Consider the following 55,086-nt stretch of genomic DNA (forward strand, 5'->3'; position numbering starts at 1 on the left):
GGCACCCCCGCCGGAACGGCGGCCGCGGCCGCCGGCCGCCGGAGCGCCGCCCGTGGCGGAGCCGGTGCGCGGCCCGCCGCCCGAGCGGCGGCGCGAGCCGGAGCCCGTACCGGAGCCGGAGCGCGGCTTGGGCGCGGTCGGCTGCGGAACGTCCAGCACCACCGGGATGCCCGAGGGCTCCTTGGCGCCGGTCAGCCGGGCCAGTTCCTCGTCGGAGGACTTGATCTGCGCGGTGCGCGGGGAGATCCCGGCGTCCGACATCAGACGGGTCATGTCCCGCTTCTGGTCGGGGAGCACCAGGGTGACCACGCTGCCGGACTCACCGGCACGGGCGGTACGGCCGCCGCGGTGCAGGTAGTCCTTGTGGTCGGAGGGCGGGTCCACGTTGACGACGAGGTCGAGGTCGTCGATGTGGATGCCGCGCGCCGCGACGTTGGTCGCGACGAGCGCGGTGACCTCGCCCGTCTTGAACCAGTCGAGGGTGCGGTTGCGCTGCGGCTGGGAGCGGCCGCCGTGCAGGCCGGAGGCGCGTACGCCGTCCGCCAGCAGCTTCTTGACCATGCGGTCGACCCCGCGCTTGGTGTCGACGAACATGATCACCCGGCCGTCGCGAGCGGCTATACGCGTCGCCACGGCCTTCTTGTCGGTCTCGTCCATGACGTACAGGACGTGGTGCTCCATGGTGGTGACCGCACCGGCCGACGGGTCGACGGAGTGGCCGACCGGGTCGGTCAGGAACATCTTGACGAGCTTGTCGATGTTCTTGTCCAGCGTCGCCGAGAACAGCATCCGCTGGCCGCCGGCCTCGACCTGCTTGAGCAGCGCCGTGACCTGCGGCATGAAGCCCATGTCGGTCATCTGGTCGGCCTCGTCGAGGACGGTGATCGAGACCTGCGAGAGGTCGGCGTCACCGCGGTCGATGAGGTCCTTCAGGCGGCCGGGGGTGGCGACGAGCACCTCGGCGCCGCGGCGCAGGGCGCCGGACTGCCGGTTGATCGACATGCCGCCGACGACGGTCGCGATGCGCAGGTTGACGGCCGTGGCGTAGGGGGCCAGGGCGTCGGTGACCTGCTGCGCGAGCTCACGGGTCGGTACGAGGACCAGCGCGAGCGGCGCCTTCGGCTGCGCGCGGCGGCCGGCGGTACGGGCGAGCAGCGCCAGGCCGAAGGCCAGCGTCTTGCCGGAGCCGGTGCGGCCGCGGCCGAGCAGGTCACGGCCGGCGAGGGAGTTCGGCAGCGTCGCGGCCTGGATGGGGAACGGCTCGGTGACGCCCTGGGCGGCGAGGGTCTTCAGCAGCGCCTCGGGCATGTCCATGTCCGCGAACGCGGCGACCGGCGGCAGCGCCGGGGCGATCGGCTCGGGCATGGTGAATTCCTGGGGTCGGGCCACGGGGGCGGACTTCTGCCGTCCCGCGCCAGACTTCGGACGCCCCTGGGCCGCACCTCGACCCCGGGTGGGGCGGCGGCTGGGTCGTGCGGAGCTGGAGCTGGTCATGCGAGAAAGCCCTCCTGAAACCGACAGGTAAAACAAAGGTCGAAACAGCAGACAAGCCGGGGTCCGCACCTCGCGGTGCGGACCCCGGCATGCTGAAGTATTTAGGCGGGAACGATGTTCTCCGCCTGGGGGCCCTTCTGGCCCTGGGTGACGTCGAAGGACACGCGCTGGCCCTCCTGGAGCTCACGGAAGCCCTGGGTGGCGATGTTCGAGTAGTGGGCGAAGACGTCCGGGCCGCCACCGTCCTGCTCGATGAAGCCGAAGCCCTTTTCCGAGTTGAACCACTTCACGGTGCCAAGTGCCATTTTAAATCTCCTGAATAGGCGGCAAAGGGCCCCATCCGGAGATTCCGGCAAAACAATAAAAGCGCCTGCGGAGCATTCCCGTCAGGCGCACATAAAGTTCATGGGTACCACAACTGCAACGAGCTCTAAGCTAGCACACCCTCGGTCCGGCGGCGCCGGAGCAATGGTGTGACCTGCGCCCTCCGGTCGGCGGCCGGCGATGCGCCGGACCGGTCCGACGGGGTGTCCGCGGGGCCGGAGCCCCTGTCCCCCTTGGGTCGAGGCCGGTCCGGGCTCTTGCGGACGGTCTCCCCGGCCGCGCGGCCGGCTCCGCCTTCGGCGAAAAAAGATTCACTCCTGCGGGTCGGTCCGGGCAGGCCGGCCGAGGCGGCGGAAGTCCCTGGCGGCCTCCTGCCCCAGCTGGTTTGATCATGGGATGGCAGCGATCAAGGAGCCCTGGGGGCTCAGTGTGCTCGGCGCGGGCAGCGTGTCCGCCGAACCCCGACTCGCCCACGTGGACCTGGCGGTCGATCTCCTCGCCCCGACCCCGAAGGCGGCTTTCGCCGAGGCGGGCGCGGCGGTGACCCGGCTGCGGGGCGTCCTTCGCGAGCACGGCATACCGGACTCGGACGTGTCCGGCTCGCGCCTGCAGCTCACCTCGCAGTACAAGGGCTACGGCACGGAACGGTCCTTCCTCGGCTACGCCTGCGTGGCCACCTACACCGTGCGGACGGAGGCACTGGCCCGGCTGGAGCTGCTGATCGAGGACGCGGTCACGGCCGGCGCGAACCGCGTCGACGCCGTGCGGTTCGAGGTGAACGACAAGCCCGCGATGCGGGACGAGGCCCGGCGCCGGGCGGTGGAGGCCGCCCGGCGCAAGGCCGAGGTCTACGCGGAGGCGTGCCGGGTGCGACTGGGGCCGGTCATCCACATCGAGGACGTGGACCCGGAGTCGGTGGGCGGCCACAGCCACGGCCGCCGCACGGGAGGGGACCCGGAGGACGACGGCGCCCTCACCCCGGGCTCGGTGCGCGTCGAGGCGGCCGTACTCCTCGGCTTCGGCCTGCTCCCGGACTGACCGGGGCCGGCGCCGGGACAGGGACCGGGGGCCGGGAGCAGGAGGCCGGGAGCAGGAGGCCGCCTAGAGCCGCTCGATGATCGTCACGTTGGCCTGGCCGCCGCCCTCGCACATGGTCTGCAGGCCGAAGCGGCCGCCGGTGCGTTCCAGTTCGTGGAGCAGGGTGGTCATCAGCTTCACTCCGGTCGCGCCCAGCGGGTGGCCCAGGGCGATCGCGCCGCCGTTGACGTTGACCCGCTCGGGATCGGCGCCCGTCTCCTTCAGCCAGGCGAGGACGACCGGGGCGAACGCTTCGTTGATCTCCACCAGGTCGATGTCGGCCAGTGACATGCCGGTCTTCTTCAACGCGTACGCCGTGGCCGGGATCGGCGCGGACAGCATCCGGATCGGGTCCTCGCCGCGTACCGAGAGGTGGTGGATGCGGGCGCGCGGCCGCAGGCCGTGTTCCCGTACAGCCCGCTCGGAGGCGATCAGCATGGCCGCCGCGCCGTCCGAGACCTGGGAGGAGACGGCCGCAGTGATGGTGCCGCCCTCGACCACGGGCTTGAGGGTGGCCATCTTCTCCAGGGTCGTGTCCCGGCGCGGGCCCTCGTCCACGCTCACGTCCCCGTACGCCACCGTCTCGCGCGCGAAGCGGCCCTCGTCGATGGCCCGGATCGCCTTCCGGTGGGAGCGGAGCGCGAACTCCTCCATGTCCTGCCGGGTGATCCCCCACTTCTGCGCGATGAGCTGGGCGCCGTGGAACTGGTTCACCGGGGCGTCCCCGTACCGGGCCCGCCAGCCCGCCGAGCCCGCGTACGGTCCCTCGTCGAGGCCCAGCGGCTCGGCAGCCTGCCGCGAGGCGAAGGCGATCGGGATCATCGACATGTTCTGGGTGCCGCCCGCGATCACCAGGTCCTGCGTGCCGGACAGGACGCCCTGCGCCGCGAAGTGCACCGCCTGCTGCGAGGACCCGCACTGGCGGTCCACGGTGACCCCGGGCACCTCCTCGGGCAGGCCGGCCGCCAGCCAGGCCGTCCGGGCGATGTCCCCCGCCTGCGGCCCCACCGTGTCGAGGCAGCCGAACACCACGTCCTCCACGGCGGCCGGGTCCACCCCGGCCCGCTCGATCAGTGCCTTCAGGACGTGTGCGCCCAGGTCGGCCGGGTGGACGGCGGACAGGCCGCCCTTGCGCCGCCCCACGGGCGTGCGTACCGCATCGACTATGTAGGCCTCGGGCATCGGGACTCCTCAGACGGTCGGGTCGGTCAGGTGGGGCGCAGTGCGATCCCGTCCAGCACCATCGACAGGTACTGGCGGGCGATCTCCTCGGGGCTGTGCTGTCCACCCGGCCGGTACCAGGACGCCGCCACCCAGACCGTGTCGCGCACGAACCGGTAGGTGAGGCGGATGTCGAGGTCGGAGCGGAAGACCTTGGCCTCGACCCCCCGCTCCAGCGTCCCCAGCCAGGCCTTCTCGAACTTCTGCTGCGAGTCGGACAGGTAGTGGAAGCGGGGCTGGGCGGAGAGGGTGCGGGACTCCTTCTGGTAGATGGCGACGGCGGCGCGGTGCCGGTCGATCTCCCGGAAGGACTCGGTGACGAGGGCCTCGATGGTCTCCCTGGGGCCGAGACCTGCGGCGAGGACGGTGTCGTACCCGTCCCACAGTTCGGTCAGGAAGGCCGAGAGGATCTCGTCGAGCATCGATTCCTTGGAATCGAAGTGGTAGTAGAGGCTGCCGGCGAGCATGCCGGCGGCGTCGGCGATCTTGCGGACGGTGGTGGCGTTGTAGCCCTGCGCGGCGAAGACCTCGGCTGCGGTGTCGAGGAGTTCACGGCGCCGTTCGGGGGAGGCCGTCACCTGCGGCTTCTTCTTGACTGTCGGCTTGTTCGTTGGCACGCGTCCATTCTCGGCCAAGGCATCCGCTAGGCGTGCTGGCTGCTGACCGACACCGTCTCGCCGGTCATGTACGAGGAGTAGGAGCTGGCCAGGAAGACGATGACGTTGGCGACCTCCCAGGGTTCGGCGTACCGGCCGAAGGCCTCGCGGGCGGTGAGTTCGGCCAGGAGCTCCTCGCTGGTGACCTTGGCCAGGTGCGGGTGCATGGCCAGGCTCGGGGCGACCGCGTTGACGCGTACGCCGAACTCCGCGGCCTCCAGGGCCGCGCAGCGGGTCAGGGCCATCACCCCGGCCTTGGCGGCGGCGTAGTGGGCCTGGCCGGTCTGGGCGCGCCAGCCGATGACGGAGGCGTTGTTGACGACCACTCCACCGCCGCCGGAGGCCTTGAGGGCGCGCAGGGCGGCGCGGGTGCAGCGGAAGGTTCCGTTCAGGGTGACGTCGAGGACGCGGGACCACTGTGCGTCGGTCATGTCGACGAGGTCGGCGGTGCCGCCGAGGCCGGCGTTGTTGACGACGATGTCGAGGCGGCCGTGGATGTGCTCGGCGAGTGCGAAGAGGGCCTGGACCTGGTCCTCGTCGGTGACGTCGCAGGGCAGCGAGGTGACCTTGTCCGCCCCGAACTCGGCGGCGAGGGCCTGCTCGGTCTCCTTCAGGCGGCGGGCGTGGGCGTCGCCGATGACGATACGGGCGCCCTCCTCCAGGAGGCGGCGGGCGGTGGCTCCGCCGATCCCGGCCCCGGCGGCGGCGGTGACGACGGCGGAGCGGCCCTTCAGCAGTCCGTGCCCGGGGACATAGACGGGGGTGTTCACGCCCGTACCTCCTTGGGAAGGCCGAGGTCCGCTCGGCGATGAGGGTGCGCCGGATCTCGTTCGGGCCCGCGGTGCCGGCGGGAGCGGTACGGCTTGGCGGTGGAGGCCTCGGTGCGGGACTCCTCGACGCTGCTCATGGCCGTACGTTAACCTACCAAACACTTGTTAGGGAAGCTTCCCCTCGTGAAGGCCGGACGCCGCATGCCCGACGACCGCACGCCGGCCGACACACCCGTGCTCCACGAGCGCCGCGGCCCGGTCGCGTACGTGACCACGAAGGAGACGACCACCTGATGGAACTCACGCACACGGCGGACGTGGAGGCCTTCCGGGCCGAGGCCCGGGGCTGGCTGCGCGCACACGTCCCGGCCCGACCCCTGCCCTCCCTGGAGACCGCGGAGGGATTCGCCGCGCACCGGGAGTGGGAGGCGGTGCTGCACGCGGACCGCTGGTCGGTGGTCTCGTGGCCCGAGGAGTACGGGGGCCGGGGCGCGGACATCGTGAAGTGGCTGGTGTTCGAGGAGGAGTACTGGGCGGCGGGCGCACCCGGTCGGGTCTCGCAGAACGGCATCAGCCTCCTCGCCCCCACCCTCTTCGACCACGCGAGCGCGCAGCAGCGGGCGCGCGTGCTCCCCTCGATGGCGAGCGGCGAGGTGATCTGGGCGCAGGCCTGGTCGGAGCCCGAGTCCGGGTCCGACCTGGCCTCGCTGCGGTCGCGGGCGGTCCGGACGGACGGCGGCTGGCTGCTGTCCGGGCAGAAGACCTGGTCATCGCGGGCGGCCTTCGCGGACCGCGCCTTCGGGATCTTCCGCACCGACCCGGACGCCCCGCGACCGCACCAGGGGCTGACGTACCTGATGTTCGACCTGCGGGCGCCGGGGGTGACGGTGCGGCCCATCGGCCGCCTCGACGGCAAGCCGGCCTTCGCGGAGCTCTTCCTGGACCGGGTCTTCGTACCGGACGAGGACGTGATCGGGGAGCCCGGGCAGGGCTGGCGGATCGCCATGTCGACGACCGGCAACGAGCGCGGGCTGACCCTGCGCTCCCCCGGCCGCTTCCTGGCCGCGGCGGACCGGCTGGTCGGGCTGTGGCACGAACACGGGGACCCCGCCGACACCGCGCTCGGGGACCGGGTGGCGGACGCGGTGGTGGGGGCGCGCGCGTACGAGCTGTTCACCTGGGTGAACGCCGCCCGCTTCGCGGCGGGCGAGACGATCGGCGCCGAGTCCAGCCTGAACAAGGTGTTCTGGTCGCAGTACGACATCGCCCTGCACGAGACGGCCCTGGACCTGCTGGGCGCGGACGCGGAGCTCGCGGACGGCGCGTGGGCCGAGCCCTGGGTGTTCTCCCTGGCCGGGCCGATCTACGCGGGGACGAACGAGATCCAGCGCGACATCATCGCCGAGCGGCTGCTCGGCCTCCCGAAGGGCCGCCGCTGATGCGCTTCCTGCCGACCGACGAGCAGTCGGACTTCGCCCGTACGCTGCGCTCGCTGCTGGGCTCGGCGCGGGTGCCGGCGACGGTACGGGCCTGGGCGGACGGCGATGCCGGGCCCGGGCGGGCGCTGTGGTCCCGGCTCGCGGGGACGGGGCTGTTCGCGCTGGCCGTGCCGGAGGCCTACGAGGGGGCCGGCCTGCTCCTGCCGGAGCTGTCCCTCGGCTTCGTGGAGCTGGGCCGGGCCGGGGTGCCGGGGCCGGTGGTGGAGAGCGCCGCCGTGTCGGTGCTGCTGGCGGAGCTGGCGGACGAGGCGCTCGCCAAGCGGTTCCTGCCGGGGCTGGCCCTGGGCGAGACCTCGGCCACGCTGACGCTGCCGGGCGGGAGCCCGTACGCGCTGGACGCGGACGCGGCGACGTACTGCTTCGCGGTATCGGCTGCGGGCGAGCTACGGCTGGCAGGCGGTACGGGCGGGGCCGGCGGTACGGGCGGCGCCGGAGCCAGGGGAGCCACCGGCGCCACCGGCGAGCCGCTCCGGTCGACGGACCCGGCCCGCCGGCTGTCCCTCCCGCCGGCCGACGGGGGCGAACTGCTCGCCGCGGGACCGGGGGTGGCGCGGGCGGCCGAGGTGGCCGGACGCTGGGCCCGGCTGCTGACGGCCGCCCAGTGCCTGGGCGTCGGCGAGGCACTGCTGGCCAGGACGGTGGAGTACGCGAAGCAGCGCACGCAGTTCGGCACGCCGATCGGGTCCTTCCAGGCGGTCAAGCACCGGCTGGCGGACACCCTGCTCGCCCTGGAGTTCGCCCGCCCGCTGGTGTGGGCGGCGGCCCTGTCCCCGGCCCCGGGCGAAGTGGCCGCGGCGAAGCTGTCGGCCGGCGAGGCGTGCTACCGGGCGGCGATGACGGCGCTCCAGCTCCACGGCGCGGTCGGCTACACCGAGGAGCTGGACCTGTCCCTGTGGCTGCGCAGGGCCCGGCCCCTGCGGGACGCCTGGGGAACGCCTTCGGCCTGCCGGGCCGAGGTACTGCGGTCCCTCACACCACCGCGACGCTGACGTTCACGACGTACTGCTCCTCGACGATGCCGTCCGGGAAGAGCGGGTTCAGCAGCTCCCGCTCCCCCGCGAAGTACGCGCGGGTGCGGGCCTCGCCCAGGACCAGGAAGGCGGAGTGGCTGGCGAGGTTGGCCAGGTGGTCGTCCAGCGTGATGCGCCGGGACCAGGTCACCGACCGGGTGGTGAACTCGCCGAGCCCCTCGGGCAGAGTGCGGCGGCTCTCCCCCTTGACCTCGAAGAAGACCCGGAGCCGCTCCTCCTGTTCGGCGATCCACGGGACGGTGACGTCCGTGTCGTTCCACCACATCGCGAGCGCGCCGCCGGGACGCAGCACCCGGCGGGCCTCGGGCACGGAGCGGGCCGGGTCGGTCCAGTGCCAGGCCTGGGCGTAGGTGAGCAGGTCGAACGCGCCGGTGGCCAGCGGCAACCGGTCCCCGTCGCCGCGCACGATCGGGATCCCGGGATGCGTCCGGCGGAACTCGGCGGCCATCCCGTCCCCGGGCTCCACGGCGAGGACCTCGGCCCCGCGCTCGCGCAGGAGCCCGGTGGCAATGCCGGTCCCGGCTCCCACGTCGGCCACTCGGGCCCCGGCGAGCGGCCGCCCGGCGAGGGCCTCGACGGCATCGAAGAGGGCCGGGGGGTAGCCGGGGCGGTGGGCTGCGTACAGAGCTGCTGCTGCGTCGAAGGAACGGGCACGTGTCGTCATGCGTCCATTGTTTTCGATCACGCAATCGGCAACAAGATCGCGGTACTTGCGGTCATAGCAGCATCGGCAGCGGCTTCGAGCCGCAGACCCTGCCCTGGTCGAAGAGCGGCACCGCGGAGGGCGGGGACCCGTCCGGCGGATCTTGCCGGACGGGCCCCAGGTGCCGGGGAGGGCTCAGCGCTTGAGCATGAAGGTGAAGTCGCCGGAGAGCTTGCCGCCCAGCCGGACCGGCGACACGAGTTTCCCGTCCGCGATCAGTCTTTCGACCTCGGCCCGGGAAAGACCGCAACCTTCAGCGATCACCCGCACCGGCCGGACGGGGATCTGCGCCGCGAAGCGGACCGCGACGTCGATCACCTCCCGGCCCAGGTGATCCGATCCGCCGGTATCGAGCCGCCAGGCGTCGTCCCAGTCGAGGGCGATGCGATTGCGCCGCCGCATGACCGGATCCTGGAGCACCTCGGCTGCCAGGCCGGGGTCGTTGTCATGCATGCGGTCCAGGAGCTCAGGTCGTACGGAGCGCACGTTCATCCGCTCCAGGACCGTGAGCTTCGCGGTGTCCCCGCAAGCGGTACAGAGCACGAGCAGCCAGGCGTCGAGGAGCTTGTGGTTCGCGTTGACACGAAATTTGCCGTTCGCCCGGAAGCGCTCGGACGCGCACGCATGGCAACGGCGGCGAACGAGCGGCAGGCAGGTGGGCACGACCGCCCAGTTATTGAGCACAGAAGTACACCGGTTTCAGTGAGAAGTCCGCAGCAAAAAGCAGCACGGCGCACATGTGCGACGCGCGACCGATCAGCGTTTGGGGGGTCTCACAGGGTGTACAACGGCATGTCCTTGCCTGGACGACTCGGTTCGACGGCACGGTAGTGGCGCACAGCGACGCTGTTCCACTGGTTTTCGGAGACCGCCTAGGCCCGGTGGCGGCGCAGGGAGATCCGGCCGACGAGGACGGTCTGGAGCAGGATCAGGGCTCCGGTGCCGAGCGCCGGCCAGCGCGGGCCGTCGGGGCGTCCGCCGACGGACCAGGCCGGTCCGTCGGGGTCCACGGTCACCTTCAGCCGGGCGCCGACCGGGAGGTCCTTCGCCACCGGGCCGGGCAGGTCGCGGCCCGCCTCGGTGCGCAGCCGCAGCGACGGGGCCGTGGTCGAGCCGTCCTCGACCACGGTCCGCTCGATCACGATCGCCTGTTCCTCGCGGCCGCGGTCGTGGAGGGTGTGCCGGTCCCACGTGATCCCGCCGGCCACGGCGACGGCGACCGCGAGGAGCGCGACGGAGGTGCGGGCGACGAACTCCGCGTCGGTGCCGTGCGGGACAGCCGCTCCGAGGACGAAGACGGCCAGCAGGACGGGGATCCAGGCGCCCTCGGGGCCCTGCAGAAGCCAGATCGCCGCGAACTCCCCTGTCAGGAGAAGGCAGTTGCGCAGGACGGCGCCCGGCAGTCTCCGTATCAGTTCAGCCATGGACACATCATGCCCGGGGGGCGGGTGGGATCCGCCACCCCGTCCGTCACGCCTCCGCCGCGCGGACCCCCGCCACCCAGGCCCCGGCCGCCCGCAGCGCGGCGGCGCCCGCCGGGAGCGGCAGGCCCAGGAAGCCGTGGAAGACCCCCGGGTGCAGCTGGACCGTACAGTCGACGCCGGACCGCGCCAGGCGGCGGGCGTACGCGAGGCCCTCGTCGCGCAGCACGTCGCAGTCGGCGAGGACGATCAGGGCTGGCGGCAGGCCCGCCAGGTCGGGGGCGCGCAGCGGGGAGACGTGCGGGTGCTCCGGGTCGCCGCCGTACTGGTCCCAGTACCAGGCCATGTGGGCGGCGGTGTGGAAGTAGCCCTCCGCGTACGTCTCCACCGAGGCGGAGTCCATCGAGGCGTCCAGCGGCGGATAGAACAGCAGCTGCCCGGCGACGAGTTCGGGTGCGCGCAGGGCGGTCACGGCCGCGAGGTTGCCGCCGCTGGAGTCCCCCGCCAGCACCACCCGGCCGGGGTCGCAGCCGAGCGCGCGGGCCCGGTCCCGGGCCCATAGCAGGACGGTGAGCGCATCGTCGGGCGCGGCCGGCCAGGGGTGCTCCGGGGCCAGCCGGTAGTCCGCCGAGACGACCACCGCGCCCGCGGCCAGCGCCAGGGAGCGGCAGGTCGCGTCGTGGCTGTCGAGCCCGCACATCACCCAGCCGCCGCCGTGCAGGAAGACCACCAGCGGGCGGTCGGCCGGGCCGGGCGCGGGGTCGTGGATCCGGACCGGGACCCCGCCGGCGACCGTGTCGGAGACCGAGGCCACGGCCGGGCCCGGGCGGCCTGATCCGGACGTCGCCGCCGCCCGTAGGGCGAGGGTGTCGCCCGGGCCCGGGAAGCCCGCCGTCATCGCGTCGCACAGCCGCCTGGCCTCCGGGGACAGCGGGTCCGTCGTCGGGAAGTCGGAGTCGAAGTCGGAGTCGGAGTCGCTCATGCGGCCGTCATCCCCCCGTCCACGGTGAATTCGGTGCCGGTGATGTACGAGGACGCGTCCGAGCAGAGGAAGAGGACGAGCTCCCCGACCTCCTCCGGGCGGCCGATGCGCCCCAGCGGTACGTGCGACCAGTCCCGGCCCGCGACCGCCTCGGCCACCATCGGGGTGTCGATGGCTCCCGGGTGCACCGAGTTGACCCGGATCCGGTCCCCGGCGAGGTCGAGCGCCGCCGACCGGGTCAGCCCGCGCAGCCCGAATTTGGTGGATCCGTAGGCCGCGTGGCCGGGTATCCCGACCAGTCCGGCGGTGGAGGAGATGTTGACGATCGAGCCGCCCCCGCCCGCGCGCAGCACCGGCGCCACCGCCTGGATGCCGAGGAACGGCCCGAGCAGGTTGACCCGCAGGAGCGCCTCGAACTCGTCGAGCCGCTGCCGCTCCACGTGGGCCGTGCGCCACAGGGCCGCGTTGTTGACCAGGGCCGAGACCGTCCCGAAGGCATGGACCGCCTCCTTGACCACCGTCGCCCAGCTCGCCGGGTCGCTCACATCGTGGCGTACGTAGAGTCCCTGGTCGCCGAGTTCTTCGGCCACCGCCCGGCCCTCGTCCTCCCGTACGTCGGTGACGACGACCCGGGCCCCGGCCCGCGCGAACAGCCGGGCCTCGGCGGCGCCCTGGCCGCGTCCGGCGCCGGTGATCACGACGACCTTCCCTTCGAGGCGCTCCGCCACGGCTCAGCCCTCCAGGGCACGGAAGTGCGGGATGACCTTCTCGCCCCACTGGCGGATGGTCTCCATACAGGCCTCCTGGGGGACGGTGCCCATCTGGATCAGGCACATCACCTCGTCGACGCCGATCTCGCGCAGCTGCTCGACGTAGGCGATGGCGGTCTCGGCGCTGCCGTACGCGTGCTCCGCGTTGTAGGTGCCGGTGTCGACGGGGCGGGCGGGGATGTTCGCCTCGTGCAGCCGGGCGACGAGTTCCTCCCGGCCCCGGGCCAGCGCCGCCGCGTGGTCCTCCTCCTCCGCGTATCCGGTGGGCTCGGGGCCGTTCCCGTACCAGTGGGCGATGGACTCGGCGAAGAAGCGCTGCCCGCGCGTGCCCAGTCGCAGGGCCCGCTCGGCGTCGTCGAGGACGATCGTCGGGCAGAGGGCGGAGAGGTGGTCGTTGACCTCGGTGGAGACCAGGCGCTCACCGGTGCGTGCCGCGATGGCCTCGTCGTAGACCTTGCGCATGGTGCGGACGTCGTCGGCGCCCGCGAAGCCCATCACCAGGGCCCCGATGCCGAGTTCGGCGGCCAGCTTGAGGGTGTCGTGTCGGGAGCAGGCCATGAAGAGCGGTGGGTGCGGGTCCTGGACCGGGCGGGGCAGGATCGCGCCGGGGCCGATGTCGATGGAGCCGTGCCATTCGAACGTCTCCTCCCGCCAGGCCGAGGAGACGATCCGCAGGGCTTCCTCCGTCTGCGGGCCGGTGTCCTCGGGCCTGACCCCGTACATGGACATCTCCTGGCGGGTGGCGCCGCGCCCGGCGCCGATGTCGACGCGGCCGCCGCAGAGCACGTCGAGCATGGCCGCGCGCTCGGCGACGCGCACCGGGTGCTGGTAGCCGAAGGGCATGGTGACGACGCCGTGCCCGATCCGGATCCGGTGGGTGCGGGCGGCCACCCAGGTCAGGAAGATCTCGGAGGCGCTCATGTGCGCGTACTGCGTCAGGGAGTGGTGCTCGACGGCCCAGATCCGGTCGAAGCCCATCTCCTCGGCGTGGACGGCCTGTTCGACGCAGTCGCGGATGACCTGGCGTTCGCGTTCGGGGGTGGGGTCGACGAGCTGCGCCTCGAAGATCATCGAGAACTTCACGGTGAGTTCCCTCCGTCCGGAGTTCGGGAGCAGTCTTTCTAATAGGAGTACTTCTAGCAGTCATATTCCGCACGGGGAAGGGTGCCGGAGGGCCGGTCGTAGACTGCGCTGCGTGGCAGACGAGACGAACGAGCGGGCGCTCCCCGCGACCAGCTGGGCGGTGCTCGGGCTGCTCTCCTTCGGAGAGGAGCTCTCCGGTTACGACCTGAAGAAGTGGTCGGACCGGTCGCTGCGGTTCTTCTACTGGAGCCCGTCCTTCAGCCAGATCTACAGCGAGCTCAAGCGGCTGGAGAAGTCCGGCTACGCCTCCTCGCGGATGGTCGCCCAGGACACCGGGACGCGCGACAAGCGCGTGTACCGGATCACGGACGAAGGCATGACGGCCGTACGGGAGTGGGCCCGCGAGGCTCCCGTCGATCCACCCGTCCTCAAGCACGGACCGATGCTCCGGCTGTGGCTGGGCCACCTGCTGGAGCCGGAGCAGATGCGGGAAGTCCTCGGCCGGCACCAGGAGTTCGCGGAGCAGATGCGCCGTCGCGCGGTGGCCGACGCGGAGGCCGCGAAGGACGAGAGCGCCTGGGCGTACCCGACGCTCACCCTCCGGTGGGCCGAGCGGTACTACGCCTCCGAGCGCGACCTCGCGGCCGCGATGCTCGACGACATCGATGCACTGGCCGCCGGGCGGGACGGGCGCGGGCGTACGCTCGGCCCATGACGGGCAGTGCGATCAACCTCCGCAAGGTCGAGGAGACGGCTCCGGCGCTCGTGAGCCTCTACAAGAGCGCCGGGGTCTCCCTGCGCAAGTACGGCCTGGAGGGCGGGCGGGCCGCGGTCTACCTGGTCCTGGACTACTCCGGCTCGATGCGTCCGTACTACGCGGACGGCAGTGTGCAGGCCCTCGCGGACCGGGTGCTGGGGCTGTCCGCCCACCTGGACGACGACGCCCGGGTGCCGGTGGTCTTCTTCTCCACCGAGGTCGACGCGGTGGAGGAGATCTCCCTGGCCGGGCACGCGGGCCGGGTCACCGAGATAGCCGCCCGGCTGGGCCACATGGGCAAGACGGCCTACCACGCGGCGATGGACGCGGTCATCGACCACTACCTGGACTCGGGGGCGACGGCCCCCGCCCTGGTCGTCTTCCAGACCGACGGCGGGCCGATCAACAAGCTCGCGGCGGAGCGGTACCTGTGCAAGGCGGCCCGGCTGCCGCTCTTCTGGCAGTTCGTCGGCTTCGGCAACACGCGCAGCACCCAGTTCGACTTCCTGCGCCGACTGGACGAGCTGCCGGTGCCGGCGATGCGGGCCGTGGACAACGCGGGCTACTTCCACGCGGGACAGGACCCCCGGAAGGTGCCGGACCGCGAACTCTACGACCACCTCGTCGGGGAGTTCCCGGCCTGGCTGGCGGCGGTGCGCGGGGCGGGCATCGTGCGCGCCTGACCGGTGACGAGCGGGGCCACGCGCTTTGATGGGACGCATGACGACGACCAACTGGGCAGCGTTCGAGAAGGCCGAGCCGGAGTTCGCGGCGGCCGTCCGGGCCCGCTTCGCGCAGTACCCCCACCATGTCCTGGCCACCCTCCGCAAGGACGGATCCCCCCGGGTGACGGGGCTGAACGTCGGTATCCGGGGCGGGGAACTGTGGCTCGGGATGATGGCCGGCTCGATGAAGGCCAAGGACCTCCAGCGCGACCCGCGCTTCGCCCTGCACACCAATCCGGGCGAGGGCGAGAGCATGCCGGACGGGGACGTGCGGATCTCCGGGCGCGCGGTGGAGCTCCTGGACCCACCGGAACTGCACCGGTACGCGGAGGAGACCGAGACCCCGCACCCGTTCCACCTCTTCCACGCCGACCTGACGGAGGTCGTGCACGTCGGTGTGGAGGGCGACGACCTGGTGATCCGCACGTGGACCCCGGAGCACGGCCTGCACACCCTGCGCCGGGGCGACGACGACGAGCCGCCGCGGGAGGACCCGGTCTCCTAGTCGCCCCTTCGCATTTGCTACCGTTGGTGGAAGATCTCTTGACGGCGCATGGGGGGAAGAGACACCGTGAACACGCCCTCTGGCACGACGGGTTCGGCCGGTCCGTCCGGCCCACCGGCGCACCTCGCGGTCGAAGGCGACAAACTCAGCAAACTGGCCGCCGACCTCGACACCATGCAGGAAGTGCTGAAGAAGCAGCTCCTTCGCATGGACGAGATCGTCGACACCGTAGAGGCGCGGTGGCGCGGACCGGCCTCGGAGGCGTACCGGGCCAAGCACCGGGCAGCCGCCGAGGACGCCGCCCGCATCCGGCAGACGATGAAGCTTTTGGCCAAGGCTGTCCGCCTGAGCCGGGACGGTTTCTCCGCGCAGGAGCTCGATGTCCTGGACGGCTTCCGGCGGCTGCAGTCGCAGGCCGACATCCGGGCGGAGACCGACGCGCTGTCCACGCCCGACACGGCAGGCGGCGGCGCGGCCGCCCCGCCTCCCGCACCACACAGCCGCATCGCCGATCTGTAAGCAGAACGAGAGGCACCGGGGGGACTCATGTCGTCGAGCGACGACCACATATCAGTCGACTTCGCGACGCTGCAGAGCGTGGCAGGGGACCTGGAGGAGATCCTCAAAACGCTCAACGAGCAGTTGGACCAGCTCTACCGGCGCGTCGAGAAGGCCGTGCTCAGCTGGGACGGCGAGGCCCGCCAGACCTTTGTGGACCAGCTCGACAAGTGGGACCGGTCCGCCCAGGACCTGGAGGCCACCCAGGCCTGGCTCCACGACATCGTGGTGAACGGCCACCACACCTACGCCGCCGCGCACCGGACCGTGCTGCGCGGCTGGGGAGCCGCCTGATGGCGGGCCCACCGCCACCCTCCCCCGCCGCGAACGGGGGTTACGACGTCCAGCCGGTGCACGTAAATCATGCGGCCGACCTGGTGAAAGAAGCCCAGTTCGCCCATGCCGAGCGGGCGTTCGCCCTCGTCGACGTACTGAACAAGTACAACCAGTCCGCCGGGACCGGCCGGGGAGCGGACGCGTTCGCCGACGCCTACATGGAGGTGGCGGCGAAGTTCCTGGAGGCATGGGGCCGCAGCGTGGTCAGTGCGGGCGGGGCCTCCGTCGGCCTGAACCACACCGCCAACCACTACGTCCTGGCCGAATGGGAGGCCGGCGGCCGCAAGGGGGCCCAGCCGGGCAGGCAGCCGGAGCCGGTGGTCATCAACAAGCCGCCGCGCTACGGACCCGTCAACCCCATCAAGTGGACCGGCACCGGCGAGGACGTAGACTCGTGGTGGATCTCCGGGGTCATCGGCGAGTTCCCCGACTTCCTCGCGGACATCATCCGGCCCGCCATCGAACACGGCCTGCGCCTCGGCAAGGTCCACGAGATCACCCCGGGCATCAAGGACGACGAGGTCCGGGCCATGGCCAAGGCATGGCGCACGCTCGGCTCCGAAGCCGTGAAGGCCTCGGACGATTTCAACGCGGCCATCGCAGGCATCACGAACCCGAAGGAAAAGGGCGAGTGGCAGGCCGCGATGCGGACCTTCGGCCAAAGCATCTGGGGCGCCACGGCGTGGGGCAGGCAGCTGGACGCGGCAGGCGCTCGAACCGAGAAGGACGGCCGCCAGTGGCGGCACAGCAAAGACGTCACTCCCGACCGTCGGCGCCCCGTCATCGACGTGCTGAAGGAGACGGCGGACAAGGTCGCGGACATCCTGGACCACGTCGCCGACGTCGGCGAGAAGACCAGAAAGTTTACGAGCCAGGCCGGCATCAACGCAGCGAAGGCCACTGCCTCGGACCTCACCGACCTGAGCCTGATGAGCCTGACCAGACTTGCGGCCGGCATGCTCATCGGCCGGATCGTGCTCTTGTTCCGCACCCACATGGACAAGGAGGGGTGCGACGCGGTCGTCGAGACCTACCACAAGGAGTTCACCGAGGCAGGGAGCAAGCTCAAGGCCCTCATCTGGGAGCTCGACTTCGCGAGCAAGAGCGCCCCGACCTACTCGGCGGAGATCGCCCGCGCCCAGGGCTTCGGCGCCCGCTCGCTCAACGAGTTCAAGAAGGAACACAGCTGGCAGATCGGCGGGGAGAGCCCCTCCCCGTACATGTACTCGCTGGACCTGGCGACGAACGAGGGGCTGGGCGGCGCCCACACCATCGACAAGCACGTCGGCAAGACCGACGAGCAGCTCCTCCAGCGGATCAGGGACGAGCAGCGAGCGAACGGCAAGTTCGACATCCAGTCGTCCTCGTCTTTCCCGGACATGAATTCGGCCCAGAAATACACTCAGTACTGCATTCGCCAGAACACCACGGAGATCCAGGACTGGCTGAAGAATCCTCCACCCCAGCCGCAGACCAAGCCCTTCAGAGTGTCGACGGTGCCGATCGAGGGGCCGCTCAACACACCCACCGTGACCGGACGGACCGTGACGGTCGAGGACGTCAAGATCACGTCCCCCAAGGACACGCACGGTGTGATCGTCAAGTTGAAGTACGACCCGAGTCTGAACCCACCATTCATCGTCTACACGTCGGCACCTGAATAATGGAGCGAATGATGGAAGAAGGCCGACTCGACGCGCGCAGCTGGTCGGACGCGCTCAAGCTGTACGAGCGGCTCTCCACGTTCGTCGCTGTCGCTCCACGCACGCACGACGAGTGGTGGCTCGATGTGGGAGAGGTCATGCGTCTGGAGACCCGGGACCCGCGGGGCTGGGAATCCATCGACCCCTACGAGGGCGAGGACGAGCGCCGGGAAGACCCCCTGTTCCCGTGGCTGGCGACACCCTCCACCCCTGAGGACGCAGAACGCTACCTGCCACGGGTGAGGGAGCTCTCCCGGTCCTCGGTGAAGTCGCTGGTCGTCCTATTGGGGGTACTCGGCCTGGACGTCGCCAAAACCTGGCGCTGGGAGGAACGCAGACCGGAAATGGAACGCCGGGCTGACGTGATTCTTTCGCGATTCCCGCGCGGAACCCGCTTCTACACCAACCTCGGCTGGAAAGGCGACCGTCCGGATTTCTACGAACAGGGGACCTGGGGCGGCTACGACCCCTTCAGTCACTACGACTGCGATGCCGGGCTGATTGCCGTGAACGACAACGAAGTTGCCGTGCTCTGGAACTTCCTGTCCACCTGACCAGCCCGCCGAACAGGGAAGACCGCATGCTCACCAGATCCGCCGCCTACCCCGACCGGGAGACCGCCCAGTGGGCCACCCAGCAGGTGGTCACCCGCAACGAGCAGGCCATCCACCGCTGGCTGGCCCAGGGCACCCGCCCCCGCCTGACCGTCGAAGCCTCCTGGCCCTCGCGCGAGGACCCGGTCGGCCGCGTCCTGCTCCAGGCCATGGCGCTCGCCGGGCGCGGGGCCGTGGACGTGCGGGCCGCACGGGTGGTGCTCCGGCGGGAGCCGGGCGGCCCGCTCGGCTTCGTCGTGCACGGCACCTTCCCGATCTACCTGTAGAGGCACCGGCCCATGTCCATGAAGCCCCTGGAGTTCGACCGCCGCTACGGCGAGCTGGACCAGGTCGTCAGCGCATACGCCGGCCTCGCCGCCGACGACACCCCCGACCGGCCCGGCCGGGCCCTCACCGCCTACCTGCGGCACACCTGGCACACCCGGCCGTGGGCCCTGTCGGTCGCCGAGCAGCAGCTGCGCAGCTACGCCCAGAACCCGCCCGGCCGACTCCGCCACCGCCTCGGCGAGTTCTACCCGGTGCCGGACATCGGCCTCCCCGAGCCCGACATCCAGCAGTGGCTGCTGCTGCTCGCCGACCACATCAGGCGCAGCGTGGAGGAGGGTCGGGTCCCGTCCCCGGCAGCGCTGCCCGACACGCACTGGGAGTGGCACGCCCGGTTCCCGGAGCTGGGCCAGTTCCTGGGCGGCTGGTTCTCGCAGGACATGCCCGACGAGTTCGAGGACCACGAAGCCGCGGTCCGCGACTACGCCGGCTCGGCCGACCCGACCGTGGTGGCGCGCCTCGTCGGTGAGCTGCGCGAACTGCTCGCCCTCGGCCTGGAGGAGGTCGACTACGCGGCCGGCGTGGCCGAGCTGGGCATGGAGGTCGACCCGCCGGCCCCGTACGCGCCGAGCGCCTGGCTGGCCCTCGTCTCGGAGCGGCTGGACCGCCCGCGCACCGAGTACGTCCAGTAGGCCGGCCCGGTCGGCGAGGCACCCCCTAGATCCGCGGCTTCTTGTCCTTCGCGGCGAGGGCGGCGGGGTTCACGTCCACCCAGTTGCGGTCGATGTTGAGGGTGATTCCGCCGTAGGTGGCGTCGTGGTCGCCGCGGAACTGGTGGGCCCGGCGCGGGCCGGCCCACTTGGCGGTGCCCTTCGCCAGGCCCATGTCGGCGTCGCCCACGGAGGCCGAAAGGTTCCAGCGGGCGGCCCAGAGCACGTCGGGCATGGCCTGCGGGGCCTGGTGGTAGTGGGCGCTGAGGGCCTTGACCCCGGAGCTCACGGAGACGTAGGCGGCGGAGCGGTAGCCCAGCTCGTGCAGCCGCTGAGTCCAGGCGGTCAGGTAGGCGACGACCGGGGCGTCCCAGGTGGCGCGGTCCGTGTAGTTCTCCAGGTCGTTGTAGAGCACCGTGCCCACGGGCAGCCGCAGCGACCGGGCCGCGTCCACCGCGCCCTCGGCGGCCTCCCGGCCCTGCGCGTCGGCCCCGGAGGGGTCGGTGGACAGGCCGGTGGCGGCGTTGTGCCAGGGCTGCGGGCCCACCCAGATCGGCATCAGGTGCCATCCCGCGGCGGCCTGACGTTCGACCCAGCGGGCCGTGAGCCGCGGCTGGGCGCAGGCTCGGGCCCGGCCGCCGATGTAGACGCCGATCGCGCCGAATGGGGAATCGGCCCGCCAGGTGTCCATGGCCTTCTGGGTGGGGGCGGTGCAGGCGTCGAAGCCCTCGCCCTTGAAGGGTTCCTGGGCGCTACGGGGACCCGGGCCGCCGGCGGTCGGCACGGCGACGACGGGGGCCGGGGCGTGCGGGGTGTGCGGGGGCGCCGCGGCGCGCACCTGCGCCAGTACCCGGCGTACGGCGTCGGGCGTGGCCCCGTAGGAGACGGTGGCCATGACCTCGGACCGGCGCAGGGCGTACCGCAGTTCGTTGCTGTCGGAGCGGGGCGGAACCTCGCGCAGGGCGGTCCAGGAGTCCACGGTGACGGTCGGGATGTCGGCGCGCTCCGGGGCCTTGCCGAGGGGTTCGAGGTGCAGGGTGTCGGCGCGGACGGCGACGGCCCGGCCGGTGCATTCGGCCTGGGTGCCGGCGTGGCCCAGGTACAGGGTGGGCAGGTCGAGGCGCACGCACGTGTCGGGGTTCCGGTCGAGGTCGACGACCCGCCAGTCGGCGGGGAGGGTGACGCGCAGACCGAGGTAGTCGACGATCCGGCCGCCGCCGTCATCGTCGGCGGCGGACTGGACGGGAATCAGCAGGGCGGCGCCGAGCAGGCCGCTCAGCAGGGTTCGGATGGGGGCCATGATCCAGATGGGTACCAGACTCCGGCCGCCGTGAACTGTGCACGCTTCGAGCACAGTTGGCCCGTCCGGCCCAGGCCGGCCCAGCCCGGCCCGTCGCCGTGGGTCACCTGCACGAGTGAAACGGGCTCGGGCCCGTCACCGAGGCATCCCTGGTCGGGGGCATGACGGGGCCCTGCGGGCCGAACCTGTCAGTCATCGCGCCGATCAAGGACCTGAACCTCCAGATGCGGCCAGACCGTGGCCAGGCGCGCATGGTCGCCGGCCGCCGGCACGGTCATCGGACCCAACGAACCGTCAGGACCGAAATGGACCAGGGTACCGGTCGTACCGTCCACCTCAACGGGCTCAAGACCGGTGACGGGGATGCCGTTTTCGTAGCGCTGGGTCCAGGCTCCGTTGAGGCGGCGGTTGGTATGGGCGAGCCACTCGCTGAGCGCCGCAACCACGGACATGCCACGGCGGGGATGGCCGTCGGGCAGTACCTCGACCTGCGGGAAATCGAAGAACCGGAGATCCTTCGTCGCCATGACCGGCTTCTTCACGCTCCGGCCGTGCTCGTCCACACGGGTGTCAGTGCCCCGTCCGTCGTCCCGGACGGACAGGGAACCGTCGGAATGGAGAACGACGACGCAGCGCCCCCCGCCCTTGCTCGCTGCTTCGTCTGCGGCATAGGCAAGGACCTCAAGGACGAGGTGCCAGGGTCCGTCCGGAGCGAACTCCGCGGGACTGGCCCGGATCTGCGCCAGATGATCCGTATCGACGACGCTGGACCAATCGTGCGTCGTGTTGACCCAGGAAGCCCTCGATGTGTCCATCAGACAATTATCCAGCGTGGCTGACGACGGCTCACGGGATGCGCGCCTGGATCTTCAGACCCGCCCCTTCACAGCCTGGATGAACGGCGCCCAAGCGTTGGCCGGGAACAGCAGGACCGGACCGGCGCCCGCCAGCTTGGTGTCCCGGACGGGGACGACGCCGGGGAGGTCGTCGGAGACCTCCACGCACTCGCCACCGTCTCCGTTGCTGTACGAGGACTTGCGCCAGGACAGGCCGTTCACGTCTGCGCACATTTCGCATGCTCCTCCGCCACCGACTCGATCAAAACCAGGGACGCCTCCGGCGACAGCGCGGCAGCCCTGGCAAGATCGTATGACCTCCAGTGACGCGCAACCAGGGCCGGATAGTCGAGCAACTGCCCCGCGTGGGGCCCCTCCGTGTAGGCCGCGTCGGGTGCGTCAGCGAACTGCATGATGCGTACATACGCTCCCAGAGCACCATGGGCACCCGCCGAGAACGGCACCACCTGCACGGTGATCCGGTGGGCGCGGATATATGACGAGATATGACGTAGCTGAGCAGCCATCACAGCGTGACCGCCGACTGCCGAACGCAGTACAGCCTCGTGCAGAACGACCCACAATTCGGGGGTAACCGGATCATCAAGAAGTCGCGCACGCTCTACGCGGGCCGCAACCAGGGAATCGACACGTTCCGCCAGTCCCGTGGGACTTGCGGCCCGAACTACAGCGCGGGCGTAGTCCCCTGTCTGGAGCAGCCCGGGAACCAACGTGGGGCCGTAGTCGAAGATGGCCGCCGCCAGGCGTTCCAACTCGGCCGCTTCGGCGAAATACTCGACATGCTTGGACTTGAACGCCCTGGCCAGGCGGACGAAGTAGTCCCCGGTGTCGAACACCTTGTCGATCAGCTCCGCGATCTCCGGACGCAGCCTCCGCGTGCCGCACTCCATCTGCCCGACGTACGCCCCGCTAGTGAAGATCCGGTCGCCCAAACCGTCCTGACTCAGCCCGGCCGCTTCCCGGTGACGCCGCAGCTCCTCGCGGGCGAACTCCTGCGGAGTCTGCGCTCCACCCAGATCCTTCGGCTTGGCCATGAGCCAACTCCCCGCTTCCGCAGTGCCCTTACTCCACGAAAAGCGTAGTCCCCGCCGAGTCCACGAGACAGCGGAAGGCATTGATACGACCACGCAACGTCACGGCGCCGGCCGGGAAGAGCAAGGCCGCTGTCAGTGCCGCTGGTTAACGTGAACGGTGTCAGTCGTAACCGAAGACACCACGGGGGATCACACATGAAGCAGGCACACAGGCGCGGCAAGGCCGCCGCGATCGCCACGCTGACCACGGCGCTCACGCTGACGCTCGCGGCCGGTACGGCCCAGGCCTCGTCGGGGGGCGAGATCATCGGCTACCCCGGGCCCGACGGGCTGATCTGGATACCCGAGCAGGCCGGTTCCAGCGGCTTCGTCTCGGGCGGCCTCTCGCCCCGGCTGGACACGTTCATCACCTTCGGCTGCGCGGGCGGCGGCACCATAGAGGTGGCCTTCCGCCTCGACAACCACCCGGACCGCAACCCGGCCCCCTTCACGGTCGACTGCCCCGAGAGCGACCCGGCGCGCGTCACCGTCCCCCTCGGCACCGGCCTCCAGGGCGGATTCGGGGCCTGGGTGACGGCCTCGGCCCCGTCCACCCGCTGGGGCGCCACGGTCGTCCAGCCCGAGTAGCCCCGAACACGCCACAGCGCCCGCCACCCCTGGTCGGGGACGTGGCGGGCGCTGTGTCGGGAGTTCCGTACGCCGTTGTACGGACCGTATGAGGGGTCCCTCCCCCGAGGGGGAGGGGGGACTGCTGCGTCAGACGGTCAGAGAACGATCCGTCGGCTTGACCGGGTACGGGAGGGCACTGGAGCCGGTCAGGAAGCGGTCCACGCCGCGGGCGGCCGAGCGGCCTTCCGCGATGGCCCAGACGATGAGCGACTGGCCGCGGCCCGCGTCGCCGGCGACGAAGACGCCGTCCGCGTTGGTCGCGTAGGAGGCGTCGCGGTCGATGTTGCCGCGGGCGTCCAGGTCCAGGCCGAACTGCTGGACCAGGCCGTTCGCCTGGTCGGTGCCCGTGAAGCCCATCGCCAGGGTGACCAGCTGCGCGGGGAGGACGCGCTCGGTGCCGGGCTTCTGGACGAGCTTGCCGTCCTCGAAGGCGACCTCGATCAGGTGCAGGGACTGGACGTTGCCGTCCTCGTCGCCCTCGAAGTGGGTGGTGGAGACGGAGTAGACCCGCTCGCCGCCCTCCTCGTGGGCCGAGGTGACCTTGTAGAGCATCGGGAAGGTCGGCCAGGGCTGGTTGGCGTTCCGCTCCTCGCCCGGCTTGGGCATGATCTCCAGCTGCGTGACCGAGGCCGCGCCCTGGCGGTGGGCGGTGCCCACACAGTCCGCGCCGGTGTCGCCGCCGCCGATGACGATCACGTGCTTGCCCTCGGCCGTGATGGGGGGCGCCATGAAGTCGCCCTCCTGGACCTTGTTGGCGAGCGGCAGGTACTCCATCGCGAAGTGGATGCCGTTCAGCTCGCGGCCCGGGACCGGCAGGTCGCGGGAGACGGTCGCGCCCGCCGCGATGACCACCGCGTCGAACCGCTTGCGCAGGTCGGTGGCGGTGATGTCGCGGCCGACCTCGATGCCGGTGCGGAACTTGGTGCCTTCCGCGCGCATCTGCTCGATGCGGCGGTTGATGTGCACCTTTTCCATCTTGAACTCGGGGATGCCGTAGCGCAGCAGGCCGCCGATGCGGTCGGCGCGCTCGTACACGACCACGGTGTGGCCGGCCCGGGTCAGCTGCTGGGCGGCGGCCAGACCGGCCGGGCCGGAGCCGATGACGGCGGCGGTCTTGCCGGACAGCCGCTCCGGCGCCTGCGGGGTGACATCGCCGTTGTCCCACGCCTTGTCGATGATCGAGACTTCGACGTTCTTGATGGTGACGGCGGGCTGGTTGATGCCGAGCACGCACGCCGACTCGCACGGGGCCGGGCACAGCCGCCCGGTGAACTCCGGGAAGTTGTTCGTCGCGTGCAGTCGCTCCGACGCGGCGGTCCAGTCCTCGCGGTACGAGAAGTCGTTCCACTCCGGGATCAGGTTCCCGAGCGGGCACCCGTTGTGGCAGAACGGGATGCCGCAGTCCATGCAGCGGCCGGCCTGCTTGCTGATGATCGGGAGCAGCGAGCCCGGAACGTAGACCTCGTTCCAGTCCTTCAGCCGGTCGGCGACAGGCCGGGTACAGGCGGTCTCGCGCGCGGTGGTGAGGAAGCCCTTCGGGTCAGCCATGGGTCGCCGCCTCCATCATCTTCTCCGTGGTCTCGGATTCCGAGAGTCCGGCGAGCTCAGCGGCGTCCTTGGCGGCGAGCACTGCCTTGTACGTGGTGGGGATGATCTTGCTGAAGCGGTCCACCGCGACGGACCAGTCAGCCAGGAGCTTCGCGGCCACGGTCGAGCCGGTCTCCTCCTCGTGGCGGCGCACCACATCGTGCAGCCACTGCTTGTCCGTGTCGGACAGGGCCTCGACGGCGCCCGCGTTTCCGACGTTGACGTTGTGCGGGTCGAGGTCGATGACGTACGCGACGCCGCCCGACATGCCGGCCGCGAAGTTGCGGCCCGTCTCGCCCAGGACGACCGCCTGGCCGCCGGTCATGTACTCGCAGCCGTGGTCGCCCACGCCCTCCGAGACGACCAGCGCACCCGAGTTGCGGACGCAGAAGCGCTCGCCGGTGCGGCCGCGCAGGAACATCTCGCCGCCGGTGGCTCCGTAGCCGATGGTGTTGCCGGCGATGGTGGAGTACTCGGCGAGGTGGTCGGCGCCGCGGTCCGGGCGGACCACGATGCGGCCGCCGGAGAGGCCCTTGCCGACGTAGTCGTTGGCGTCACCCTCCAGGCGGAGGGTGATGCCCTTCGGCACGAAGGCGCCGAAGGACTGGCCGGCGCTGCCGGTGAAGGTCAGGTCGATGGTGTTGTCGGGCAGGCCCGCACCGCCGAACTTCTTGGTGACCCGGTGGCCGAGCATGGTGCCGACGGTCCGGTTGATGTTGCGGATCGCGACCTGGGCGCGGACCGGCAGGGCCGCTTCGGCGGTGGCGGCGTTCAGGGCCTCGGAGGCGAGCTCGATCAGCTCGTTGTCGAGGGCCTTCTCCAGACCGTGGTCCTGCTCGATCAGGGCGTGGCGGACCGCGCCCTCGGGCAGCTCCGGCACGTAGAAGAGCGGCTCCAGGTCGAGACCCTGCGCCTTCCAGTGCGTGACGGCCTTGGTGGTGTCGAGCAGCTCGGCGTGGCCGACGGCCTCCTCGATGGTGCGGAAGCCCAGCTCGGCGAGGATCTCGCGCACCTCCTCCGCGATGTACTCGAAGAAGTTGACGACGAACTCGGGCTTGCCGGAGAAGCGGTCGCGCAGGACCGGGTTCTGGGTGGCGATGCCGACCGGGCAGGTGTCCAGGTGGCAGACGCGCATCATGACGCAGCCGGAGACGACGAGCGGCGCGGTCGCGAAACCGAACTCCTCGGCGCCGAGCAGCGCGGCGATGACCACGTCGCGGCCGGTCTTGAGCTGGCCGTCCGTCTGGACGACGATCCGGTCGCGCAGCCCGTTGAGCAGCAGGGTCTGCTGGGTCTCGGCGAGGCCGAGCTCCCAGGGACCGCCCGCGTGCTTGAGCGAGGTGAGCGGGGAGGCGCCCGTTCCGCCGTCGTGGCCGGAGATGAGGACGACGTCCGCGTGGGCCTTGGAGACACCGGCGGCGACCGTACCCACGCCGACCTCGGAGACCAGCTTCACGTGGATGCGGGCGACCGGGTTGGCGTTCTTGAGGTCGTGGATCAGCTGAGCCAGGTCCTCGATGGAGTAGATGTCGTGGTGCGGCGGCGGGGAGATCAGGCCGACGCCCGGGGTGGAGTGCCGGGTCTTGGCGACCCACGGGTACACCTTGTGGCCGGGCAGCTGGCCGCCCTCGCCGGGCTTGGCGCCCTGCGCCATCTTGATCTGGATGTCGTCGGCGTTGACCAGGTACTCCGAGGTCACGCCGAAGCGGCCGGAGGCGACCTGCTTGATGGACGAGCGGCGCGCCGGGTCGTACAGGCGGTCCGGGTCCTCGCCGCCCTCACCGGTGTTGGACTTGGCGCCCAACTGGTTCATGGCGATGGCGAGGGTCTCGTGCGCCTCCTTGGAGATGGAGCCGTACGACATGGCGCCGGTGGAGAAGCGCTTGACGATGTCGGCGACCGACTCGACCTCGTCGATGGAGATGGCCTCGCGGTCGGCCTTGAAGCCGAACAGGCCGCGGAGCGTCATCAGGCGCTCGGACTGCTCGTTCACCCGGGCCGTGTACTGCTTGAAGATGTCGTACCGGCGGTTGCGGGTGGCGTGCTGGAGGCGGAAGACCGTCTCCGGGTCGAACAGGTGCGGCTCGCCCTCGCGGCGCCACTGGTACTCGCCGCCGATCTCCAGCGCGCGGTGCGTGGCCGCGATGCCGGAGACGGGGTACGCCTTGGCGTGGCGCGCGGCCACCTCCTTGGCGATGACGTCCAGGCCGGCGCCGCCGATCTTGGTGGCGGTGCCGTTGAAGTAGGTCTCGACGAACTCGTCGTTCAGGCCGACGGCCTCGAAGACCTGGGCGCCGCGGTAGGAGGCGACGGTGGAGATGCCCATCTTGGACATGACCTTCAGGACGCCCTTGCCGAGCGCGTAGATCAGGTTCTTGATGGCCTGCTCCGGCTCCAGGCCGGACAGGAAGGTACCGGCGCGCAGCAGGTCCTCGACGGACTCCATGGCGAGGTACGGGTTGACCGCGGCGGCGCCGTAGCCGATGAGCAGGGCGACGTGGTGGACCTCGCGGACGTCGCCGGCCTCGACCAGCAGACCCACCTGGGTGCGCTGCTTGGTGGCGATGAGGTGGTGGTGCACGGCGGAGGTGAGCAGCAGCGACGGGATCGGCGCGTGCTCGGCGTCCGAGTGGCGGTCCGAGAGGACGATGAGGCGGGCGCCGTTGGCGATCGCCGCGTCGGCCTCGGCACGGATCTGCTCGATGCGGGCGGCCAGGGCCTCGCCGCCGCCGGAGACCCGGTAGAGGCCGGAGAGCGTGGCGGCCTTCATGCCGGGCATGTCGCCGTCGGCGTTGATGTGGATGAGCTTGGCCAGCTCGTCGTTGTCGATCACCGGGAAGGGCAGGGTGACGCTGCGGCAGGACGCGGCGGTCGACTCCAGCAGGTTGCCCTGCGGGCCGAGCGAGGACAGCAGCGAGGTGACGAGCTCCTCGCGGATGGCGTCCAGCGGCGGGTTGGTGACCTGCGCGAAGAGCTGGGTGAAGTAGTCGAAGAGCAGCCGGGGGCGCTCGGACAGGGCCGCGATCGGGGAGTCCGTACCCATGGAGCCGAGCGGCTCGCCGGCGGTACGGGCCATCGGCGCGAGGATGACGCGCAGCTCTTCCTCGGTGTAGCCGAAGGTCTGCTGGCGGCGGGTGACCGAGGCGTGGGTGTGCACGATGTGCTCGCGCTCGGGCAGGTCCGACAGCTCGATCTCGCCGGTCTCCAGCCACTCCGCGTACGGGGCGGCCGCGGCCAGCTCGTTCTTGATCTCGTCGTCCTCGATGATCCGCTTCTGGGCGGTGTCGACGAGGAACATCTTGCCGGGCTGCAGGCGGCCCTTGCGGACGACCTTGGCCGGGTCGATGTCGAGCACGCCGACCTCGGAGCCGAGGACGACGAGGCCGTCGTCGGTGACCCAGTAGCGGCCGGGGCGCAGACCGTTGCGGTCGAGGACCGCGCCGACCTGGGTGCCGTCGGTGAAGGTGACGCAGGCCGGGCCGTCCCAGGGCTCCATCTGGGTGGAGTGGTACTTGTAGAACGCGCGGCGGGCCGGGTCCATGGAGGTGTGGTTCTCCCACGCCTCCGGGATCATCATCAGCACGCTGTGCGGGAGCGACCGGCCGCCGAGGTGGAGCAGCTCCAGGACCTCGTCGAAGGAGGCCGAGTCGGAGGCGTCCGGGGTGCAGATCGGGAAGATCCGGTCCAGCACGCCCTCACCGAAGGCGTCGGAGGCCAGCTGGGACTCTCGGGCCTTCATCCAGTTGCGGTTGCCCTTGACCGTGTTGATCTCGCCGTTGTGCGCGACGAAGCGGTACGGGTGGGCGAGCGGCCACGACGGGAAGGTGTTCGTGGAGAACCGCGAGTGGACCAGGGCGAGCGTCGAGGCGAAGCGACGGTCGGAGAGGTCGGGGAAGAAGGGCTCCAGCTGGCCGGTGGTCAGCATGCCCTTGTAGACGATGGTGCGGGCGGAGAGCGACGGGAAGTAGACACCGGCCTCGCGCTCGGCGCGCTTGCGCAGCACGAAGGCCTTGCGGTCCAGCTCGATGCCGGTGCTGCCGTTGCTCACGAAGAGCTGGGAGAAGGCCGGCATGGTGGCGCGGGCGCCGTTGCCGAGCAGGTCCGGGGTGACCGGGACCTCGCGCCAGCCGAGGACCGTGAGGTTCTCCTCGGCGGCGATGGCCTCGATCTGCTCCACGGCGACGGCCTGTGCGGTGCCGTCGGCGGGAAGGAAGGCGATGCCGACGGCGTAGCCGCCGGCCTCGGGGAGCTGGAAGCCGGCCACCTCGCGCAGGAACGCGTCCGGGACCTGGCTGAGGATTCCGGCGCCGTCGCCCGAGTCCGGCTCGGAGCCGGTCGCGCCGCGGTGCTCGAGGTTCCGCAATACGGTCAGGGCCTGCTCAACGAGCGTGTGGGTGGCCTCGCCGGTGAGGTTCGCCACGAATCCGACGCCACAGGCGTCCTTCTCGTTGCGCGGGTCGTACATGCCCTGCTGGGCGGGGCGACCGTCCATGGGCGACCAGGCGGTGGTGCTGGGGCCGGTCGCGGAGTGCGTGGATGCGGAACGCATCGGCTCTCCCGTCGTCGTCGTGGCATATGTGCATAGCCGAGGGACGACGTTGGCCCTCTGCGAAATTTCGTGCAGATTACATGATGACGACAATCCCGAGAAGCGGATACGTCATTCCAGCATGCGGACACTGCACGAGGCAGAAAGAGGGGAACTCTCGCGCCGCGCTACGGGATATCGCGGGGCGGGAGTACCGGTGCAGGGCGGGCATCGTTGCCCGGAGCCCTGGTGTGATGCCCGGCGGACACGGATTCGAAACCGCCGAGTAACGGACTACTTATGTGGTGCGCTGCATAGTGTCTCACTCCAGCCGCGGTCAGCCTATGGCTCCACCGATCCAGGTTCCCAGGATGTACGTCACACCCGCGGCCGCGCCACCCAGCGCGAGCTGGCGTGCTCCGCTGTACCACCAGGACCGGGCCGTGACCCGGGAGACGACCGCCCCGCAGGCGAAGAGTCCGGCCAGCGCGAGCAGCACCGCGGGCCACAGGACCGTGGCACCGAGCAGGTACGGCAGGACCGGGAGCAGCGCGCCCAGCGCGAAGGACCCGAAGGACGAGACCGCCGCGACCAGCGGCGAGGGAAGGTCGTCGGGGTCGATCCCGAGCTCCTCGCGGGCGTGGATCTCCAGCGCCTGCTCGGGATCGCGCGACAGCTGCATGGCGACCTCGCGGGCGAGCGGCGGCTCGACGCCGCGGGAGACGTAGAGCTCGGCGAGCTCCTCCATCTCGTCCACCGGGTGCTTGCGCAACTGCTGCCGCTCCACGTCCAGTTCTGCAAGGACCAGCTCGCGCTGCGAGGCGACGGAGGTGTATTCACCGGCCGCCATCGAGAAGGCGCCGGCCGCGAGACCCGCCAGCCCGGTGATGACGACGGTCTGCGGGGCGACGGCGCCGCCGGCCACACCGGTCATCAGGGCGAGGTTGGAGACGAGCCCGTCCATGGCACCGAAGACTGCCGGCCGCAGCCATCCACCGTTGACGTCGCGGTGGGTGTGGTTGTCGCGGTGGGCGGTGTGCAGTGGTGCTTCGATGTCGATGATGGACATGCGGCGTATCTCCCCAAATGTGCGAACGGGCGGCGTGAGGCGTTCCGCTCCCCCTGAACACCTCGAAACTACGCACGATTTCCGTCGCCCGCTAGCAAGGAAGGCCGTACTTACCTGGGCTTTTGCGGATCGGCGACCGGGTGACGGGGACGTTCGCGGGGTGTTTCGCGACGAGCGACAAACCACATGCCATGGCACAAATCCCCCAAGGGCTCATGATGAGCCCCATCCAATGTGGGAGAGGCGCGCCATGGAGCCGATGAAGCTGATTGCATGCAATCCGCAGGTCCTCCTCGAACGGGCCAGGGGCGCTCTTCTCGGACTTGCGGTGGGCGATGCGCTGGGTGCCCCCGCGGAGAACATGAAGCCGTCGGAGATCCGGGCGAAGTGGGGCCGCATCGAAGGCTTCGTGTCGGAGGACCCGGCGGGCACGGACGACACCGAGTACGCGATCTTCTCGGGGCTGCTGCTGGCCCGCCACGGCTCGGCGCTCACCGTCTCCCACGTGGAGCGGGCCTGGCACCACTGGATCGCCGACCTCGACGAAGGCCCGTTCCGGGGCGCCGGTTTCTCCGAGCGCGGCACCCTGGAGAACCTCCGCCGGGGCCTGGCCGCACCCATCTCGGCCCAGCACCGGCACGCCTGGTCGGACGGTCTGGCCATGCGGGCGGCGCCGTTCGGCGTGTTCGCCGCGGGCCGGCCGGCGGAGGCGGCCCGGCTGGTCGCCATCGACGGCTCGGTCAGCCACGACGGCGAGGGCATCTACGGCGGCCAGGCGGTCGCGGCGGGCGTCGCCGCGGCGATGGCCGGCGGCTCCCCTGCCTCGGTGGTCTCGGCGGCCCTGTCCGTCATCCCGTCCGACTCGTGGACGGCCCGCTCCCTGCGCCGGGCGGTCACCGCCGCCCCGCGCGGCGAACGGGCCGTGCGCTCGGCGGTGGTCATCGGCGGCTACCCGTGGACCGACCTGGCCCCCGAAGCGGTGAGTCTGGCCTTCGGTGCCTTCGCCGCGTGCCGGGGCGACTTCCCGTCCTCCGTCCTCACCGCGGTGAACATGGGCCGCGACGCCGACACCACGGCGGCCGTGGCGGGCGCCCTGGCCGGCGCCATGTCGGGTGCCGCCGCCATCCCCGCCGACTGGTCCTCGGCGATCGGCCCGGTCCGCGGCAGCTGCCTCCCCTCGATGCGGGGCTACCACGTCCTGGACATCGCGGACCTCCTCACCCCCGAATGCGAGGTCCCCCGATGACCCTCTCCCCGGACGACCTGACCACGCCCCGGGCCGACCGGCTCCCCGGAAGCCCGCCGCCCCTCGCGGAGCCGACGCTCGGAAAGCCGACCCGGGCCACGGGCCCTGACCCCACGGAGCCGGAGCCCGGGGGCCCTCCCCCGGGCACAGCCCCGGCTCCGGCGGAGCCGGGAATCGCGGCGCCGGCCGCAGGTGGCCGGCCCCGGGCCGGGACCCTGCCGCGCATGCTGCCGGCACTGCCCCCGAGTCCGGCCTCCGGTACGGCGCCGGGCGCGCGGGGGCTCGTAGGGCCGCCCCCGGGCGGGGTACCGGCGGGCCCGGTCCCCGGGGCGGGGTCCCGGATCGTGATCCGCACCGGTCGGACGGCCTCGGCCGGGACCGGGGCACGGGCCCCGGAACGCCCCGCCGAGCTCCCCGCAGGGGCCGGGGTCCGCGCCCCGGAACGCCCCGCCGAGCTCCCCGCAGGGGTCCCGGCAGGGACCCGCAGGATCGAGGGCCTCCTCCTCGGGCTCGCCGCAGGCGACGCGGCCGGGTGGCCCGCCGCCCGCCACCGCGCCAGCCGGATGCCCGAGTGGACCCGCCGCCTCACCCGCGAGCTCGACACCTTCGCCGAGCAGAACGCCACCACCACCCTCCCCGTCCCCATCGCCCTCAACCAGCCCCCCGAACCGCTGCGCCTCGGCCCCTCCGACGACGCCGAATGGGCCGCCTTCGTCGCCGAGTCCGTGCTCACCGCCGCCGGTGTGCTGCTCAGCGACCTCTCCCGGTCCCGCCGGATGCGCGCCGCCATCGACCTCGCGTGGAACGCCCTGGCCTCCGAGGTCGCCGCGGCAGCGGAGCGCGCGCCCGAGGTCGAGTCCGCCGTCCTCCCCCTCCGCGCCCGGATCTCCGTCCGCGCCGGCCTCGGCAACCTCGCCACCGGCCTGCGCCCGCCCGCCACCGGTCACGACAACCCGCACTACTTCGACGACGCCGCCTGCGTCCGCGCCTGCGTCCTCGCCGTCGTGCACCCCGGGGACGCCCGCGCCGCGGCCGACCTCGCCGAGTTCGACGCCCGCTACACCCAGGACGGCGACGGGGTGCACGGCGCCCGCGCCATGGCCGCCGCCATCGCCACCGCCTTGAGCGCCACCGGTGCCGACGACGCCGTCGACGCCGCCGTCGACGCGGCCCTCGCCCAGCTCCCCGAGACCACCGAGATCGGCCGCAACGCCCGGCACGCCGTCCGGCTCGCCCGGACCCACAAGGACGGCGGCGCCTTCGCCATCGTCCCCACCCTCGAACACGAGATCGTGGACCACGTCTACAGCTACGGGATCGCCGCCGCCGAGACCGTCCCCGTGGCCCTCGCCCTCGCCACGGCCGCCCGCGGCAGGATGACCGAGGCCGTCCCGGCGGCCGCCTGCCTGTCCCGCGTCGCGGACTCCGCCCCCGCCCTGGCCGGCGCGCTGACCGGCGTACTCGGCGGCGGCGACTCGATCCCCGCCGCCTGGCGCGAGGCCTGCCGCACCCTCTCCGGCTGCGCCCTCCCCCGCCTCGCGGGTACCGACCTCGTGGAACTCGCCGCGCTCCTCGCGGCCACGGAACTCACCTCACCCAAGGGATGATTCGGACATGACGCTCACGTTGGAGGACCGGGCACTCGGAGCTCTCGTCGGAGCCGCCGTCGGCGACGCGCTGGGCGGCCCGGTGGAGGGCTGGACCCCGGACCAGATCGTGGAACGGCACGGCGGCCGGGTGCACGGCATCGTCGGCCCCTGGTACGAGAACTGGCGCACGGCCCGACCCATCGCGCCGTACCACAAGGGCGACGGGCACGTCACGGACGACACCCTGATGACGCACGCGCTGGTCCGCGTCTACGAGACCGTACGGGACCACCTCGACGCCCACGCGATCGCCGAGCACCTGGTCCCCGACCTGATGTCCACGCCCCGCTGGATCCCGGAACTGGAGTCCGAGGCACTGCCGTTGCAGCGGATCTTCCTCGCCGAGAAGTGGATCGTGACCCGGCTGCACTACGCGCACGTCGACCCCCGCGAGGCCGGCAGCGGCAACATCGTCAACTGCGGCGCGGCGATGTACATGGCGCCGGTGGGCATCACCAACGCGGGCAATCCGGCGGGCGCGTACGCGGAGGCGCTGGACATCGCCGGTGCGCACCAGTCCTCGTACGGGCGGGAGGCGGCGGGCGTGTTCGCGGCGGCGGTGGCGGCCGCGTGCGTGCCGGGGGCGACGGCCGCCTCGGTGGTGGACACGGCCCTGTCCCTGGCCAAGGACGGTACCCGCGCGGCCATCGCGGCCGTCCGCGAAGCGGCCGCAGGATACCGGGACTTCGAGTCGGCGCTGGCCCCGCTGCGGGCGGCGGTGACCCCGTACGACTCGGTCGGCCCGGACTACCGCAACCCGTCGCTCGATGCCCGCCGGCCCTCCCGACTGCACGCCATCGAGGAGCTCCCGATCGCGCTGGGGATGCTGCTGGTCGCCGGCGGACGGTACGAGAGCGCGGTCCTCGGGGCGGTCAACTACGGCCGGGACTGCGACTCCATCGCCACCATGGCGGGGGCGATCGCCGGGGCCCTGGGCGGCGAGGACGCGGTGCCGGCCGCCTGGACGAAGCAGGTGGCCGAGGCCAGCCGCCTCGACCTGCGCGCCCCCGCCACGGCGCTGGCCGCGGTGGCCCGGGAGATCTTCGCGCTCGACCGCTCCCGCCGGCGCTCCCACGAGGCGGCCTTCACCGCGATCGCGGCGGACCGGTGACGGGCACCGCCGGGCCGGCCCCGGCCGCTCCCGCGCACCCCCCGGGGTCCCGCCGCTCCCTGCGGGAGCCGGTGGCCGACCCGGCGTGCGAACCCCTGCGGCTCACGTGGGCCCAGCCGGAGGACCTGATCGGGCACGAGCTGCGTCAGGCGGCGGAGGACGGCCGGGACCCGGCGCCCGCCCTCCGCGCCTGGATCGCGGCCGGCGGCCACCCGGCCCCGGACCGCGCGGGCGCCTCCCCCACCCCGGTGCCGCAGGAACTCCGCGCGCTGGCCACCCGCCTGCTGGACGCCCTGGCCCAGCTCCCGCCCGCCTCCCGAGCCGACGAACCCCAGTCCTGGCCGGCCATCGACGCTGCCTGCCGGACCGGCCCGATGCCGGGCGCACACCCGACCGACACCGACGGCCGGACCGGCGGGCCGGGACGGGAGCCGCAGCGGGGCACCAGGCACACGGCCCCGCCCGGCCGGCCCGCGGGGTGGGAGGCAATGCCGCGGACCGGGGTGGAAGCCGCCCGGCTGCGGGACCGGCTGGAAGCCGCCTGGCTCGGGCGGGCCGTCGGGTGCGTGCTCGGGAAGCCCGTCGAGAAGCTGCCCCTGGAGGGGATCCGGGCACTGGCCCGCGCCGCGGGCAACTGGCCGCTGAACGACTGGTTCAGCGAACGCGGCGTACCTCCCGAGGTGCTCGCCGCGTACCCGTGGAACCGCCGGTCCGCCCCCACCTCCCTCGCCGAGAACATCGACGGCATGCCCGAGGACGACGACCTCAACTACCCCCTCCTCGGGCTGCTCCTGCTCCAGCGGCACGGCAAGGCCTTCACCACCGCCGACGTCGCCCGCGTCTGGCTCGACGAGCTGCCGGCCGGCCGGACCTTCACCGCCGAGCGCATCGCCTACCGCAATCTCCTCCTCGGGCTGGAACCCCCCGCCACCGCCATCCACCACAACCCCTTCCGCGAGTGGATCGGCGCCCTCATCCGCGCCGACGTCCACGGCTGGACCAACCCGGGCGACCCGGTCGCCGCCGCGGCCCAGGCCTACCGGGACGCCGCCCTGACCCACACCGGCAACGGCATCTACGCCGCGCTCTTCGTCGCCGCCGCCACCGCCACCGCCGCCACCGGCCGGGCGGACGTCCACACCGCGCTCCGGGCCGGGCTGGCCGTCGTACCGCCCCGCTCCCGCCTCGCCGAGGCCGTCCGCTGCGGGATCCGGACGGCCGGGGAGGAAGCGGACTTCGACCGCGTCGTCGACCGGCTGCACGCCCGCTACGGGCACTACCACTGGGTCCACGCGGTCCCCAACACGGCCCTGATCGCCGCCGCCCTCACCCACGCCGACGGGGACTTCACCCGCTCCGTCTGCCGCGCCGTGTCCGGCGGCTGGGACACCGACTCCAACGGGGCCACCGCCGGCGCCCTCGCCGGTCTGCTCGCCGGTTCCGCGCAGGCCCTCCCGCTCCGGTGGACCGCACCGCTGGGGAACCGCCTGGCGACCACCGTTCCGGGCTTCGACGGCATCGGCTTCGACACCCTCGCCCACCTCACCGCACAGGAGGCAGCACGCTCATGACGGCCATCGCCGTGCTCGGCAGTACCAACATGGACCTCGTCGCCTACGTCCCCAAGGCCCCCCGCCTCGGGGAGACCGTCACCGGCCGCGCCTTCCGCACGGTCCCCGGCGGCAAGGGCGCCAACCAGGCCGTCGCCGCCGCCCGCTGCGGCGGGCAGGTGGTGATGATCGGCGCGGTCGGGGCGGACGAGTTCGGCGTACGGCTGCGCTCCGCGCTCACCGCGGCCGGGGTCGACACCGCCCCCCTGCGCACCGTCGAGGGCGCCAGCGGCACCGCCCACATCACCGTGGACGACGAGGGCGGCAACAGCATCATCGTCATCCCCGGCGCGAACGCCGCCGTCACCGGCCTGGAGTCGGGGGACGAGCCGCGGATCGCCGCCGCCGGATCCCTGCTCCTCCAGCTCGAACTGCCCCTCTCCGCCGTCCTCGCCGGAGCCCGCGCGGCCCGCGCGCACGGCGTCCGTACGGTGCTCACCCCGGCCCCCGCCCAGCCGCTGCCCGCCGAACTGCTCGCCGCCACCGACCTCCTCGTCCCGAACGAGCACGAGGCCGCGGCCCTCACCGGCCTCACCGACCCCCTCCGGTCCGCCGAGGCCCTGCTGGCCGACGTGCCCGAGGTGGTGATCACCCTCGGAGCGGCCGGGGTCCTGTACGCCGCCCGCGGCCGGGATCCGCTGACCGTGCCCGCGCCCCGGGTCCGGGCGGTGGACACCACCGCCGCCGGGGACACCTTCGTCGGCGCCCTCGCCGTGGCCCTCGGCGAGGGCCGGCCGATGCCCGCCGCGCTGCACTGGGCCTCGGCGGCGGCCGCGCTCTCCGTGCAGCGCCACGGCGCCCAGGACTCGATGCCGACCCGCGCCGAGACCGACGCCTTCGCCGCGGCACGGCCCGGAGCCGCCTCGTGACGACCACCGGGCCGCTGGAAGGGCTCCGCGTGCTCGACCTCGCGACGCTCTTCGCCGGGCCGCTGGCCGCCACCCTGCTCGGGGACTTCGGCGCCGAGGTCGTCAAGGTCGAGCACCCCGGCCGTCCCGACCCCTCGCGCGGCCACGGCCCCGCCAAGGACGGCATCGGCCTGTGGTGGAAGCTGCTCGGCCGGAACAAGCGGACGATGACCCTCGACCTGTCCACGGCGGGCGGCCGGGACACCCTGCTGCGGCTGGCGGCCACCGCCGACGTGGTCATCGAGAACTTCCGCCCCGGCACCCTGGAGAAGTGGGGGCTGGGCTGGCCCGAGCTGTCCGCGGCCAATCCGCGCCTGGTCCTGGCCCGTGTCACGGCCTTCGGCCAGCACGGCCCGTACGCGCACCGCCCGGGCTTCGGCACCTTGGCCGAGGCGATGAGCGGCTTCGCCGCGATCACCGGGGAGCCGGAGGGGCCGCCGACCCTGCCGCCCTTCGGGCTCGCCGACTCGATCGCCGCGCTGACCTGCGCGTACGCGGTGATGACCGCCCTGGCCGGCCGGGACCGCACCGGGCAGGGACAGGTCGTGGACCTGGCGATCGTCGAGCCGATCCTGACCGTGCTGGGACCGCACCCGCTCTGGTACGACCAACTCGGCTACGTCCAGCCCCGCACCGGCAACCGTTCCACCAACAACGCCCCCCGCAATACCTACCGCAGTGCCGACGGGCGCTGGCTGGCGGTCTCCACCTCCGCGCAGTCCATCGCCGAACGGGTCATGCGGCTGGTCGGCCGGCCCGAGCTGATCGCCGAGCCCTGGTTCGCGACCGGCGCCGGGCGGGCCGGGCGCGCGGACGTGCTGGACGATGCGGTCGGCGGCTGGATCGCCCGGCACAAGGCCGAGGAGGTGGTCGCCGCGTTCGAGGACGCGGAGGCGGCCGTCGCCCAGGTCTACGACGTCCGGGACGTGATAGCCGACCCGCAGTTCGCGGCCCTCGACACGGTCACCGAGGTCGAGGACCCGGAGCTGGGCCCGCTCCGCATGCAGAACATCCTCTTCCGGCTCTCCGGCACCCCCGGCGGGATCCGCTGGGCGGGCCGCCCGCACGGCGCGGACACCGAGGAGGTCCTGACCGAGCTCGGCCTGACCGGGGCCGAGATCACCGCGCTGCGGACCGAGGGAGCCCTGTGATCCTGACCTGGCTGTACGCGCCCGGCGACCGCCCGGAGGTCGTGGCGAAGGCCCTGGGCTGCGGGGCGGACGCCGTCATCGTCGACCTGGAGGACGCGGTACCGGCCTCGCGCAAGGAGTACGCCCGCGCCGCGACCGCCGATCTGCTGGCCGACCGGCCCCCGGTCCCCGTCCACGTCCGCGTGAACGCCCTGGACTCCCCCTGGGGCGGCGCCGACATCGGCGCGCTGGGCGGGCTGCACGGTCTCGCGGGGCTGCGACTGCCCAAGATCAACAACCCGCTCCAGATCACCGCCGTCGCCGATCGCACCGGCGGGGTGAGCCTGCACGCCCTGCTCGAATCGGCGGTGGGCGTGGAGCGCGCCTACGAGATCGCCCGCGCGCACCCCGCCCTGCGCGGGCTCTCCCTCGGCGAGGCGGACCTGCGGGCCGATCTGGCCGTCAGCGCCGAGACCGGCCTGGACTGGTGCCGTTCCCGGGTGGTGGTCGCGGCCCGGGCCGCGGGGCTGACGCCCCCGGCGCAGTCGGTGTTCCCCGACATCCGGGACCTGGAGGCGCTGGCCGTCTCCTGCGCCCGGGGCCGCTCCCTGGGCTTCCTCGGCCGGGCGGCGATCCACCCGCGCCAGCTCCCGGTGATCGAACGGGCCTACCTCCCGGCGCCCGAGGAGGTCAGCGCGGCCACGGAGGTACTGAGCGCGGCCCGGGCCACCCCGGGGGCTCTGGCCCTGCCGGACGGCCGGTTCGTGGACCCGGCGGTCGTGGCCGCGGCGCACCGCACGCTCGCCCTCGCCGCCCGCATGGCGGCCCGGTGATCCCCGCCCGCCGGGTCCTGGGCTGCGCCCGCACCCGCGTGGCACCCGCCGAGACCGCGCGCCGCGCCGCGTCCCGGGGCTCCGCGCCGGACCCCGCGCCTCAAACGCCGGCGGGGCTGGATGTGGCACGGCGCCCGGCGGGGTGGATGCCGGGGAACGCGGAGGGGGGTGCCGCGGTCTGCGCGGCACCCCCCTCATGGACCGTTGCGGTCAGCGCTTGCCGGCCTCCGGGGCCTCGGCCTCGGCGGGCGCGTCCTTCGTGAGGACGGGTGCCCCGGCCTTGGCGGGCTTGGGCTTGGCCTCGGCGTCGGCGTCCGAGGGCTTGGCCTCGGCGTCGGCGTCGGCGTTGGCGTCCGCCGGAGCCGCGTCGGCCGGAGCCGCGTCCTCACCGTCCTTACCGCCGGAGCCCTCCCGGTCCGGTTCGACGACCGTCTCACGGCCCGGGCGCAGCTTCGCCGAGAGCACGAAGTAGACGACCGCCAGGACGAAGACGCCGATCGAGGTCCAGACGTTCAGGCGGACGCCCAGGATGTGGTGCGCCTCGTCGACGCGCATGTACTCGATCCAACCGCGGCCGACGCAGTACGCGGCGACGTAGAGGGCGAAGGCCCGCCCGTGGCCGAGCTTGAAGCGGCGGTCGGCCCAGATCACCAGGAAGGCGACGCCGACGCACCACAGCGACTCGTAGAGGAAGGTCGGGTGGTAGGTGCCGGCGTCCCGGTTCGGGCCCGCGGTGATCTCCACCGCCCACGGCAGGTCGGTGGCCCGGCCGTAGAGCTCCTGGTTGAACCAGTTGCCCCAACGTCCGCAGGCCTGGGCCAGCGCGATGCCGGGGGCCAGGGCGTCCGCCCAGGCCGGCAGCGGGATCCCGCGCAGCCGGCAGCCGATCCAGGCACCGACCGCGCCGAGCGCGATGGCGCCCCAGATGCCGAGTCCGCCCTCCCAGATCTTGAAGGCGTCGACCCAGTTGCGGCCCTCGCCGAAGTAGAGCTGGTAGTCGGTGATCACGTGGTAGAGGCGACCACCGACCAGGCCGAAGGGCACGGCCCACACGGCGATGTCCGCGACCGTGCCCGGCTTTCCGCCGCGCGCGATCCATCGCCTGTTGCCGAGCCAGACGGCGACGAAGACGCCGATGATGATGCAGAACGCGTAGCCGCGGAGCGGGATCGGTCCGAGATGGATCACGCCGGTCGACGGACTGGGGATGTAAGCAATGTCCATGGCAGACATGACGCTACCCTGCCGGGCGGTGCGGACCGCAACCCGCCCGGCAGGACGAAACCAAATCCAGACATGGAACGGGCCGCGATCAGTCCCCCGAGGAGCCGTTCGACGACCCCGTGGAGGAGCCGTTCGAGGACCCGGTCGAGGTGCTGCCGGACCGGCCCGAAGAACCGGCCGACGACCCGCCGGTCGACCCGCCGGAGCCCGTCCGGGAGGCGGACGGCGAGGCCTTTGCCCCGTTCTTCCCGCCGGAACCGGGCGTCGCGCTGCCCGACGGTGACGGCTTCACGACCCCGCCGGCGGCTTCCACCTGCTCCTTCAGCTTCTGCGGGGTCACCGGGTTGGCCTGGTCGGAGAAGATGTCCTTGCCGTTCAGCAGCACGCTGGGCGTGCCCCGGAACTTCCCGGCCCTGAAGGCCTCGTGCGACTTGCCCACCCAGCTGTCGTGGGTGCCGTTCTCGACGCAGGCGCGGAATTCGGGGGTGTCCAGGCCGTCGACCTTGCCTGCGAGCTCCAGCAGCTTGGCGTTCTTGCCGTACGCGTCGTCGACTTCCTGCGGCTGGTTCTGGAAGAGGACGTCGTGGTACTCGCTGAACTTGCCGGCGTCCTGCGCGCAGGCCGCCGCATTCGCCCCCTTCAGGGAGCCGCTGCCGCCCATGTTGCCGTCGATGAGGGTCACCAGGTGGTAGTCCACCTTGAGCAGGCCCTTGGCCTCCAGCTCGTGGACGGTCTGCCGGTATTGGTCCTCGAACGCCTTGCAGGCGGGGCAGCGGACGTCCTCCCAGACGGTGAGGGTGGACTTGGCCTCCGGCTTGCCCGTCTGGATGGCGAGCGCGTCCTTGCCGGTGGCCCCGGAGGGGGCGACGACCGGGCCGCCCTTGGCGCTGCTGTCCTTGCCGGTGTTGGCCGCGATCACGCCGACGACGGTCGCCAGGCACAGGACACCGACCACCGCCGACGCCACGATCAGGGTCCGCCGGCGCTTCTCCCGGGTCTTCTGCCGCTCGCGCTCCGCTTGGAGTCGCTCCCGGGCCGATCGTTTCGTCGCATCGCGGTTCGCACCGTCGTTCTTCTCGCTCACGCTCCGCCAAACGAAGCAGGGAGGCACTCGCGTGCCTCCCTGCTCGCCATTCCACCCGATCGGACTACAGAACCCGATCAGGCGTCCGTTTTGTCTCAGCTCCTGCGTACGCCTTCCGCAAGCTCGCCCGCCAGCGCCCGTACGGCGTCCAGCCCGCTCGGCAGGTCCGGCGCGTCCAGCAGCAGCTTCACGAAGGCCGAGCCGACGATCACGCCGTCGGCGAAGCCGGCGACCTCCTTGGCCTGGAGGGCGTTGGAGACGCCGAGGCCGACGCAGACCGGGAGATCACTGGTGGCACGGGTGCGGCGGACCAGATCCGCGGCCTGGTTGCCCACGGACTCGCGGGTTCCGGTGACCCCCATGAGGGAGGCGGCGTAGACGAAGCCGGAGCCGGCCGCCGTGATGGTGGCCAGGCGCGCGTCCTTGCTGCTGGGAGCCACGACGAAGACGGTCGCCAGACCGTGCTTCTCCGCGTGCTCGCGCCAGAGGGCGGACTCCTGCACCGGCAGGTCGGGCAGGATGCAGCCGGCGCCGCCCGCCGCCGCCAGCTCGGACGTGAACCGCTCGACGCCGTAGCGGTCGATGGGGTTCCAATAGGTCATCACCAGGACCGGGGCCCCGGTCGCCTCGTGCGCCTCACGGACCGTGCGGATCACGTCGGCGATCTTGACGCCGCCGCGCAGGGCGATGTCGTCGGCGGTCTGGATGACCGGACCGTCGAGGACCGGATCGCTGTGGGGCAGGCCGATCTCGACGACGTCCGCGCCACCGGCGATGACGGCCTTGACCGCCTCGATGCCGCCGTCGACGGTCGGGAAGCCCGCGGGGAGGTAGGCGACGAGGGCCGCCCGGTCCTCGGACTTCGCCTTGGCGAGGGTGGCGCTCAGCAGCTCGATGTTGCCGCGCCCGTGCGTGGAGGTCACTTGTCGTCCCCCTCGGAGAACTCGTTGTCGGCGACTTCACCGTCGGTGTCGTACAGGTTGAAGTACCGGGCCGCCGTGTCCATGTCCTTGTCACCGCGACCGGACAGGTTGACGACCAGGAGGCCGTCCTTGCCCAGCTCCCGGCCCAGGTCCAGGGCGCCGGCGAGGGCGTGCGCCGACTCGATCGCCGGGATGATCCCCTCGGTGCGCGAGAGCAGGCGCAGGGCCTGCATCGCCGCGTCGTCGGTGACCGCCCGGTACTCGCCGCGGCCGGAGTCCTTGAGGTAGGAGTGCTCCGGGCCGATGCCCGGGTAGTCCAGGCCGGCCGAGATCGAGTACGGCTCGGTGATCTGGCCCTCCTCGTCCTGGAGGACGTAGGAGCGGGAGCCGTGCAGGATCCCGGGCTCGCCGGCGGTCAGCGTGGCCGCGTGCTCGCCGGTCTCGACGCCGTGCCCGGCGGGCTCGAAGCCCACCAGGCGGACGTCGGCGTCCGGGATGAAGGCGTGGAAGAGACCGATCGCGTTGGAACCGCCGCCGACGCAGGCCGCGACGGCGTCGGGCAGCCGGCCGGCGCGCTCCAGGATCTGGCGGCGGGCCTCGACGCCGATGACCCGGTGGAAGTCGCGGACCATGGCCGGGAAGGGGTGGGGGCCGGCGACCGTACCGAAGAGGTAGTGGGTGCGGTCCACGTTGGCGACCCAGTCGCGGAACGCCTCGTTGATGGCGTCCTTCAGCGTCCGGGAGCCGGACTTCACGGCGATGACCTCGGCGCCCAGCATGCGCATGCGGGCCACGTTGAGGGCCTGGCGCCGGGTGTCGACCTCGCCCATGTAGATGGTGCAGTCGAGGCCGAAGAGCGCGCAGGCGGTGGCGGTGGCCACACCGTGCTGCCCGGCGCCGGTCTCGGCGATGACACGGGTCTTGCCCATGCGCTTGGTGAGCAGCGCCTGGCCCAGCACGTTGTTGATCTTGTGCGAGCCGGTGTGGTTGAGGTCCTCGCGCTTGAGGAAGATCCGGGCGCCGCCGGCGTGCTCGGCGAAGCGGGGCACCTCGGTGAGGGCGCTCGGGCGGCCGGTGTAGTTGACCATGAGGTCATTGAGCTCGGCCGCGAAGGCCGGATCGCCCTTGGCCTTTTCGTACTCGACGGCGACCTCGTCCACGGCGGCGACGAGCGCCTCCGGGATGAACTTGCCGCCGAAGTCGCCGAAGTAGCCCTCGGCGTTGGGGACGTGACCCTCCGGGTCCGGGATGAAGAACTCGCTGGACATGTCCAGTGCTCCTACGGGTGCGAGATGCGGCGGGTGGATTCACCGTATTGCGCCGACCGCAAGCGCCGCGCACACCCCGCTGGGGGATGTGTGCGCGTACGGGTGCGGGACGGCCCTCGTCCGGAGCCGGCGGCTCGGGCGTCAGGCCGTACGGGGACGGCTCGCGGCGCGGTACGTCGGGGTACCGGACCGCTGCGGGCCCTCGTCTACAGCGCTTCTCCGCGGCGCCATCGCATGCCGTTGACCTGGCCGGGCTCGGACCCGATCACGTACCGGACCCGCCGCCCGTGCACGCGCCGGGCCGGGGCGCGGCAGCCGCGGGGGCGGCAGCCGCGCGCCAGGGGCGCATGCGCCGTCGGCACGCCGACCGGGCCGCGGCGAGCTGCCGGGGGCGCGGACTGCGTGCGGACGGAGGGGAGGTCGTGGGCCACGGGAAGGGTCAGCTCCGCCCGTGGCGCAGGGCGGGGTGGGCACCGGCGGCGACGAGGTCGGCCACGGCCGCCTTCGGGTCGCGGCCGGTCACCAGGGACTCCCCGACGAGGACGGCGTCGGCGCCCTCGTTGGCGTAGGCGATCAGGTCGTGCGGGCCACGGATGCCGGACTCGGCGATCTTGACGATGTGGTCCGGGATCTCGGGGACGACGCGCTCGAAGGTGGAGCGGTCGACCTTGAGGTCCTTGAGGTTGCGGGCATTGACGCCGATGATCTTGGCACCGGCGGCGACCGCGCGCTCCACTTCCTCCTCGTCGTGGACCTCCACGAGCGGGGTGAGACCGATGGACTCGGCCCGCTCGATGAGGGAGACGAGGGCCTCCTGCTCCAGGGCCGCGACGATCAGCAGGGCGAGGTCGGCACCGTAGGCGCGGGCCTCCCAGAGCTGGTACGCCGTGACGATGAAGTCCTTGCGCAGGATCGGGATGTCCACGCGGGCGCGGACGGCCTCCAGGTCGGCCAGCGAGCCGCCGAATCGGCGCTGCTCGGTGAGGACGGAGATGACCGCCGCACCGCCCGCCTCGTAGTCGGCGGCGAGCCCGGCCGGATCGGCGATGGCGGCCAGCGCGCCCTTGGACGGGCTGGAGCGCTTGACCTCGCAGATCACCTTGACGCTGTCGCCGCGCAGGGCAGCGACGCCGTCCTTGGCCTGGGGCGCCTTGGCGGCACGCTCCTTGAGCTCGTCGAGGCTCACGCGGGCCTGCCGTTCGGCAAGGTCTTCGCGGACCCCTTCGATGATCTCGTCGAGCACACTCACGCGAGCGGCCCCCTTCCGGGTCGATGACGGTCGGCCGCCTTGCAGACAGGTACAACAACAAGGTCGGCATTCAAATGGTATCCGCAGGAGGCGTTGCCCTCCGCACGCGGTTGACGACGTCCCAGTAACTGGACATTCGGAATCGACGCTTCATAGGGCCTGCCCAAGGGGCTCAGGGCGCCAGTGCGGAGCCGAAAGAGAGATTTCGGACAATGACGAAAACCAGTGCCAGTGCCCCGAGCGCCCACCAGTACCTCGGACGCAGCACGATCCTCGGAGTCGGCCCGCCGCGGAACGCGCGAACCAGCCACAGGGCCATGAAACCCGCGAAGACGAAGTAGCCCACGACGGCGAACGCATTCGCCCCGAAAGCAGCGATCAGATCGCCGTGCGCGAAGGCGTGTGCGCTGCGCAGACCTCCGCAGCCCGGGCACAGGACACCCGTCAGCCGGAACAGCGGGCACACCGGGTAGTGGCCGGGCTCGTTGGGGTCGACGGCCCCGACGTACGCGAAGGCGCCGGCGACACCGGCCAGGTAGAGCGCCGGGACGGCGAGCCGCCGGGCCCTGGACGGCTGCCCGGCCAGACGCACGGGCTGCGCGGGCATCGCGGGCACGGGCGCCGGTGACGGCGGGGCATCGGGGGTGCGAGAGGCGTCCACCTGCTGATTCTCTCCGCTCATGACAAAAGGCGCAGCCCGGCGGGGCCGCGCCTTTCGGCTGCTTCGCGCACTCAGACCTTGGCGGGAACCTTGGAGGCGGCGATGACCTCGGCGAGGTCCTTGTGCGCGGGCTTCGGCGCGCCCATGCCCGCGGCCCGCATCCCGAGGCCGACGACACCGCCGAGCGCGACGACGACGAGGCCGGCCCAGAAGCCGAGCGGGTTCGCGATCACCATGAAGGCGCCGGAGATGCAGAAACCGATGAAGGCGATGATGACACCGGTCCAGGCGGCCGGGGTGTGTCCGTGGCTAGTGCCCGCCATGAGTTGCTCCTCGTTGCTCTGTCGCGCTGCTGTGTCGAACGTGCGGTCTGTGTCGAACGCTCGGTGACCATTGTCCCGCACCGGGCGGCTTCGCCGTCCAGGGGGGTCGGGTCAGTGGGCCCGGTCGGCGCCCGGGTCCGTGGTCGGGTCCTCGCCGCGGTCCAGAGCCTTCCACAGATCTTCCGGCCGGTCCGGGTCCACCGCCGCGACAGTCCGCGTACGGGGGCTGCCGTCACGCTCGTAGCGGCCACCCATCGAGGGCCAGCTCCGGCCGAAGCGCAGGGCCAGCAGCCCGGCGGCCAGGATCAGGACCGCGCCGGCGGCCGTGACATAGGGCCAGGTCGTCTGGGTCAGTCCGGCCACGTGCGCCGCGCTGTCGGCGGTCGTACGGGCGGCCTGCGCGTCCAGGGCACGGCGGCCGTCGGCGCCGAACAGGGCCGACAGGGCCCCGCCGAGGCCGCTGAGCGCCAGCAGCCCCGACACCAGCAGCCGGCTCCTGCCGCGTACGGCGAAGACGGCGACCAGCGCGGCGAGGCCCACGATGGCCAGCGCGGCGGGCAGGCCGGTGACGGCCCGCCCGTCGGCGGTCAGCTGGAGCGCATCACTGCCGATGGCGGCGGTGCCCCGGGCCCAGGTCCGGCCGGAGGCGAGCAGGACGACGGTCGCGCCGAGTGCGCCGAGCAGCAGGGCGACGGCCACGCTGCGGCGGCCGCCGCGGCGCTCGCGCGCCTCGGGCTCGGCGTCGGCATCGGTTCGGGGTGGGGGTACGGCACTCACATACCCCACTATCCCTTACGCACTCAGGAGCCGTGGAGGCGGTTCGCCGCTCCGACCGCGCGCAGCACGGCGGCCGCCTTGTTGCGGCACTCGTTGTCCTCCAGCTCGGGCACCGAGTCGGCGACGACACCGGCCCCGGCCTGCACGTACGCCGTGCCGTCGCGCAGCAGCGCGGTGCGGATGGCGATGGCCGTGTCGGAGTCGCCGGCGAAGTCCAGGTAGCCCACGCAGCCGCCGTAGAGGCCGCGGCGGGAGGGCTCCAGCTCCTCGATGATCTGCATGGCGCGGGGCTTGGGCGCGCCGGAGAGGGTGCCGGCCGGGAAGCAGGCGGTGAGCACGTCGAAGGCGGTCTTCCCCTCGGCCACGCGCCCCGTCACGGTGGAGACGATGTGCATGACGTGGGAGTAGCGCTCGATCGACATGAAGTCGACGACCTCCACCGATCCCGGCTCGCAGACCCGGCCGAGGTCGTTGCGGCCCAGGTCGACGAGCATCAGGTGCTCGGCACGCTCCTTGGGGTCGGCCATCAGCTCGTCGGCGAGGTCGTTGTCCTCCTGCGGGGTCGCGCCCCGGTGGCGGGTGCCGGCGATGGGGTGGACCATGGCCCGCCCGTCCTCGACCTTGACCAGCGCCTCGGGGCTGGAGCCGACCACGTCGAAGCCGTTCTCGAAGCGGAAGAGGTACATGTACGGGGACGGGTTGGTGGCCCGCAGCACCCGGTAGACGTCCAGCGCGGAGGCGTGGCAGGGGGTCTCGAACCGCTGCGAGGGCACCACTTGGAAGGCCTCGCCGGCCCGGATGCGCTCCTTGATGTCCTCGACGGCCGCCTGGTACTTCTCGCCGCCCCACAGGGCGGAGAACTCGGGCAGCTCGGAGGCGGGGAGCGCGGCCGGGACGTAGGGGGCGGGCCGTGCGAGGTCCGCCTCCATCGCGTCGAGGCGGGCCACGGCGTCGGCGTACGCCTCGTCGACCCCGGAGTCCAGGTCGTTGTGGTTGATGGCGTTGGCGATGAGCTGGACGGTGCCGTCCCAGTGGTCCAGCACCGCGAGGTCGGAGGTGAGCAGCATGGTCAGCTCGGGCAGCTTCAGGTCGTCGCTGCCGTGCTCGCCGATGCGCTCCAGGCGGCGCACGATGTCGTAGCCGAGGTAGCCGACCATGCCGCCGGTGAAGGGGGGCATGGCGCCCGCGAGGTCGCGGGGGGTGTGCAGGGCCTCGACGGTGGCGCGCAGGGCGTCGAGCGGGTCGCCGTCGGTGGGTACGCCGACGGGCGGGGTGCCGATCCAGTGCGCCCGGCCGTCCCGGGCGGTCAGGGTGGCGTCGCTGCGGACCCCGATGAAGGAGTACCGGGACCAGGAGCGGCCGTTCTCGGCGGACTCCAGGAGGAAGGTGCCGGGGCGTTCGGCTGCCAGCTTGCGGTAGAGCCCGACGGGGGTGTCCCCGTCGGCCAGCAGCTTGCGGCTCACGGGGATGACGCGGCGGTCGGCCGCGAGCTTGCGGAACGTCTCAAGATCCATTTCGGGGGGACCCTACCTAGTCGGCTGCGCGGAGGAGGACATCGTCGTCGAAGCAGGTGCGTGCCCCGGTGTGGCAGGCCGCTCCGACCTGGTCCACCCGGACGAGCAGAGTGTCGGCGTCGCAGTCGAGCGCGACGGACTTCACGTGCTGGAAGTGGCCGGAAGTATCCCCCTTCACCCAGTACTCCTGGCGGCTGCGGGACCAGTAGGTGCAGCGGCCGGTGGTCAGGGTGCGGTGCAGGGCCTCGTCGTCCATCCAGCCGAGCATGAGCACCTCACCGGTGTCGTACTGCTGGGCGATGGCCGGGACCAGGCCGTCCGCGGAGCGCTTGAGGCGCGCGGCGATGGCGGGATCGAGGTTGCCGGGGCGGGGGGACGTACTCATGCAGCCATTGTGCCGGGCCCGGATGGGCGGAATGATCCATGTCCGCCTGATGAGCGGGCGCTCAGCGTGTTCCGGCCGTAGGCTGGCCCGCATGTCTACCCATGCGAAGCGTGAACGCCTGCTGCTGGCGGACCTGTTGGAGGCGGCGGGCCCGGAGGCCCCCACGCTGTGCGCCGGCTGGACCTGTCGGGACCTGGCCGCGCACGTGGTGGTGCGGGAGCGGCGGCCCGACGCGGCGGGCGGTCTGCTGCTGAACGTGCTGAAGGGCCGCCTGGACAAGGCGATGGAGGAGTACACGGCCAAGCCGTACGAGGAACTGCTCCAGTTGATCAGGACCGGCCCGCCGAGGATGTCGCTGTACGCGCTGAAGCAGATCGACGAGGCGGCGAACGCGGTGGAGTTCTACGTGCACGCGGAGGACGTCCGGCGCGCCCAGCCGGACTGGTCCCCGCGGGAACTGGACCCGGTCTTCTCGGACGCGCTGTGGTCCCGGCTGGAGAAACTGGCCCGCCTGACGGGCCGCCGCTCGCCGGTGGGCCTGGTACTGAGGCGCCCGGACGGGCGGACCGTGGTGGCCCACAAGGGCGCGCCGGTGGTCACGGTGACGGGGGAACCGGGGGAGCTGACGCTGTTCTGCTTCGGCCGCCAGGACGCTGCCGCTGTGGCGCTCGACGGGGAGAAGGAGGCCGTCGCCAAACTGACGGTGGCCGCCCTGGGCCTCTGACCTCGGCCCTGTCCCGGGCGCCCTTGCCCTGGCCGGGCGGTGCGGGTCTCTCTCCCGGGTGCGGCCCGGTGGCCGCGCCTCAAGCGCCGGCGGGGCTGGGGTGTGCCGCCCGGGCGGGGTCGGAGCAGGGGGTGGGGGCGCGGCGCCGCCGGGCGGTGTCGCCTCGGCTTGCGGACTCAGCCGTACCGAGATGCCGGGCGGGGGTGGATCCGCGTCGCCTGCGGGGACACCCCCCACCGTCGCCGCACCCCCACCCCGGCAGACCTACCCAGGGGCCGTGGGGCGGTGACACTCCGGGGGCTCCCCGCAGGACGAGCGCGCAACCCAGGCCGTACGGCAGAACCACCGCCGCAGGCGCGAGCCGAGGAGAGCCCCCGGAGGGGCACCGCCCCACCCGAAGCCAAACCCAGCCCCGCCGGCGATTGAGGCGCGGGGTCCGGGCCGCACCCGGGAAAGAGACCCGCACCGCCCGGCCAGGGCAAGGGCACCCGGAAGAGGCGTTACCGGACGGGGTGGCCCGCTTCGCGGAGGGCCGTTTTGACTTCGGCGATGCGGAGGTCGCCGAAGTGGAACACCGACGCCGCGAGCACGGCATCCGCCCCCGCCTCGATCGCCGGCGCGAAGTCCGCCAGTCGGCCCGCGCCGCCCGAGGCGATCACCGGGACCGTGACGTGCCTGCGCACCGCCGCGATCATCTCCGTGTCGTAGCCGTCCTTCGTGCCGTCGGCGTCCATGGAGTTCAACAGGATCTCCCCGGCGCCCAGTTCGGCCGCCCGGTGCGCCCACTCCACGGCGTCCATGCCGGTGCCCCGGCGCCCGCCGTGCGTGGTGACCTCGAAGGTCCCGGCAGCCGTGCGGCGCGCGTCCACGGACAGTACGAGGACCTGTCGGCCGAAGCGCTCAGCGATCTCCTGGATGAGCTCGGGTCGGGCGATGGCGGCCGTGTTCACGCCCACCTTGTCCGCTCCGGCCCGCAGCAGCTTGTCCACGTCGTCTGCGGTGCGGACGCCGCCGCCCACCGTGAGCGGGATGAAGACCTGCTCGGCGGTGCGGCGCACCACGTCGTACGTGGTCTCGCGGTTCCCGGAGGACGCCGTGATGTCGAGGAAGGTCAGCTCGTCGGCGCCCTCGGCGTCGTACAGCTTGGCCATCTCCACCGGGTCGCCCGCGTCGCGCAGGTTCTGGAAGTTGACGCCCTTGACGACCCGGCCGTTGTCCACGTCCAGGCAGGGGATCACGCGTACGGCGAGCGTCATGCGGTCACCGCCTTGAACGCCTCGACCTCCACCTCGACGACCATGCCGGGGTCGACGAAGCCGGAGACGATGAGCATGGTCGCGGCGGGCCGGACCGCGTCGAAGAGCTGCTTGTGGGCGCGGCCCACCTCTTCGACGTCGCGGGCGTGCGTGAGGTACAGCCGGGTGCGGACGACGTCCTCGGGGCCCAGGCCGGCCTCGGCGAGGGCCTTGAAGGCGACCTCGAAGGCCTTGACCGTCTGGTCGTACGGGCCGCCCGCGTCGGCGGCGGTGCAGCCGGAGACCAGGACCAGGCCGTTGGAGAGGGCCACGGCGCGCGAGTAGCCGATGACGTCCTCGTAGGCGCCGCCGGAGGAGATGCGGCGTGCACCGGCCGTGGAGTTGGAGGGGTTGCTCATGCGGAGACCACCTTCAGGGCTTCTTCCAGGGTGAAGGCCTTGGCGTACAGGGCCTTGCCGACGATCGCGCCCTCGACGCCCAGCGGGACCAGTTCGGACAGGGCCCGCAGGTCGTCGAGCGAGGAGATGCCGCCGGAGGCGACGACGGGCCGGTCGGTGGCGGCGCAGACGTTCTTCAGCAGCTCCAGGTTGGGGCCGGTCAGCGTGCCGTCCTTGCCGATGTCGGTGACGACGTACCGGGCGCAGCCCTCGGAGTCGAGGCGGGCGAGGGTCTCGTAGAGGTCGCCGCCCTCGCTGGTCCAGCCGCGGCCCTTGAGGGTGGTGCCGCGGACGTCGAGGCCGATGGCGATCCTGTCGCCGTGCTCGGCGATGGCCCTGGCGGCCCACTCGGGGGTCTCCAGGGCGGCGGTGCCCAGGTTGACGCGGGTGCAGCCGGTGGCCAGGGCCGCGGCGAGCGAGGCGTCGTCGCGGATGCCGCCGGACAGCTCGACCTTGATGTCCATGGCGCGGGTGATCTCGGCGACCAGGGCGCGGTTGTCGCCGGTGCCGAAGGCGGCGTCGAGGTCCACCAGGTGCAGCCATTCGGCGCCGGAGCGCTGCCAGGCCAGGGCCGCCTCCAGCGGGGAGCCGTAGGAGGTCTCGCTGCCGGACACCCCGTGCACGAGACGGACGGCCTGGCCGTCGCGGACGTCGACCGCGGGCAGGAGTTCGAGCGTGGGTGCGGTCATCACAGGGTCTCGATCCAGTTGGTGAGGAGCTGGGCGCCGGCGTCGCCGGACTTCTCGGGGTGGAACTGCGTGGCCCACAGGGCCCGGTTCTCCACCGCCGCCACGAAACGCTCGCCGTGGGTGGCCCAGGTGACCTTGGGGGCGCGGATCAGCGGGTTGGTGATCTCGAGGGTCCAGTCCCGCGCCGCGTAGGAGTGCACGAAGTAGAACCGGGCATCGGCGTCCAGGCCCTTGAAGGCCTGGCTGTCGGCGGGGGCCTCGACGGTGTTCCAGCCCATGTGGGGGACGATCGGGGCCTTGAGCGGGCCGACCGTGCCGGGCCACTCGTCCAGGCCCTCGGTCTCCACGCCGTGCTCGATGCCTCGCTCGAAGAGGATCTGCATGCCGACGCAGATGCCCATGACCGGGCGGCCGCCGGAGAGCCGGCGGCCGATGATCCAGTCGCCGCGGGCGTCCTTGAGGCCCTTCATGCAGGCCGAGAAGGCGCCGACGCCGGGGACCAGGAGCCCGTCGGCGTCCATGGCCTTGTCGTAGTCGCGGGTGATCTCGACGTCGGCCCCGACGCGGGCGAGGGCCCGCTCGGCGGAGCGTACGTTTCCGAAGCCGTAGTCGAAGACGACGACGTTCTTGGTGGGGCGGACTGCGCTCATTCCCAAATTCCCTGGATTCGCAGGACTCCTGCGGCGAGGCACATCGCGGAGGCGAGGGCCAGCAGGATGATGACCGACTTGGGCATCTGCTGCTTCTGGAAGGAGTAGACGCCCCCGGCCAGGAACAGGCCGAGGACGATCAGGATGGTGTTCAGGCCGTTCACGGCTAGAGGGCGCCCTTCGTGGAGGGCAGGATGCCGGCCGCGCGCGGGTCGAACTCGGCGGCGTAGCGCAGGGCCCGGGCGAGGGCCTTGAACTGGCACTCCACGATGTGGTGGGCGTTGCGGCCGTACGGGACGTGGATGTGCAGGGCGATCTGGGCCTGCGCGACGAAGGACTCGAAGATGTGCCGGGTCATCGTCGTGTCGTACGTGCCGATCATCGGCGCCATGTTCTCGGGCTCGGTGTGCACGAGGTAGGGGCGGCCGGACAGGTCGACGGTCACCTGGGCGAGGGACTCGTCGAGGGGCACGGTGCAGTTGCCGAAGCGGTAGATGCCGACCTTGTCGCCGAGGGCCTGCTTGAAGGCGGCGCCCAGCGCGAGCGCGCTGTCCTCGATGGTGTGGTGGCTGTCGATGTGCAGGTCGCCCTCGGTCTTGACGGTGAGGTCGAAGAGGCCGTGGCGGCCGAGCTGGTCGAGCATGTGGTCGTAGAAGCCCACGCCCGTCGAGACGTCGACCTGGCCGGTGCCGTCGAGGTTTATCTCGACGACGACGGAGGTCTCCTTGGTGGTCCGTTCGACCCGTCCGATGCGGCTCATGCGTGCTGCTCCTTCTTCAGTGCGCGAACCGCTTCCAGGAACGCGTCGTTCTCCGCCGGGGTGCCCGCGGTGACCCGCAACCATCCCGGTACGCCGTTGTCCCGGACCAGGACGCCCTGGTCGAGGATCTTCTGCCAGGCGGTGTGCGAGTCCTCGAACCTCCCGAACTGGATGAAGTTCGCGTCGGAATCGGTGACCTCGAAGCCGGTGGCCCGCAGTTCCACGACCAGGCGGTCGCGCTCGGCCTTGAGCTGCTCGACGTAGCCGAGCAGGGTGTCGGTGTGCTCCAGGGCGGCCAGTGCGGTGGCCTGCGTGACGGCCGACAGGTGGTACGGCAGGCGCACCAGCTGGACGGCGTCGACGACGGCGGGGTGGGCGGCCAGGTAGCCCAGGCGCAGGCCGGCCGCGCCGAAGGCCTTGGACATGGTCCGGGAGACCACCATGTTCGGGCGGCCCTCGATGAGGGGCAGCAGCGAGTCGCGGTGGCTGAACTCCACGTACGCCTCGTCCACGATCACCAGGGAGGGCTTGGCGGCCTGGGCGGCCTCGTAGAGGGCGAGGACGGTCTCCGCCTCGACCGCGGTGCCCGTGGGGTTGTTGGGCGAGGTGATGAAGACGACGTCGGGGGCGTTCTCGGTGATCGCCTGCTCCGCCGCCTCCACGTCGATCGTGAAGTCCTCGCGGCGCGGGCCGGAGATCCACCCGGTGCCCGTGCCGCGGGAGATCAGCGCGTGCATCGAGTAGGAGGGCTCGAAGCCGAGCGCGGTGCGGCCGGGCCCGCCGAAGGTCTGCAGCAGCTGCTGGATGACCTCGTTGGAGCCGTTGGCGGCCCATACGTTCTCCCGCGCGACCGGGTGCTTGCCGGTACGGGTGAGGTAGGCGGCCAGCTGGGTGCGCAGCTCGACCGCGTCCCGGTCGGGGTAGCGGTTGAGGGTGCGGGCGGCCTCGGCCACGCGCTCGGCGATCCGCGCGACGAGCTCGGCGGGGAGCTCGTACGGGTTCTCGTTGGTGTTCAGCTGGACGGGAACGTCGAGCTGGGGGGCGCCGTACGGGGTCTTGCCGCGCAGCTCGTCCCGGATGGGCAGGTCGTCGATGCCGATGCCGGCGGCGGTCATACGGTGGGCACCTTCCATCCGAAGCGCGCCTTCAGGGCGGCGCCGTGCGCGGGCAGGTCCTCGGCCTCGGCCAGCGTCACCACGTGGTGGGTGACCTCGGCGAGGGCGTCCCGCGTGTAGTCGACGATGTGGATGCCGCGCAGGAAGGACTGCACGGACAGGCCGGAGGAGTGGCAGGCGCAGCCGCCGGTGGGCAGCACGTGGTTCGACCCGGCGCAGTAGTCGCCGAGCGAGACCGGGGCCCACGGGCCGACGAAGATCGCGCCGGCGTTGCGTACGCGGGCGGCCCAGGCCGCGGCGTCGGCGGTCTGGATCTCCAGGTGCTCGGCGCCGTACGCGTCGACGACCTTGAGGCCGTCCTCCAGGCTGTCGACCAGGACGATCGCGGACTGCTTGCCGGCCAGGGCCGGCTTGATCCGGTCCTCGACGTGCTTGGTCGCGGCGACCTGCGGCTCCAGCTCCTTCTCGACGGCGTCCGCGAGTTCGGCGGAGTCGGTGACGAGGACGGCCGCGGCCAGCGGGTCGTGCTCGGCCTGGCTGATCAGGTCGGCGGCGACGTGCACCGGGTCGGCGGTGGAGTCGGCGAGGACGGCGATCTCGGTCGGGCCGGCCTCGGTGTCGATGCCGATCTTCCCGGTGAAGTAGCGCTTGGCGGCGGCGACCCAGATGTTGCCGGGGCCGGTCACCATGTTGGAGGGAAGACAGTCTTCGGTCCCGTAGGCGAACATCGCCACGGCCTGCGCACCGCCCACCGCGTACACCTCGTCCACGCCGAGCAGCGCGCACGCGGCGAGGATCGTCGGGTGCGGCAGGCCGTCGAACTCCTTCTGCGGCGGGGACGCGAGCGCGATCGACTCGACGCCGGCCTCCTGGGCCGGGACGACGTTCATGACGACGGAGGACGGGTACACGGAGCGGCCGCCCGGAGCGTACAGCCCCACGCGCTCCACCGGAACCCACTTCTCGGTCACGGTGCCGCCGGGGACCACCTGGGTGGTGTGCTCGGTGCGGCGCTGATTGCGGTGCACGATCCGGGCGCGCCGGATCGACTCCTCCAGGGCCGCGCGGACGGCCGGGTCCAGCTGCTCCAGGGCGGCCTTGATGGCCTCCGCGGGCACCCGGACCTGCGAGAGCTCGACCCCGTCGAACTTCTGCGCGTACTCGATCAGCGCCGCCGTGCCACGATGATGAACGTCCTCGCAGATGGGCCGCACCTTCTCCAGGGCAGCTTCTACGTCGAACTCGGCACGGGGCAGCAGATCGCGCAGGGCGCCGCCCTCGGGGAGGGCGTCACCGCGCAGGTCGATACGAGA

At 72.1% G+C, this 55,086-nt stretch carries 58 protein-coding genes and 1 pseudogene (1 of these 59 only partly in view); 21 read left to right on the forward strand and 38 right to left on the reverse strand.

Translation table 11 applies throughout. The features are described 5' to 3' along the window. Both IE257_RS00380 and IE257_RS00385 read right to left on the reverse strand, forming a co-directional pair. Positions 1–1,494: DEAD/DEAH box helicase (locus tag IE257_RS00380; RefSeq protein ID WP_229920031.1), on the reverse strand; the 1,494-nt coding region annotated here is incomplete at its 3' end. Between the two features lie 101 nt (positions 1,495–1,595). Then, positions 1,596–1,799 (reverse strand): cold-shock protein, encoded by a 204-nt coding sequence (locus tag IE257_RS00385; RefSeq protein WP_052872633.1) that lies wholly within the window; start codon positions 1,797–1,799, stop codon positions 1,596–1,598. A 415-nt stretch (positions 1,800–2,214) separates the two neighbouring features. Here IE257_RS00385 and IE257_RS00390 point away from each other — a divergent pair, with 415 nt between their 5' ends. Next, positions 2,215–2,856 (forward strand): SIMPL domain-containing protein, encoded by a 642-nt coding sequence (locus tag IE257_RS00390; RefSeq protein ID WP_189963368.1) that lies wholly within the window; start codon positions 2,215–2,217, stop codon positions 2,854–2,856. A gap of 63 nt (positions 2,857–2,919) precedes the next feature. On the opposite strand, the gene IE257_RS00395 is transcribed toward IE257_RS00390, so the two are convergent. The 4 genes from IE257_RS00395 to IE257_RS00410 are packed head-to-tail and all read right to left on the reverse strand — an operon-like array spanning position 2,920 to position 5,679. Further along, positions 2,920–4,077, reverse strand: a complete 1,158-nt coding sequence (locus IE257_RS00395; protein ID WP_189963370.1) for an acetyl-CoA C-acetyltransferase — start codon at positions 4,075–4,077, stop codon at positions 2,920–2,922. 26 nt (positions 4,078–4,103) lie between these two features. Further along, positions 4,104–4,733 (reverse strand): TetR/AcrR family transcriptional regulator, encoded by a 630-nt coding sequence (locus IE257_RS00400; RefSeq protein ID WP_189963372.1) that lies wholly within the window; start codon positions 4,731–4,733, stop codon positions 4,104–4,106. A gap of 26 nt (positions 4,734–4,759) precedes the next feature. Continuing rightward, entirely contained in the window at positions 4,760–5,542 is a 783-nt protein-coding gene (locus tag IE257_RS00405; protein ID WP_189963374.1) for an SDR family oxidoreductase, read from the reverse strand. After that, entirely contained in the window at positions 5,539–5,679 is a 141-nt protein-coding gene (locus tag IE257_RS00410; RefSeq protein ID WP_189963375.1) for a hypothetical protein, read from the reverse strand. The genes IE257_RS00405 and IE257_RS00410 overlap by 4 nt, the downstream gene beginning before the upstream one ends. Before the next feature lie 156 nt (positions 5,680–5,835). Here IE257_RS00410 and IE257_RS00415 point away from each other — a divergent pair, with 156 nt between their 5' ends. Next, positions 5,836–6,981, forward strand: a complete 1,146-nt coding sequence (locus IE257_RS00415; RefSeq protein ID WP_189963378.1) for an acyl-CoA dehydrogenase family protein — start codon at positions 5,836–5,838, stop codon at positions 6,979–6,981. Continuing rightward, entirely contained in the window at positions 6,981–8,030 is a 1,050-nt protein-coding gene (locus IE257_RS00420) for an acyl-CoA dehydrogenase family protein (RefSeq protein WP_189963380.1), read from the forward strand. Before IE257_RS00415 ends, IE257_RS00420 begins: the two co-directional genes overlap by 1 nt. Here IE257_RS00420 and IE257_RS00425 read toward each other — a convergent pair. The 6 genes from IE257_RS00425 to IE257_RS00450 all read right to left on the reverse strand — a co-directional run bounded on the left by IE257_RS00425 (position 8,011) and on the right by IE257_RS00450 (position 13,031). Continuing rightward, positions 8,011–8,736 (reverse strand): class I SAM-dependent methyltransferase, encoded by a 726-nt coding sequence (locus IE257_RS00425; protein WP_189963383.1) that lies wholly within the window; start codon positions 8,734–8,736, stop codon positions 8,011–8,013. The genes IE257_RS00420 and IE257_RS00425 overlap by 20 nt on opposite strands. 174 nt (positions 8,737–8,910) lie before the next feature. Then, the gene (locus IE257_RS00430; RefSeq protein ID WP_189963385.1) at positions 8,911–9,459 is read right to left on the reverse strand and encodes a DUF1062 domain-containing protein; all 549 of its coding nucleotides are present in this window, start codon (positions 9,457–9,459) and stop codon (positions 8,911–8,913) included. A 188-nt stretch (positions 9,460–9,647) separates the two neighbouring features. Next, the gene (locus IE257_RS00435) at positions 9,648–10,199 is read right to left on the reverse strand and encodes a hypothetical protein (RefSeq protein ID WP_189963387.1); all 552 of its coding nucleotides are present in this window, start codon (positions 10,197–10,199) and stop codon (positions 9,648–9,650) included. A 46-nt stretch (positions 10,200–10,245) separates the two neighbouring features. Then, positions 10,246–11,178, reverse strand: a complete 933-nt coding sequence (locus IE257_RS00440) for an alpha/beta hydrolase (protein ID WP_189963389.1) — start codon at positions 11,176–11,178, stop codon at positions 10,246–10,248. Then, entirely contained in the window at positions 11,175–11,906 is a 732-nt protein-coding gene (locus IE257_RS00445; protein WP_189963391.1) for an SDR family NAD(P)-dependent oxidoreductase, read from the reverse strand. The genes IE257_RS00440 and IE257_RS00445 overlap by 4 nt, the downstream gene beginning before the upstream one ends. A gap of 3 nt (positions 11,907–11,909) precedes the next feature. Further along, positions 11,910–13,031 (reverse strand): LLM class flavin-dependent oxidoreductase, encoded by a 1,122-nt coding sequence (locus IE257_RS00450; protein WP_189963393.1) that lies wholly within the window; start codon positions 13,029–13,031, stop codon positions 11,910–11,912. A 112-nt stretch (positions 13,032–13,143) separates the two neighbouring features. Between IE257_RS00450 and IE257_RS00455 the strand changes: the two genes are divergently transcribed. From IE257_RS00455 to IE257_RS00495, 9 genes are all read left to right on the forward strand, one after another. Beyond that, a complete protein-coding gene (locus tag IE257_RS00455; protein ID WP_189963395.1) occupies positions 13,144–13,746 on the forward strand; it encodes a helix-turn-helix transcriptional regulator in 603 nt (200 codons plus the stop codon). Further along, positions 13,743–14,471, forward strand: a complete 729-nt coding sequence (locus IE257_RS00460) for a VWA domain-containing protein (protein ID WP_189963396.1) — start codon at positions 13,743–13,745, stop codon at positions 14,469–14,471. Before IE257_RS00455 ends, IE257_RS00460 begins: the two co-directional genes overlap by 4 nt. A gap of 37 nt (positions 14,472–14,508) precedes the next feature. Beyond that, positions 14,509–15,018: a pyridoxamine 5'-phosphate oxidase family protein gene (locus IE257_RS00465; RefSeq protein ID WP_189963399.1), complete on the forward strand. Its 510-nt coding sequence runs from the start codon at positions 14,509–14,511 to the stop codon at positions 15,016–15,018. A 66-nt stretch (positions 15,019–15,084) separates the two neighbouring features. Next, positions 15,085–15,537 (forward strand): WXG100 family type VII secretion target, encoded by a 453-nt coding sequence (locus tag IE257_RS00470; RefSeq protein WP_229920032.1) that lies wholly within the window; start codon positions 15,085–15,087, stop codon positions 15,535–15,537. A 27-nt stretch (positions 15,538–15,564) separates the two neighbouring features. Continuing rightward, the gene (locus IE257_RS00475) at positions 15,565–15,870 is read left to right on the forward strand and encodes a WXG100 family type VII secretion target (RefSeq protein ID WP_189963402.1); all 306 of its coding nucleotides are present in this window, start codon (positions 15,565–15,567) and stop codon (positions 15,868–15,870) included. Then, entirely contained in the window at positions 15,870–17,576 is a 1,707-nt protein-coding gene (locus tag IE257_RS00480; protein WP_189963404.1) for an RNase A-like domain-containing protein, read from the forward strand. Before IE257_RS00475 ends, IE257_RS00480 begins: the two co-directional genes overlap by 1 nt. Positions 17,577–17,584: 8 nt before the next feature. Then, positions 17,585–18,169 (forward strand): hypothetical protein, encoded by a 585-nt coding sequence (locus IE257_RS00485; RefSeq protein ID WP_229920033.1) that lies wholly within the window; start codon positions 17,585–17,587, stop codon positions 18,167–18,169. 26 nt (positions 18,170–18,195) lie between these two features. Next, positions 18,196–18,495, forward strand: coding sequence for an RNase A-like domain-containing protein (locus IE257_RS00490; protein ID WP_189963406.1), 300 nt, complete (start codon positions 18,196–18,198; stop codon positions 18,493–18,495). Positions 18,496–18,507: 12 nt separating this feature from the next. Then, complete coding sequence (locus IE257_RS00495; protein ID WP_189963408.1) at positions 18,508–19,185, forward strand: contact-dependent growth inhibition system immunity protein; 678 nt, start codon at positions 18,508–18,510, stop codon at positions 19,183–19,185. Positions 19,186–19,210: 25 nt separating this feature from the next. Here IE257_RS00495 and IE257_RS00500 read toward each other — a convergent pair whose 3' ends face one another. The 4 genes from IE257_RS00500 to IE257_RS00515 form a co-directional block, all read right to left on the reverse strand. Continuing rightward, entirely contained in the window at positions 19,211–20,503 is a 1,293-nt protein-coding gene (locus tag IE257_RS00500; protein WP_189963410.1) for a DUF1906 domain-containing protein, read from the reverse strand. Positions 20,504–20,691: 188 nt separating this feature from the next. Next, a complete protein-coding gene (locus IE257_RS00505) occupies positions 20,692–21,318 on the reverse strand; it encodes an ATP-binding protein (RefSeq protein ID WP_189963412.1) in 627 nt (208 codons plus the stop codon). Between the two features lie 54 nt (positions 21,319–21,372). Further along, a complete protein-coding gene (locus IE257_RS00510; protein WP_189963413.1) occupies positions 21,373–21,573 on the reverse strand; it encodes a DUF397 domain-containing protein in 201 nt (66 codons plus the stop codon). After that, entirely contained in the window at positions 21,558–22,394 is an 837-nt protein-coding gene (locus tag IE257_RS00515) for a helix-turn-helix domain-containing protein (RefSeq protein WP_189963416.1), read from the reverse strand. Before IE257_RS00515 ends, IE257_RS00510 begins: the two co-directional genes overlap by 16 nt. A gap of 195 nt (positions 22,395–22,589) precedes the next feature. Between IE257_RS00515 and IE257_RS00520 the strand changes: the two genes are divergently transcribed. Further along, complete coding sequence (locus IE257_RS00520; protein WP_189963418.1) at positions 22,590–23,021, forward strand: hypothetical protein; 432 nt, start codon at positions 22,590–22,592, stop codon at positions 23,019–23,021. 129 nt (positions 23,022–23,150) lie between these two features. Here the strand turns inward: IE257_RS00520 and IE257_RS00525 are convergent, their stop codons facing one another. The 3 genes from IE257_RS00525 to IE257_RS00535 form a co-directional block, all read right to left on the reverse strand. Beyond that, positions 23,151–24,611, reverse strand: a complete 1,461-nt coding sequence (locus IE257_RS00525) for a glutamate synthase subunit beta (protein ID WP_189963420.1) — start codon at positions 24,609–24,611, stop codon at positions 23,151–23,153. Further along, entirely contained in the window at positions 24,604–29,142 is a 4,539-nt protein-coding gene (gene gltB / locus IE257_RS00530; protein WP_189964660.1) for a glutamate synthase large subunit, read from the reverse strand. Before gltB ends, IE257_RS00525 begins: the two co-directional genes overlap by 8 nt. Positions 29,143–29,515: 373 nt before the next feature. Beyond that, positions 29,516–30,247 carry a VIT1/CCC1 transporter family protein gene (locus IE257_RS00535; protein ID WP_189963422.1) on the reverse strand — a complete coding sequence of 244 codons (732 nt, stop codon included), beginning with the start codon at positions 30,245–30,247 and terminating at the stop codon, positions 29,516–29,518. A 259-nt stretch (positions 30,248–30,506) separates the two neighbouring features. On the opposite strand from IE257_RS00535, the gene IE257_RS00540 reads away from it, so the two are divergent. The 7 genes from IE257_RS00540 to IE257_RS00570 all read left to right on the forward strand — a co-directional run bounded on the left by IE257_RS00540 (position 30,507) and on the right by IE257_RS00570 (position 38,734). Next, positions 30,507–31,493: an ADP-ribosylglycohydrolase family protein gene (locus tag IE257_RS00540; protein ID WP_189963424.1), complete on the forward strand. Its 987-nt coding sequence runs from the start codon at positions 30,507–30,509 to the stop codon at positions 31,491–31,493. Between the two features lie 224 nt (positions 31,494–31,717). Continuing rightward, positions 31,718–33,100 (forward strand): ADP-ribosylglycohydrolase family protein, encoded by a 1,383-nt coding sequence (locus IE257_RS00545; RefSeq protein WP_245384916.1) that lies wholly within the window; start codon positions 31,718–31,720, stop codon positions 33,098–33,100. Between the two features lie 7 nt (positions 33,101–33,107). After that, positions 33,108–34,253 carry an ADP-ribosylglycohydrolase family protein gene (locus IE257_RS00550; RefSeq protein WP_189963426.1) on the forward strand — a complete coding sequence of 382 codons (1,146 nt, stop codon included), beginning with the start codon at positions 33,108–33,110 and terminating at the stop codon, positions 34,251–34,253. 71 nt (positions 34,254–34,324) lie between these two features. Continuing rightward, complete coding sequence (locus tag IE257_RS00555) at positions 34,325–35,824, forward strand: ADP-ribosylglycohydrolase family protein (RefSeq protein ID WP_189964663.1); 1,500 nt, start codon at positions 34,325–34,327, stop codon at positions 35,822–35,824. After that, positions 35,821–36,732 carry a ribokinase gene (rbsK, locus tag IE257_RS00560; RefSeq protein ID WP_189963427.1) on the forward strand — a complete coding sequence of 304 codons (912 nt, stop codon included), beginning with the start codon at positions 35,821–35,823 and terminating at the stop codon, positions 36,730–36,732. The genes IE257_RS00555 and rbsK overlap by 4 nt, the downstream gene beginning before the upstream one ends. Continuing rightward, on the forward strand, positions 36,729–37,922 hold the full coding sequence (locus IE257_RS00565) for a CaiB/BaiF CoA transferase family protein (protein WP_189963430.1): 1,194 nt from the start codon (positions 36,729–36,731) through the stop codon (positions 37,920–37,922). Before rbsK ends, IE257_RS00565 begins: the two co-directional genes overlap by 4 nt. Continuing rightward, entirely contained in the window at positions 37,919–38,734 is an 816-nt protein-coding gene (locus IE257_RS00570) for an HpcH/HpaI aldolase/citrate lyase family protein (RefSeq protein WP_189963432.1), read from the forward strand. Before IE257_RS00565 ends, IE257_RS00570 begins: the two co-directional genes overlap by 4 nt. 210 nt (positions 38,735–38,944) lie before the next feature. Here IE257_RS00570 and lgt read toward each other — a convergent pair whose 3' ends face one another. From lgt to hisI, 11 genes and pseudogenes are all read right to left on the reverse strand, one after another. Then, entirely contained in the window at positions 38,945–39,958 is a 1,014-nt protein-coding gene (lgt, locus tag IE257_RS00575) for a prolipoprotein diacylglyceryl transferase (protein ID WP_189963434.1), read from the reverse strand. Positions 39,959–40,259: 301 nt separating this feature from the next. Beyond that, positions 40,260–41,042 (reverse strand): annotated as a pseudogene (locus IE257_RS00580) (DsbA family protein); the annotation flags it as partial. A 95-nt stretch (positions 41,043–41,137) separates the two neighbouring features. Beyond that, entirely contained in the window at positions 41,138–41,965 is an 828-nt protein-coding gene (gene trpA / locus IE257_RS00585) for a tryptophan synthase subunit alpha (RefSeq protein WP_189963438.1), read from the reverse strand. After that, on the reverse strand, positions 41,962–43,233 hold the full coding sequence (gene trpB, locus IE257_RS00590; protein ID WP_189963440.1) for a tryptophan synthase subunit beta: 1,272 nt from the start codon (positions 43,231–43,233) through the stop codon (positions 41,962–41,964). The genes trpA and trpB overlap by 4 nt, the downstream gene beginning before the upstream one ends. Before the next feature lie 206 nt (positions 43,234–43,439). Further along, positions 43,440–43,595, reverse strand: coding sequence for a tryptophan biosynthesis modulator TrpM (gene trpM, locus IE257_RS39260; protein WP_372453045.1), 156 nt, complete (start codon positions 43,593–43,595; stop codon positions 43,440–43,442). Between the two features lie 77 nt (positions 43,596–43,672). Further along, positions 43,673–44,482: an indole-3-glycerol phosphate synthase TrpC gene (gene trpC / locus IE257_RS00595; protein ID WP_030385535.1), complete on the reverse strand. Its 810-nt coding sequence runs from the start codon at positions 44,480–44,482 to the stop codon at positions 43,673–43,675. 172 nt (positions 44,483–44,654) lie between these two features. After that, a complete protein-coding gene (locus tag IE257_RS00600; protein ID WP_373301757.1) occupies positions 44,655–45,143 on the reverse strand; it encodes a DUF2752 domain-containing protein in 489 nt (162 codons plus the stop codon). A 71-nt stretch (positions 45,144–45,214) separates the two neighbouring features. Continuing rightward, a complete protein-coding gene (locus IE257_RS00605; RefSeq protein WP_052872597.1) occupies positions 45,215–45,466 on the reverse strand; it encodes an HGxxPAAW family protein in 252 nt (83 codons plus the stop codon). A gap of 111 nt (positions 45,467–45,577) precedes the next feature. After that, positions 45,578–46,252, reverse strand: coding sequence for a TIGR02234 family membrane protein (locus tag IE257_RS00610; protein ID WP_189963444.1), 675 nt, complete (start codon positions 46,250–46,252; stop codon positions 45,578–45,580). 14 nt (positions 46,253–46,266) lie between these two features. After that, the gene (locus IE257_RS00615) at positions 46,267–47,757 is read right to left on the reverse strand and encodes an anthranilate synthase component I (protein WP_189963447.1); all 1,491 of its coding nucleotides are present in this window, start codon (positions 47,755–47,757) and stop codon (positions 46,267–46,269) included. A gap of 16 nt (positions 47,758–47,773) precedes the next feature. After that, positions 47,774–48,142 (reverse strand): phosphoribosyl-AMP cyclohydrolase, encoded by a 369-nt coding sequence (gene hisI, locus IE257_RS00620; protein WP_030385540.1) that lies wholly within the window; start codon positions 48,140–48,142, stop codon positions 47,774–47,776. A 91-nt stretch (positions 48,143–48,233) separates the two neighbouring features. Here hisI and IE257_RS00625 point away from each other — a divergent pair, with 91 nt between their 5' ends. Continuing rightward, positions 48,234–48,866: a TIGR03085 family metal-binding protein gene (locus tag IE257_RS00625; protein ID WP_189963449.1), complete on the forward strand. Its 633-nt coding sequence runs from the start codon at positions 48,234–48,236 to the stop codon at positions 48,864–48,866. Between the two features lie 500 nt (positions 48,867–49,366). On the opposite strand, the gene hisF is transcribed toward IE257_RS00625, so the two are convergent. The 8 genes in view from hisF to hisD are tightly spaced (at most 2 nt apart) and all read right to left on the reverse strand, a layout consistent with a single transcriptional unit that may run on beyond the window. Further along, on the reverse strand, positions 49,367–50,122 hold the full coding sequence (gene hisF / locus IE257_RS00630) for an imidazole glycerol phosphate synthase subunit HisF (RefSeq protein WP_189963451.1): 756 nt from the start codon (positions 50,120–50,122) through the stop codon (positions 49,367–49,369). Further along, the gene (locus tag IE257_RS00635) at positions 50,119–50,520 is read right to left on the reverse strand and encodes a RidA family protein (RefSeq protein ID WP_189963453.1); all 402 of its coding nucleotides are present in this window, start codon (positions 50,518–50,520) and stop codon (positions 50,119–50,121) included. The genes hisF and IE257_RS00635 overlap by 4 nt, the downstream gene beginning before the upstream one ends. Then, positions 50,517–51,248 carry a bifunctional 1-(5-phosphoribosyl)-5-((5-phosphoribosylamino)methylideneamino)imidazole-4-carboxamide isomerase/phosphoribosylanthranilate isomerase PriA gene (gene priA / locus IE257_RS00640; RefSeq protein WP_189963455.1) on the reverse strand — a complete coding sequence of 244 codons (732 nt, stop codon included), beginning with the start codon at positions 51,246–51,248 and terminating at the stop codon, positions 50,517–50,519. The genes IE257_RS00635 and priA overlap by 4 nt, the downstream gene beginning before the upstream one ends. Further along, positions 51,248–51,898: an imidazole glycerol phosphate synthase subunit HisH gene (gene hisH / locus IE257_RS00645; protein ID WP_189963457.1), complete on the reverse strand. Its 651-nt coding sequence runs from the start codon at positions 51,896–51,898 to the stop codon at positions 51,248–51,250. The genes priA and hisH overlap by 1 nt, the downstream gene beginning before the upstream one ends. After that, positions 51,895–52,062, reverse strand: coding sequence for a CG2302 family histidine operon protein (locus IE257_RS00650; protein ID WP_030855494.1), 168 nt, complete (start codon positions 52,060–52,062; stop codon positions 51,895–51,897). The genes hisH and IE257_RS00650 overlap by 4 nt, the downstream gene beginning before the upstream one ends. 2 nt (positions 52,063–52,064) lie before the next feature. Then, positions 52,065–52,658: an imidazoleglycerol-phosphate dehydratase HisB gene (gene hisB / locus IE257_RS00655; protein ID WP_030009963.1), complete on the reverse strand. Its 594-nt coding sequence runs from the start codon at positions 52,656–52,658 to the stop codon at positions 52,065–52,067. Next, positions 52,655–53,773, reverse strand: coding sequence for a histidinol-phosphate transaminase (locus tag IE257_RS00660; protein ID WP_189963459.1), 1,119 nt, complete (start codon positions 53,771–53,773; stop codon positions 52,655–52,657). Before IE257_RS00660 ends, hisB begins: the two co-directional genes overlap by 4 nt. Further along, positions 53,770–55,086: the 3' portion of a histidinol dehydrogenase gene (gene hisD, locus IE257_RS00665; protein WP_189963461.1), read on the reverse strand. The gene runs 6 nt beyond the window's last position; 1,317 of the gene's 1,323 nt are visible here — the last part of the coding sequence; its start codon lies off the right edge, out of view; its stop codon occupies positions 53,770–53,772. The genes IE257_RS00660 and hisD overlap by 4 nt, the downstream gene beginning before the upstream one ends.

The sequence above is a fragment of the Streptomyces avidinii genome (genome assembly GCF_014650695.1).
GTDB classification, from domain to species: domain Bacteria; phylum Actinomycetota; class Actinomycetes; order Streptomycetales; family Streptomycetaceae; genus Streptomyces; species Streptomyces avidinii.

Bases quoted from the DNA above. Each gene is read 5' to 3' on its own strand.
- IE257_RS00385 (WP_052872633.1), bottom strand. From the start codon at position 1,799: ATGGCACTTGGCACCGTGAAGTGGTTCAACTCGGAAAAGGGCTTCGGC.
- IE257_RS00390 (WP_189963368.1), top strand. From the start codon at position 2,215: ATGGCAGCGATCAAGGAGCCCTGGGGGCTCAGTGTGCTCGGCGCGGGC.
- IE257_RS00395 (WP_189963370.1), bottom strand. From the start codon at position 4,077: ATGCCCGAGGCCTACATAGTCGATGCGGTACGCACGCCCGTGGGGCGG.
- IE257_RS00410 (WP_189963375.1), bottom strand. From the start codon at position 5,679: ATGAGCAGCGTCGAGGAGTCCCGCACCGAGGCCTCCACCGCCAAGCCG.
- IE257_RS00415 (WP_189963378.1), top strand. From the start codon at position 5,836: ATGGAACTCACGCACACGGCGGACGTGGAGGCCTTCCGGGCCGAGGCC.
- IE257_RS00420 (WP_189963380.1), top strand. From the start codon at position 6,981: ATGCGCTTCCTGCCGACCGACGAGCAGTCGGACTTCGCCCGTACGCTG.
- IE257_RS00425 (WP_189963383.1), bottom strand. From the start codon at position 8,736: ATGACGACACGTGCCCGTTCCTTCGACGCAGCAGCAGCTCTGTACGCA.
- IE257_RS00435 (WP_189963387.1), bottom strand. From the start codon at position 10,199: ATGGCTGAACTGATACGGAGACTGCCGGGCGCCGTCCTGCGCAACTGC.
- IE257_RS00440 (WP_189963389.1), bottom strand. From the start codon at position 11,178: ATGAGCGACTCCGACTCCGACTTCGACTCCGACTTCCCGACGACGGAC.
- IE257_RS00460 (WP_189963396.1), top strand. From the start codon at position 13,743: ATGACGGGCAGTGCGATCAACCTCCGCAAGGTCGAGGAGACGGCTCCG.
- IE257_RS00465 (WP_189963399.1), top strand. From the start codon at position 14,509: ATGACGACGACCAACTGGGCAGCGTTCGAGAAGGCCGAGCCGGAGTTC.
- IE257_RS00475 (WP_189963402.1), top strand. From the start codon at position 15,565: ATGTCGTCGAGCGACGACCACATATCAGTCGACTTCGCGACGCTGCAG.
- IE257_RS00480 (WP_189963404.1), top strand. From the start codon at position 15,870: ATGGCGGGCCCACCGCCACCCTCCCCCGCCGCGAACGGGGGTTACGAC.
- IE257_RS00485 (WP_229920033.1), top strand. From the start codon at position 17,585: ATGATGGAAGAAGGCCGACTCGACGCGCGCAGCTGGTCGGACGCGCTC.
- IE257_RS00490 (WP_189963406.1), top strand. From the start codon at position 18,196: ATGCTCACCAGATCCGCCGCCTACCCCGACCGGGAGACCGCCCAGTGG.
- IE257_RS00495 (WP_189963408.1), top strand. From the start codon at position 18,508: ATGTCCATGAAGCCCCTGGAGTTCGACCGCCGCTACGGCGAGCTGGAC.
- IE257_RS00500 (WP_189963410.1), bottom strand. From the start codon at position 20,503: ATGGCCCCCATCCGAACCCTGCTGAGCGGCCTGCTCGGCGCCGCCCTG.
- IE257_RS00505 (WP_189963412.1), bottom strand. From the start codon at position 21,318: ATGGACACATCGAGGGCTTCCTGGGTCAACACGACGCACGATTGGTCC.
- IE257_RS00510 (WP_189963413.1), bottom strand. From the start codon at position 21,573: ATGTGCGCAGACGTGAACGGCCTGTCCTGGCGCAAGTCCTCGTACAGC.
- IE257_RS00515 (WP_189963416.1), bottom strand. From the start codon at position 22,394: ATGGCCAAGCCGAAGGATCTGGGTGGAGCGCAGACTCCGCAGGAGTTC.
- IE257_RS00520 (WP_189963418.1), top strand. From the start codon at position 22,590: ATGAAGCAGGCACACAGGCGCGGCAAGGCCGCCGCGATCGCCACGCTG.
- IE257_RS00525 (WP_189963420.1), bottom strand. From the start codon at position 24,611: ATGGCTGACCCGAAGGGCTTCCTCACCACCGCGCGCGAGACCGCCTGT.
- gltB (WP_189964660.1), bottom strand. From the start codon at position 29,142: ATGGACGGTCGCCCCGCCCAGCAGGGCATGTACGACCCGCGCAACGAG.
- IE257_RS00535 (WP_189963422.1), bottom strand. From the start codon at position 30,247: ATGTCCATCATCGACATCGAAGCACCACTGCACACCGCCCACCGCGAC.
- IE257_RS00540 (WP_189963424.1), top strand. From the start codon at position 30,507: ATGAAGCTGATTGCATGCAATCCGCAGGTCCTCCTCGAACGGGCCAGG.
- IE257_RS00545 (WP_245384916.1), top strand. From the start codon at position 31,718: ATGCTGCCGGCACTGCCCCCGAGTCCGGCCTCCGGTACGGCGCCGGGC.
- IE257_RS00550 (WP_189963426.1), top strand. From the start codon at position 33,108: ATGACGCTCACGTTGGAGGACCGGGCACTCGGAGCTCTCGTCGGAGCC.
- rbsK (WP_189963427.1), top strand. From the start codon at position 35,821: ATGACGGCCATCGCCGTGCTCGGCAGTACCAACATGGACCTCGTCGCC.
- lgt (WP_189963434.1), bottom strand. From the start codon at position 39,958: ATGGACATTGCTTACATCCCCAGTCCGTCGACCGGCGTGATCCATCTC.
- trpB (WP_189963440.1), bottom strand. From the start codon at position 43,233: ATGTCCAGCGAGTTCTTCATCCCGGACCCGGAGGGTCACGTCCCCAAC.
- IE257_RS00605 (WP_052872597.1), bottom strand. From the start codon at position 45,466: ATGGCGGGCACTAGCCACGGACACACCCCGGCCGCCTGGACCGGTGTC.
- IE257_RS00615 (WP_189963447.1), bottom strand. From the start codon at position 47,757: ATGGATCTTGAGACGTTCCGCAAGCTCGCGGCCGACCGCCGCGTCATC.
- hisI (WP_030385540.1), bottom strand. From the start codon at position 48,142: ATGAGTACGTCCCCCCGCCCCGGCAACCTCGATCCCGCCATCGCCGCG.
- IE257_RS00625 (WP_189963449.1), top strand. From the start codon at position 48,234: ATGTCTACCCATGCGAAGCGTGAACGCCTGCTGCTGGCGGACCTGTTG.
- hisF (WP_189963451.1), bottom strand. From the start codon at position 50,122: ATGACGCTCGCCGTACGCGTGATCCCCTGCCTGGACGTGGACAACGGC.
- IE257_RS00635 (WP_189963453.1), bottom strand. From the start codon at position 50,520: ATGAGCAACCCCTCCAACTCCACGGCCGGTGCACGCCGCATCTCCTCC.
- priA (WP_189963455.1), bottom strand. From the start codon at position 51,248: ATGACCGCACCCACGCTCGAACTCCTGCCCGCGGTCGACGTCCGCGAC.
- hisH (WP_189963457.1), bottom strand. From the start codon at position 51,898: ATGAGCGCAGTCCGCCCCACCAAGAACGTCGTCGTCTTCGACTACGGC.
- hisB (WP_030009963.1), bottom strand. From the start codon at position 52,658: ATGAGCCGCATCGGACGGGTCGAACGGACCACCAAGGAGACCTCCGTC.
- IE257_RS00660 (WP_189963459.1), bottom strand. From the start codon at position 53,773: ATGACCGCCGCCGGCATCGGCATCGACGACCTGCCCATCCGGGACGAG.